Below are 44,672 nucleotides of genomic sequence, written 5' to 3'. Positions count from 1 at the left end.
AAATGTTTTTTTACATGACTGTATCCGAGATACACCGCAGGAGATCCCTCACCCTCGCTGCGCTCGGGTTCGGGATGACGTGGGGAGTTACCTTTTTCTTATGTATTTGAGGTGCTAGATATTTATTCACAATTACTTCGCCACACCTTAATCAGGCTATTGATAAAAATTCAATTTTTTATTAGGCGATTCAGATGAACCTGGTTTTGGAGGAGAAAGAGAAACAAAAAAGCATTAGATATACGTTATAATATAAGACAAATGGATGTGTTTGATAGCTGCTTTTAACCGTTGTAGTCGATCCCCTTAACTGCTGATCGACGGTCTTTTAAGCAGGCTGAGCGACAAGAACCAATTTTAAAGGACAGCACAATGTCGGACGAATTAAAAACCTATAGCCAAGCTGCACAACAATTAGGCGTAGCGGTGAATACTAATTGCACTGACCCCTATGAGGCGCAAGTAATCAAAAAAAAAGTATTAGAAAGTTACAATAGCTGGGCACATTCTATATACGATAAATCTTTTTTAAATTGGGGCTTGTGGAATAAAAAAATAGCTCGAGAATATGAAAACTTAAACTTCAATTTTTCTGCTTTATGCCCTTATCAAGATATCTATTCACAGTTGCTTCTCTATTATCTCATCCGACCGTTAATCAAGCTAAAATATTTTAATAAACGTTTATTAGAAATTGGGTGTGGTAATGGTATTGGATTAAAAATGAACTCTTCTTTGATAAGAACACAATATGCATTAGGTATTGATTTAGTTCATAAACTAGTCAGCAATGCAGAAAATAACTTTTGCAGCAAAGGACTAGTAAGTTATTTACAAGCAGATGCAGAAGCCTTGCCCCTAGATGATGCTAGTTTTGATATTATCACTAATGTTGAAAGCTCACATCTTTATCCCCGATTAGAGTGCTTTTTTTCAGAGGTAGGCCGGGTCTTAGCTCCAGGAGGTTATTTTTGTTATGCCGATATTCATACGGATGCAAAACAACAAGCACAAAGATTAGAGCGGTTTGTTGCCTCTAGAAATGACTTAAAGATTATTAAGAAAAAAAATATTACCAGGCTAGTACAAGCTTCAATATACCGGCGCATTATCGTTGCTGAAAAGAAATTTTACCAAATGGCAATTTCTCTGTTTGGTTCCGATCCCGAGATCCTTAATAAAGAATTAGCTTCTCTAGCTCAAGCAATGGGAATTAGTTTTTTGCCGTGGTGGAAAATTTGGGTAAAAACAGAAGCATTACGCCCTATTGCAAAAGCCGCTCGCCATAATCAGTATTGGGGTGGAAAAAAATTATTTTTTTATTATTTAATTCAAAAGGTGTAAGATGCGTTTTAAAAAAATTAAAACTCTTACATATAATTATGGTGAGGAAAAAGAGTTACAAAATATTCTTTTTAAAGCGACAGAACCACTTTTAATTCATATTAAGGGATTCCCAGATACATTTACTTTAGATTATTTTATAAAAAAATATCATGGCTTAATCAATTATTCTGTTTTCGATAATTATCGTTATGTATGTGAGAAAAGCGGTGATTTAAAAGAAACTTTTGAAGAAATAAAAAAGAATAAACCATACCGAATTTTTGGCTTACTCTTCACAAGAGAGAATTCTTCTATAATCGAAAAATATGTACCACTATGGCAAACCATACCTTTTAATCCGCGATTTTACAATCCAACATTAAAAGTAGCTTATTTTTTTGGTGGCCGTGGCGCAGCTACTGAAATTCACTTTGATAGAGAGCACTGTTGTAATTTGCACTTGTGCATGAGTGGAAAAAAACAAGTTTTATTATTTACTGAAGACGAAAATGACTCTATCTATAAAGTTCCTTACATAGGAGACAGCTTAATCGATTTTAGCCAGCCCATGGCTCAATTACATAAAAAATATCCTCGTCTAAAAGAGGCCTCCGCGTATAACGTAATTCTTAATCCAGGTGATATGATATTTATGCCTAGAAACTGTTGGCATTATACTCGATATTTAGATGCCTCCACTTCAGCAACCTATGTCTTTTATACTAGTAAGCTTTGGCAATTTTATGGATATTTTACAGGATATTTCTTTCTAGGTTATAAATGGCATACTACAACACTTAAAATAAGTGAGTGGGTGTTATTTAAAAAATTTAGTTTTATCTATGCGATGTCGAATGGATGGAAAAAATTCTTACTAAAGGCTGTTGAGAATATATCCTATATCTTTTTGTTACCTTTAATAAGTATAGGAGCTATTGCTAGCCATAAACTTAGGTTCTTTCGAAAATTTATCAAATAATGAAAAGCGCTTCATCGCTAACTCAATGGTTCTAAGAGGCTCTCCGAAAAAGGGCTATTTATTTAAACTAATCGAACTGGTTTCTTATATAGTTTGCTACCAACTATAAGTATCCTTGGTAAAACTTCCTTTCTATTAAAACTGCGTAGAGTCTTCTAAGCCAAACAAATGGACATACTTATTTTGGGAACGATTTATTTCAGGGTCTGCAAACCCGGGTTATGGCTTTACCTTAACCCAGGATATAGTTCTAATTGAAACTATGATTTTTTTGTCGCCATATTCGACAAGATATCGCCTAATTCTATTGGCATTGGGAAGACAATGGTAGAGTTATTATTGCCAGCTATAGCGGCCAATGTTTGCAAATAGCGTAATTGCATAGCCTGCGGTTGTTGGGCCAAAACTTGGGATGCTTGCAATAATTTATCCGACGCTTGTAATTCTCCTTCGGCATGAATCACTTTAGCTCGTCGTTCACGCTCAGCTTCAGCCTGTCTGGCAATTGCACGAATCATACTTTCATCCAAATCAACACGCTTTATTTCGACATTAGACACTTTAATGCCCCAGTTATCTGTCTGTGAATCCAGTATTTTCTGTACATCGCTATTTAAGCGCTCGCGCTCAGAGAGCATTTCATCCAGTTCATGTTGTCCTAAGACCGAACGAAGCGTTGTTTGCGCCAATTGGCTGGTTGCTTCATAGTAATTTTCTACTTGGATAATAGCATTTTCTGGAACCACCACACGAAAATATAAGACTGCATTGACTCGTACTGAAACGTTATCTTTAGAGATCACATCTTGGCTTGGTACATCCATAACTATAGTACGTAAATCGACTCGTACTACTTGTTGAATCACTGGAATAATAAGCACTAAACCTGGCCCTTTAACTTTCCAGAAGCGTCCTAACATGAACACCACACCCCGCTCATATTCTCTAAATACCTTAACTGCTGATATCAAAAGTATTAAAACTGCTACGACGATCACCGTTAAAAATGGTCCCATTTTAACCTCCTTGATTACCCAAATCTTCTTCAATTTCCAATTTAAGCCCTGAAGTTCCGATTACTTTTATTGGCGTGTTTGCTGCTATCGGCTGTTTGGAGTGCACGCTCCAAATTTCACCGCGAATCATCGCTTGTCCTTCAAGATTAATATTGCCAAGTGCATGACCTTGGGCGCCTATCAAAACACTTAAACCATGTTTTACGCTTTGTCGCCTTGCTTTTACCACCATCCCGAGAAGGATCACAAAGAAGAGGACATTTACTAAAGCCATTGCTCCTATTGCTGACCAAGCTATATGGTACATTTGATTATCGGCATCAATTAACATAATAGAACCAATAATAAATGCAATAGTGCCTCCGACTCCCAGAGAACCGTAAGCAGGCACAAATGCTTCGCCGATAATAAATGCTATTCCTAGTATAATAAGAAAGAAACCCGCATAGTTAATCGGTAATAATTGCAGTGCATAGAGTGCGATAAACATAGATATGGCACCAATTACTCCGGGAAATAAATGCCCCGGGTTAACCAATTCAAAGAAAATACCGTATATACCCAGTAAAAGAAGAAGATAAGCTACTGTAGGATCTGTAATTATCGATAAAAACCGTGTACGCCAATCAGGTTTAATGAGTTCAATCTGTGGATTATTGGTATGGAGAATTATTTTTTGATTGTTTTGCATTACAGATACGCCATTTAGCTGGGCCAATAAATCCTTCTCATCATTTGCAATATAGTTAATAACGCCCTCCTTTAAAGCCTCTGTAGCGGTTAGCGTTTCAGCATTCAAGACCGCATTTTGTGCAAAATCTGGATTGCGTCCCCTCAATTGAGCCAATGACCGTATAGTGGCTACGGCATCATTAGTAATTTTCTTCTCCATAGTAGTCTGCTTCTCTGAGTTGGTCATATCGCCAAAACCCGTTGCAGCTAAATTAACCGGACTAGCAGCCCCTAGTTGCGTTCCTGGTGCCATAGCCGCTAAGGTACTGGCATAAAGCAAATATGTTCCTGCGCTTGCCGCACGTGCACCATTTGGACTTACATAGGTCACTATGGGAATATTGGAAGTTAAAAATCCTTGAACTATTGTTCGGGTTGCTTCATCAAGGCCTCCAGGAGTATCAATAGTGATTAAGATTAAATCTGCCTGTTGTGCATTATCAATACTACGAATGATATAATCTGCTGTAGCAGGTCCAATTGCTCCTTTTATTTTAAGTTCAATAACTTTACTCGCATAGGAACATGTAGTGTAAATGAGCAACAAAATAAACAGGATACTGCATCGCAATAATAATATTATGCGATCGGTTGGCGTAACTATGGACCTTGGCATGCTGTACGATTTACACATGCTCCCTTTCCTAATCAAATACGCTATATGTTAAAAGATAGCACAATTTGCATTATTTATCGCACAGATACGATGAAAATCAACTGACAATAATTGGTATTATTTAATGTGCGGGATGGATGATCGATGGAGCATATCCAAAGAGTCATTATGCGCTACAACCTGAGTGAAAGATTTGCTTTCACTCAGGTTACAAAATAATTTTTTAGAAATAAACCCCGATTTGCGCAGAAACTGTATCCGCAGTACCACCGGTACCGAGTGTGGGTGCGTTTACAAATCCTGGGGCTGAAGCACCATTTGCAAAATCATTGGATCCGTAATCAATTTCATGTCGGTATTCGATACTTTCTACAGTATCTTTCCAGATTGAAATGTTAAATACGCCAATAAAACGGTGTTCTGGCAGGTTTAAAGCAAGTGCATCCTTAGTCCGTTGATAACCAACACCAATAGACGCAGGTCGATTAAATGCCCTAAACGTCATATCAATTTCGGTTTGTAATGCCTGTGGTTTTGCACCGTGTCCATTAAAACTTAAATCCTGTTCTCTAAATGATTCAATTGTACCAACCCATTCAGCAGCAAAGTTAAATCGGTCATAAGCCATGTTGCCGTATACATCCATAGCTTCTGTCTTGCGTACTAGTTCATTACCGTTAAGTAGCGAGCCAAATCCACCAAAAGTTCCTGGGTTACCGCCAGTATTTTGCATTCCAGCAGCATCGTCAATTGAGCTGATATAACTTGCGCCTATTTCTCCAGTAGCTTTTTTAAATGCAAATACATATCCTAGGTTCGCACCGCCTACGCCTGCTCTTCCTAAGGTGGTATCGCTTCTATATATATATGTTGCTACAAATGGCCCAGTATCTTCTTGTGATTTATAACCCAGAATAAAAGGTCTTGTTTTAGTTCGAGCTAAATTTAGAGTCAGCGGAGCACTGATCATAGAGCTTGAATAACGTCCAAATGGTACATACAACTGTCCTGCAGTAAAGTAAAATGGAGTTTTATCCAGATTACCGATATTCACAAAGCCCATATTGAGGTTAAATGCAGAATTGTTAATTCTTGGCCCAACATCAGGTGGACTTTCATCATAGGCCAGTGCGATATATGCCTCGACATTTTGATTTAGTGCAGCAGCAACGTCTACCTCACTAGAGCCTAAAGTCAAATCAACATTTGTTCCGCCAACATAGTCACTATTGATCATGCCAACTGGCTCTGCTTTACCACTAAGTGCAATGATTGGCCGTTCTGGAATCGGGTATCCCATATTCCGATAAGCTCTATATAATTTCCGACGCTGTTGCATCAAACGGATGTCACGGTTGATACTTGAAATGTTAACAATATAGTCTGATCCATCAAAAGCAGGTCTGTCTCCTAAATATGGAGAAGTTACTACAGGCGTTCCCGCAATATAGGTAACAACTCGATTTTCTGCTACTAAAGCCGTTGGATAAAATCCAATTGATTCTGGATGCTCCTCGGGCGTATGTACGGATAGAGTTGACGAATGATATTTTATCATTTTTTCGTTTTTTTGCTGTTCATGTTTCTGTTCATGCGTTTTATGAACGGCAGGCACTGGCTTTTTGACTACTTTTTTAGTTGACTTGCTCGAATGAGTTACTTTCTTAGCAACCAGTTCTTTTTGTAGTGAATCTAATTGAGTTTGTAATTGTTGTGCTTGCTTTTGTAAACGAGCTATTTGACGTTGCAACTGCTGATCATGTTCCGCATAGAGTGGCGATGACAAACAGACTAGGGCCAATATGATTTTTTTATATTGCATGCGGTACTCCTGTTCATTATTTTTACTTCCACATCGGAAAGGCAGAAAATTATAGCTTGGTAAACATGGAGTGGCTAGCCTCTTTTTCACAAATTTGCTTAAATTTTGTTACTTTAATGGCTTTGATTAAAAAAAACCCATAGAAAATCTATGGGTTTCAATTGAGCGCTTAGTTTGTGCTAACTATTCAGTTTAGATTATGCATTCCCAATTAACTTCAGACCAAAATATGGACCAAAAACGCCATAGTCAACTGGGCGAACTGGGCCAAATAAATTGGGTAATGACTGTTCTTCCAAAACGTGAAAATAATTTACTACTTGATAGCCTGCTTGAATATTAGCAAGACCTATCGGTGTAGCGTGGGCATAGTTTACACCAAGCTTTGCTTCTAAGCTTGGAACTATACCTCTTTTACGAAAGAATACTTGCTCAATAATTGCTTCCGTAGGAGATACTACAAAGCCTGCATGATAGCGATTTGTTCCATAGAGAACTGAGCCACCACCATTTGCAGTCACACTTAGTGAGTCAGTAATGTTGTATGCATAGTCAATTCCAAGAACTGGTCCAAAACCTTTATAGTCAGTATTGTCGAATTTGCTAAATGGATTTGTCACCAGAGCGGGAATGAATTCTGTTATATAATAATTTGTAGATGTAGATTGGATATTCGCATATTGCATACCAGCATAGAAACGCATTTTCTTGCGCATACTGATATCAGTATGTTGCCCCATCACTACGTTAACCTGATCTATTCTATTGCGGCTAATAAACTCAAATGGTGCTGGAATAGGCGGTAAACTCGTTACGGGTATGTTTAGAACACCGAAAAACTCTGTGGGATCTGTTGATGTGCTGAAGTGCATCCAATTAACAGAGATATCATTACCGGTGTTGAAATGATATGACCCTTCTAAAAAGTACCCCCAGTTCCAATCATTCTTTATTTCTTTATTTGCTGGTAATGTGCCGAATTGTATCGATTTTTCACTACCATAGATGGATCTTAAATAGAGCGCTTGAGCGCTAAAGTCCCAGAGCTTTGTTACACATGGAACTGTAACATTACCTGGGGTACAAACTGGGCCCATACTGCCAGCAGAAGCTATGCCTGCTGCCAATCCCAATACAGCTGTAGTTACTTTCTTAAACATGAATACTCCATTAGAAAAAAAAAGCCCATCATTAATGACGGGCTTTTATAAGATCTTAATCAATTAAGAAATTAAATGTTTCCAACATACTTCAGACCGAAGTAAGGACCAGCAGCAGCGAAGTCAGTTGATGTAACTGGCAATACAGTTGTGTTTAACGCATGGATGTAGTTAAACCACATGTATCCTGCATCCAGAGTTAAATCACCTTGTGCCATTGCATAAGTGTAGTTAGCACCTAACTTAGCTTCTAATTCTGGAACGATCGCTGTTCTGGTTCCGCTGATATCAACAGTGAACACATTTGGAAGAACAGGAACAGAACCATCAGCGTCAACGAAGTCAACATTGTAGCTGTGTTTTTGTGAACCAACTAACAATGCACCAGCTGCTTTAGCATAAATACCAAAACCGTTACCGAATACATAGTTCATGTCGATACCAGTACGTGGTCCGAAACCGTTGTATTGAGTGTTTCCTTCAAATCCAACAGTAAAGTCTTCAACACCATTGTCAAAGTCTGTCGCAAATGCATGCATGCTTCTCTTGATGCTAGCAAATTGGAAACCGCCATGGAAACGGATTTTCTTGTTCGCACTGAAATCAACGAATTGACCGAATTCACCGTTTACTGCATCCCATCGGTTCTTATGACCAAAACCAATTAATACATCTGGAGCAATAGCAGGAGTAAATTCATGGTTGTTCCAACCAGTATCCAAGTGATACCAAGTTAAAGTGATGTCGTTTCCAGTATTGAAATGGTAAGAACCTTCAATTTGGAAGCCCCAGTTCCATTGCGCGTCTAATTCAGTGTTTAGAGAAACGCCTGCTGGAGTAAAATCAAGATCCAAAGAAACATCGTTATCGGTCATTGTTTGTAAAACCAATGCTTGACCACCGATGTTCCATCCAGTACTTGGGCAAGGAACAGTAACGTTACCTGGGGTGCAAACTGGGCCCATGGTGCCAGCGAATACTGCACTGCTACCTAAAGCAAGAACAGCTAACGCTGTTTTTTTCAAATTTAACATGCTTATCTCCACTTTTTATTATTATTTCCGTTCGTTACCAATTTAAATTGTTAGCAACGGTACGCATATTCGCTCTATACCGAGAGCGTACCTTGCTCAATTATCTAACCGGACTTCTATAAAGTCAACAGTATCGATTAAATTTATTAAAATGATAGCGAATTAAATGTTTCCTATATATTTCAAGCCAAAGTAAGGGCCAGCAGCAGCGAAATCAGTTGCTGTAACTGGTAATACAGTGGTGTTTAACGCATGGATGTAGTTAAACCACATGTATCCAGCATCCAGAACCAAATCACCTTGCGCCATTGCATAATCATAGCTAGCACCCAATTTAGCTTCTAACTCGGGAACGATCGCTGTTCTGGTTCCACTAATGTCAACAGTAAACACATTTGGAAGAACAGGATTAGAACCATCTGGGTCAATGAAATCAACATCATAGCTGTGTTTTTGTGAACCAACTAACAATGCACCAGCTGCTTTAGCATAAATACCAAAACCGTTACCGAATACATAGTTCATGTCGATACCAGTGCGTGGTCCGAATCCGTTATATTGAGTGTTCCCTTCAAATGTAAGGGTATAGTCTTCAACACCATTATCAAAATCTGTTCCAAATGCATGCATGCTTCTCTTGATGCTAGCAAATTGGAAACCGCCATGGAAACGGATTTTCTTATTCGCACTGAAATCAACGAATTGGCCGAATTCACCGTTCACTGCATCCCATCGGTTCTTATGACCAAAACCGATTAATACATCTGGTGCAATAGCAGGAGTAAATTCATGGTTGTTCCAACCAGTATCCAAGTGATACCAAGTTAAAGTCATGTCGTTTCCAGTATTGAAATGGTATGAACCTTCAATCTGGAAGCCCCAGTTCCATTGAGCGTCTAATTCAGTGTTTAAAGAAACGCCTGATGGAGTTATATCGAGATCCAGAGAAACATTGTTATCGGTCATTGTTTGTAAAACCAATGCTTGACCACCAATATTCCATCCAGTACTTGGGCAAGGAACAGTAACGTTACCTGGGGTACAAACTGGACCCATGGTACCTGCAAATAATGTACTGCTGCCTAAAGCTAAAATTGCTAAAGTAGTTTTCTTTAAACTTAACATGCTTATGTCTCCGCATAAATTATTATTGTTTCCTATTTCATTGATAACTCTCTACTAGGAGTTGTCATTAGCATGCCTTCGTCGCTTCAGGTCGATGCATGCAACAGTGTGAGTATTAGCAGTGGCGTAGAATAAGTCAAGAAGATTTACTAAAAAAAATTAATATTTTTCAAGTATATATGCTTTTTTTATGCATTGGATATTTTTTTTGAGCAGCATGGTTGCTGTTTGGTTTTACACGTTAAAAATTGAGAGGCCGCTGCTCTTTCTTAAAAAAAGTAAGAACAGAATATCCAGGATGACTAATATAGAGCATCCATAAAAACTTGCAACCTTTTTTAAAATTTAATGAGCGTGCCGTGTAATTAATTTATCTGTCTTAATTACAATCAAACGAACTCTATTTTTTTATTAGCGTAATCACGACTCTTCGATTCGCTGCGCGACCTGCATCAGTATCATTTCTGGCTACCGGATACAGTTCACCTACCCAGGTTACATGCAGCATTTTTTTAGGGACACCAAGTTTTAACAAATATTTTTGCACCATCCGCGCCCTATTTTCAGATACTGCGTTGTTGTAACCCTTACGTCCATTAGCATCAGCATAGCCAATGATTCTTATTTCATTTATTAGAGCATCTGCCTCTACATAGTGAGCAATACGACGCAATTGTTCCTTATCTTTATCACTCAACTCGCTACCATCTTCCTTATAATGGAAGACACTCTCTCGTATCTGCTGATAATCAAACGGCAACAAACTTCCGATGCATTCCTGATAGCGGGAATAAGGCTTTTGAAATCCAACAGGTGATAAGGCAACCGTTGTATTAAATCCTGTTTCAGATCGATAATTAAAACTTGGTTCGTAGCCTTGTGATAGGAAAGTAAGTAACTTTAAGGTTGCATCGCGTTTTAGGTAGATGCCAAATTCTCCCGGCTTAACCATTAATTCTCCTGCAAAAACAGAAGGCCGTTCAGGCTTCCAATTGGGCGATTTTATGATGATCTTAGCATGTAAATACTGCTGGACTTCATCCCACGTCCGTAAAATAAAATGGGGCGGTTGTGCCGCATATTGTTCAAAATATGCGATGCCATAATTAGGGATAGTAAGTGCTAATCCACAGCGAATCGGATTACGACTGACGCGCCATCCTTTTGCGCCTAAAGGATTTTCAAAATGAACTTGGGTCATTGTATGTGCAGTATTTATTGTTAGCAATGTACTCAACGCAATACATGCTATAAATTGTCCTTTGTGATCCACAAATGTCATCTTTTACTCATTCTAGAGACTTGTTTCATGTTATCCTTAATTATCGGCAAGAACGCAGGAATCTTTACTATGCAAACGCTAATAATTAATCGCCCTGACGATTGGCATGTTCATCTTAGAGATAAGGAGATGTTACAACACACCGTGGCAGATAGTGCAAAGCATTTTGCTCGCGCATTAATAATGCCAAATCTTAAACCGGCTTTAACAACCTTGTCATCCCTTAGTGAATATAGAAATAGAATTCTTACCGCGCTCCCCCAAGGAACTACTTTTGAACCTTATATGACTTTTTATCTGAATGATTCTGTGCGTGCCGAGGATTTACATCAAGCAGCAAAAACTCCTTATATTCTTGGTGCAAAACTTTACCCGGCAGGAGCAACGACCAATTCAGAAGCAGGGGCAAAATCATTAACAGAACTTTATCCTCTTTTTGAAGTGTTACAAAATAGTAATCTTGCACTGCAAATTCACGGGGAAGTCACTCATAGTGATATTTTTGAACGTGAGGCCTTATTTATTAATGAGTATCTAAAGCCAATCGTACGAAACTTTCCCAAACTGAGAGTGGTCCTTGAACACATATCAACACAAGCTGCAGTTGAATATGTAACAGAAGCTCCAGCAACAGTTGCGGCAACGATTACACCACATCATTTACTATATAACCGCAATAAATTGCTGGCCGGGGGACTGAGACCCCATTATTATTGTTTACCTATTTTAAAACATGAAAAAGATCAAAAAGCATTACAAGACGCTGCTTGTAGCGGTAATCCGAAGTTTTTTGCCGGAACGGATAGTGCCCCTCATATAGTAAGCACCAAAGAAAGCGCCTGTGGTTGCGCAGGAATTTATTCCGCTCCATTTGCCCTCGCTTTATATACACAAGTATTTGATGAAATGAACCAGTTAAAACAACTCAATCATTTTCTCAGTCGTTTTGGTGCGGAGTTCTATCAGCTCCCCATCAATCAACAACACATTGAACTCATTAGAACCCCACAAAAAATACCCGATTATCTGCCTTTAGGCTCCAACCAAGTTGTTCCGATCGCTGCAGGTGAAACCATTCAATGGAGCATTCATGAGCCCACGCGATAGTCTGTTTTATATGAATTTGAAAGAACGATTTCGTGGTTTCTTACCTGTAGTTGTCGATGTAGAAACTGCTGGTGTGGATCCATACAAAAACGCTTTGTTAGAAATGTGCATCGTATTAATTTTTATGGATGAACAAGGTAATTTTTATCGTGGGAAAAGTCATTTTGAACATATTTTGCCTTTCCCAGGTGCTGAATTGGATCAAAAGTCGCTGGAGTTCAATCAAATTGATCCCTACCAGCCACTGCGTTTTGCCCTGGATGAAAGAATCGCTTTGGAAAATCTATTTAAACCCATTTTTGCCGCGCTTAAAGAAACTCAATGCCAACGCGCTGTCTTGGTGGGTCATAATGCATGGTTTGATTTATTGTTTATAAAGGAAGCCATCAAAAGAACTGGAGTTAAATCACCATTTCATGCTTTTACCTGCTTCGATACAGCTACATTAGGTGGGTTGATGTATGGACAAACCGTATTAGCCAAAGCAGCTCAAGCAGCAGGAATCCCTTTTGATGCTCAGGAAGCACATTCAGCTATTTATGATGCAGAAAAAACCGCCGACTTATTTTGCCATATGGTCAACACCTGGAAAACAGTACAGCAAAATACCTAATTGGGATGTTGTGAAATAGAACCTAATTTAACAATACGCGGATGTGTTGATAACTCATCTCTACATCTCATTTCCCGGAGGACGCTTCGCGTCGTCCGGGATCATTTTTTTACAATGATTCAGAATGCTCAGATAAATAGGCAGCAACACCTTCTGTTGATGCTTTCATACCTGCTTTACCTTTTTGCCAGCCTGCAGGACATACTTCACCATTTTCTTCAAAGTGCTGAACTGCATCAATGATTCTTAAAATTTCGTCCATATTACGACCTATAGGCAAATCATTAACGATTTGTGAACGAACTATGCCATTAGTATCAATAATAAATGCACCTCGGAATGCAACACCCGCACCAGGATGTTCAACTCCATATGATTGGCAAATGCTATGAGTCATATCAGCAGCCATAACATATCGAACAGGACCAATACCCCCTTTGTTAATTGGGGTGTTTCGGTATGCATTATGAGTGAAGTGTGAATCAATTGAAACAGTAACCACTTCAACATTACGGCTTTTGAACTCATCAATTCGATGGTCTAAAGCAATTAACTCAGAAGGACATACAAAAGTAAAATCCAGAGGATAAAAGAACACGAGCCCATACTTACCTTTTAAATGCTCATGTAAATTAAATTTATCCATAATCTCACCGTTAGCCATCACAGCTGCTACAGTAAAATCAGGAGCTTTTCGTCCCACTAATACACTCATTCTATGATCTCCATCATTATCGTTATTATTATGGTATTAACTCATTACATTATGCAGCAATTGCATCACGCAGCATTGTTTCTAATTCACCTTGTTGAAATAATTCAGCAATGATATCAGAACCACCGATTAACTCTCCCTTCACATAAAGTTGTGGAAAAGTGGGCCAATCAGCATACTGTGGCAATGTTTGGCGAATATCAGGATTGGCAAGAACATCTACATAGGCAAAATCGACACCGCACGATTCGATACATTGTACTGCACGAGCAGAAAATCCACATTGTGGCATCTTCGGTGTGCCCTTCATATAAAGCAGAATGGCATTTTCTGCTATTTGCTTTTTAATTTTTTCTAAAGTATCCACTCAAACACCCTATAATAAGTTAATTATTGCTCATTATCGCGAAAACCTATAAAACCCGCAACCAATAAATTTTTAGCATAATAGATTAACAGATCTTGGTTTAAAAGCCAACTAATGCTCCATTTGATCTAATAATAACCAGGAAGTCTCATAGATTCTGTTTGTATGTACTGCCATTCTTGCGGGCTAAATACCGCTTTTTTTCTTGTTATGATTAATCTTCATTGAATATCATGCCCTTCCTGCTACACTTACCCGCACAGAATAAAATAATAGGAGATTAGGATGACATTTACATTGCCTGAGTTACCTTACGCCAAGAATGCGTTAGAACCTCACATTTCCAGTGAAACATTAGAGTATCATTACGGCAAGCATCATCAAGCGTACGTCACCAATTTAAACAAATTAATTCCAGGAACCGAATTTGAATCCATGGATCTGGAAGAGATCATCAAAAATTCAAAGGGCGGAATCTTTAATAATGCGGCACAAGTTTGGAATCATACCTTTTACTGGCATTGCCTCAGTCCTAATGGTGGCGGCGAGCCCCAAGGAAAACTGGCCGAAGCAATTAACAAACATTTTGGCTCATTCAGCGCATTTAAAGAAGAGTTTACAAAAACTTCAATATCTACTTTTGGATCAGGCTGGGCATGGCTTGTTCAAGATAGTACTGGCGCTTTAAAAATAATCAGCACCAGTAATGCAGGCACGCCAATGACTGAAGGTTTAACCGCGCTTTTGACGTGTGATGTATGGGAACACGCATATTACATTGATTACCGTAATGCCCGTCCTGACTATGTCGGTGCATTCTGGTCTTTGGTTAATTGGGATTTTGTAGTCAGTAATTTGAAATAAAATCATTCTTTTTACCACGGATACCTTCCCTCATGTAGCATAGGGAAGAAAGTTATGTCTATAATGTGACCGCACCTATCTCTCCCTGAAGGGAGAGATAATTTTTGAGTGGAGATCCTTCAGTTTTAAGGAAAACATTATGGCTTTAATTACCAGTTACAATCCTATGCCAATAACTTTCACCCATGGAGAAGGAGTTTGGTTGTATGACGAACAAGGCAAGGCCTATCTTGACGCTTTAAGTGGGATAGCAGTTTGCGGATTAGGACATTCTCATCCTGATGTAACTAAGACCATCCAGCAACAAGCAGCCAAGCTAATCCATACTTCGAACACCTTTCACATCAAACAACAAGAATTACTTGCCGAAAAACTTACAACTATGGCCGGTATGGAGCAGGTTTTTTTCGCTAATTCAGGTGCTGAAGCCAATGAAGCGGCAATTAAATTGACCCGCCTTTATGGTCATAAAAAGGGAATAGAGACACCTTCAATTATTGTTATGGAACGAGCCTTCCATGGTCGCACAATGGCAACATTAACCGCATCAGGAAGTCGAAAAGTGCAAGCCGGATTTGAACCCTTGGTACCTGGTTTTATTCGTGCTCCTTTTAATGATTTGGATGCCATTCATACTATTGCAGCAAATAGAGAAGATGTTGTTGCAGTGATGCTCGAACCAATTCAGGGCGAGGGTGGAATTCATGCAGCAGAAGAAAGTTATCTTCGCTCCTTAGCAAAGCTTTGCGAACAACATGATTGGATGCTTGTTTTGGATGAAATCCAAACCGGAAATGGCCGCACAGGCAAACTTTTTACCTGCATGCACTATGATATTCAACCAGATATTCTAACTACAGCCAAAGGTTTAGGTAATGGTGTTCCCATAGGCGCCTGCCTGATGAGTAAAAAAGCAAAAGATTTATTTAAACCAGGCAATCATGGCTCAACTTTTGGAGGTAATCCGCTTGCTTGCGCCACTGCTTTAACGGTATTGGAAGTTTTGGAGCGTGACAAAATTTGTGAAAAAGTAACAAAAAATAGTCCGCTGTTAATGGAAAAATTAATTAAAAATCTGGGTGAGCACCCCGGTGTTAAGGCGATTCGTGGTAAAGGATATATGATAGGAATTGAGTTAGACCGACCTGCAAATGACATGCGTTTGCTTGGCTTAGCCAATGGTATACTCTTTAACATTACCGCGGATACTGTGGTACGACTATTACCTCCATTGATTATCAATGAAGACGAAATCGATGAATTAGTTAATCGATTAACTCTTACGATCAATCAATTTATTCGCAATTAAGCAACATCCACGATCATTTTATTAGCCTGTATGCAGCGAAGTGATTGCTTCTGGTATACGGGCTAAGCTTCTTGCTTCATCATTTCAAAAAAATCAACAATCGTATCATAAATTTTTGCTATAACTTGATTTTTTGACTTTAAATTCAAACAGGTATCTTCTTCCGCATTTCCTGCTTGCAGTTTTTGACAAATAAGATCAAACAGATGGGTATCAATTTTCGCTAATTCAGGAAGCATGTGATTGATTTGTTCTAAAAGAAAATCTCTTTTATTTTTTCGTGATTGAAATAACCTTCTCTCCAGTCTATCCATCAGGTCCTGCAGTTCATTTTCGCGACCACTACACGTGATGCGCATAAAACCATCCTGTTTTGACAACCCAAAATAAGATAATGGAGTAATCATCAAATTATCTTCAAACAATAAATAATAGGCCAACTCCTCATCCGTCTTCACTAAACCCGACCGCTGTAAAACGCGAGCCGCATCATTGGGCAAAGGCAGACCAAACATATCACTAAAGTCAGCAAGAACATAAAATGTGGCCTCTACCTGGTATAAAGGGTCAGGCATTGCCGCGCCCATCGCTTTTAAGCGTGCAACCACATAATCGACCTTTTTCTTATAGAATGCGGCTATATTATTTTTTTCCTCAGTTCCAAAATTCGCCATAGTTTGTGCATAAGCCGCTTGCGCTGAACGCGGTGCATGAATGAAGTAGCTTATATTTTTATTGAGCATTTCATTCATCAAACTTGATTCAAACACCAAAAGCACTGCCATGCGCTCACCGGCTGCAGACAAAGCCTTTGTTGCTGAACGCAAGACGATCACTCGTTCTTTAAGGTCGGGAGCAATTTTTAAGAAAGAAGGCATATCTGAAAAGCTCATTTCAGTATAAGCTTCGTCAAAAATGATGTACAAATCAGGATACTGACGCAAAACATCGGCAATTTTTCTTAACTCATCTTCGTCAATAATGTTTCCCAAGGGATTTGATGGATTACAAATTAATATAGCCTTTGGCCAACCGTGATCCATTTCAGCAAGGGAATAAGCCTCCTTAATGCTTTGTTCTGTTGCACGTGCTGTCAGTTTATATCCAGGCTCATCCATTACATGAATAGGATGCAAACAATGCGATGGGTTATTGGAATAGGCGCTGTAATAAGGAAAAGGGGTAATAATTCGATATCCCGGAACATCTTCATAATGAGTATTAAAGGTTTCAAATAATACTCTTAAAGCGCCAATACCTCCTACAGTAAATAATACGTTGTGTGCTCTAACTTCTGTCCCATACCAGCGAGACATGATATCGGCCATTAACTCTCGTGGCGCATAATCACCGCGAGGATCGCCATAATCAATAGCAATATCCTCTTCAACCAAGTGAGGGTCTACTTTCCATTTATTGGTTAAATCGTCTAATTTTTGCCAATATGCAAGATAAGATGCAATCGTATGTGAATTAATAGGATAGGTGGGCTTCCCAAGACCCGCAAAGATTAATTTTTTTGTTTCGGATAAACCTTGTGCTTGAATTTCGTCTCTTAAAGTATTTGCCCATAATGCCAACAGCATTACTTTTTCAATTTTATTCGCACAATGTCCATCGGGAGTGAGCATGGTATTACCGGATATTCAATTTTGCTTATTATAACAGAATGCAAATAAAACATGGTATCTATTTTAAGAACAATAAATTCAATAAAAATCCTATATTAATAGGAAGTTAGAGATCATATATCTATGCTATGCTTAAAAATATATGGGCACTTCTTTGGTTTTTGTGTCCATAGAGACGATTGACCAAGCCCTAAAATACAGGATAATTCATGTTTTTTTAGATTTGGACACTCTAAAAATACGCTGGCTTAAAATTTAAATTTATCACGGAATAAAATGGCAAAAAAAGAAACTTCCAACACGGCTAACTTAATTGCTGATTTAGACGCCTTACAAAATAAAATCGATAATCTGGAAGCACAATATGCCCAATTAAAAAATCTGCTTGATGCCGTGCCTGGAGATGTCTACTGGAAAGATTTAAACGGTGTATGGTCTGGAATGAATCAACGATGTGTCCAAAGTCTTCATCATATGAAATTCATCAATAAATGCGATGAAAATGAAATTCTTGGCAAAACAGATTATGAGATATTCGGCAAACAAACAGCCGATATTTATCGAGCAAATGACCTTGAAGTGATTGAAAAGAATGTTGAACTGTCGCGAGAAGAGAGAACTCTTTTACCATCAGGCGAAGAGGTAATTTTACTTTCGACTAAACGACCTTTGCTGGATAAATCAGGGAATATTATTGGCATTCTTGGTAATACCATTGATATTACTCATCTAAAGAAAATCGAATCCGAGCTCAAAAGAGCGAAAGAAAAAGCAGAAGCGGCGAACTATGCCAAAGATGAATTCATCCGCAATATGAGTCATGACATTCGCACTCCTTTAAGTGGAATTATCGGAATCTCCAGCATTCTTGAACAAGAAGCTCAAAACTCCCGAGACAAAGAACATGCACACATGATCAACATAAGCGGAGAACAGCTCTTAGCATTACTTAATGGGGTTCTCGATATCATTGCTTCGGGTAGCCAGCAAGAGAACGTAATCAATGAATCCTTATGTAATGTTCGTGATTTAATACACAGCATTGCCGATCTGGAGCGTCCAACCATCACTTTGAAAAAATTGGATTTATTAATTAGCATTGCCTGCGATACTCCCGAATGGATAGCTACAGATACTGTAAAACTGCATCGAATTTTATTAAATCTTTTAGGTAATGCAGTTAAATTTACGGAAAAAGGTTTTATTGAAATTGGAGTCAGGCCCAAATCACATCATGGCAAAACAGTACTTGAATTTTTTGTTAAAGATACTGGTCCGGGAATTAGACCTAAAGATAAAGACAAAATCTTCAAACGCTTTTATCGGGCAACACCTTCATCTCAAGGTATTTACTCAGGCCATGGCGTAGGATTACATATAGTAAAGCGTTACACCCAGCTTTTAAAAGGCAAGATACGTGTTGACTCTGCAATCCATGCCGGGACCACTTTCACGCTAACAATTCCAGTGCAGAGCGCAGAAAAACCACTCACGCTTCAAGAGCTGGCTCCTCCCGAGCCCCCTCAAAACATAATGAGCTCTGAAGTATTAAATCATTCTCCTCTTGTGTTGCTTATTGAAGATAATGCAATTGCTTTAACGATGATAGAAAACCTCTTACAACAAGCTGGTATCCGATTCTTATCCGCCGCAACAGGTAGCAAAGCGTTGGAACTGTTTCAATCGCATACTTTTGATTGGATATTAAGTGATATTGGTCTACCTGATACTAGTGGAATACAATTAGCAAAAAAATTTCGTCAGTATGAACAAAGCCATAACCAATCACCCACCCCGATCATTGGTTTGACAGCTCATGCAATAGCTGATGTTGAAAAAGAATGCCTACAATCCGGAATGAATCAAGTAATCACGAAACCTCTGCGCACCAATTTGTTGCAGGAGCTATTGATTCGCTATAGCAATCCCCATTTTCCATCTCCTAATTTAGCCGCACAGCCAGAATCAATTCTGCAGTTTAATGACTATCCCTTGTTTGATAGTGCTGAAGGTATAAATAATCTAGGTTCAGAGGGCGCTCTCAAAAAGATACTGCATCTTCTTATCGAAGAAAACACCAAGGATTTAATCAAAACAGCCCAGGCTTGGGAAAAGCAAGATTTGGTTGAACTGAATAAGCTAACCCATAAAATGAAAAGCAGCGCGCTTTATTGTGGCACCCTTCGCATGCGCCATACATGTGAAGTCCTGGAACAACATTTTCAACAGAATCCCGAACTATATCCTCAAGCGCTTTACCAACAACTGCTCAAAGTCCATCATGAAACAGTTGCCGTGATCCAAGATTGGCTTCAACAATAGTCCCGTCTCAAGCGGCACCAAAAAATCAAAGCAAAATTGACAAACCGCTTAACAATGAGTTAATATTAATCAATCTACACTTAAACAGACCAACCCAACTCAAGAGTATTATGACTGGCTTTTTCTCACTCAGCAACATGGTCTTTCCGTACTTATTTATAGGAGGTAGGGCTACTCTCAACCCATTAGACTACACTTGGGAGCAACGAGGGAACGTGGTTATTGTGCATAATCCAATACCTGTTCAATCACTTAAAGTATTCCTGGATGATCTTGGAAAAAAATTACCACCCCAAGTGCATGTCCTTTTGGGAGTCGAAGGCCAGGGCGCTACCGAACCACATATCGTCACCATGCATCTTCCGCCTAAAGGAGGCCAGGCTAGAGTCTATGATTCCAAGTTCAGCAATCCTGAACGCTTCTTTTCGACCGCCCCCTCAAAAAATACCATTTTAGGAATCCTTGGCGCTGCATTCCATTCATTAAATCCATTCGCAAGCCCAGAGCAACCTGTCGATTTAACGCATTTAGGTTCCGACCGAGTCAAGTCTGCTACCTATTATGCTTTTGGGACTCAATCTTTTTTTGATGAATTTACTTGCGGTTATCATACAGGAAGTCTCATCGAAATTTTAGCTGATTTTCTTAAGCAGGATCAGGATCCTAGTCCAATAGAACTATTAGATGCTTTGCGAGATCCTATAACCGACTCAGCAAAAAAACTTCTTAGACAAAACGCACCCAAAGTCCCCGATGTGTCTCTTCTTTCCTTTTGGAAGAAGGCTTGGCAAGATACCTTTTTGACTCTCACTGACCAGGAGTTAAGAAGTCAGTATCATTTTGGTCATTACTTTCTGGGTTGGCCATCCGATCCGAAAGGCTCAAAAATAGCCTATTTTCTTACCTTAAAATTTATTACCGCCCCATTAACCAATTTATTGTCTCTTGCCACTGAGTTTCCACTTAATTTTCTTAGTGAAACATCTTCCTTTTTAAAAAATAGGATCCTTTCTTGGGCGCCAACTAATTGGCTCACCCAAAGCATACGTAGTGTCTTACTGCTTGCAACGATGGGACTGCAAGGATTATTTAAAGGGGCGTATTATCTGATTCGCACCATGACTTCGCCCATAGTTAGCTTTAAGGAGGCGCAAAAAGTTCATCCTGCTTTAGGATATCTCAGTGCATTAGCGTCCGTATGCTTTATTGGTGGGGCAATAGCTGCTCTAGCGTTCTTTGCCCCACCCATCGCGGCAGCGCTTATGCCCTCTATGGGGCCTGGAGCGCTTTCCATGCTGAGTACTTTAGCCTATCCTTTTGTCCAACTGTTTTCTTTAATCAGTGTCTCAATTCCCGCAGCTACAGGGGCAATGCTTTCATTGATTACCGGAACATCACTTTTAGGTGCCCTGCATCTGCTAGGCAAAGAAACCATTTATCCTCAAGAAAACCAACCTGTAAAGCACCATGAAGTCAACATTGAAGTGCCTAAAGGAGGGTGTAATGTCAGAGCTTATCTACCACCCAATAAAAGACCTGCGCTTGAAGATGCATGGGAAGATTTAGGGTCAAGCTATCCCTCTCCAATACAGCCCCCAAAAAGGAAAGCACAAAATACTGACAATGGCTTCAAACATGATAATATTAGCGGTACTATAGACTATACTCCTTGATTACAAGATACCCATTTCCTATGAGCACGCTGGATACACTCATCACCGAAGTCGATAATGCGTTACGTACTTTATTTCCCCCAGCACAACGGACGAGTACTCGGCCATCCCCTGCACAATCACTTACTGACATCGATCTTTCTATAAAAGAAAAAAAACATGTAGCCGGGCTCATGCGCGTCAATCATGCTGGAGAGGTCTGTGCACAAGCACTTTATCAAGGTCAAGCGTTAACAGCGCAATTGACCCATATTAAAAAGCAAATGAGTGATGCTGCAGCCGAAGAAATAGATCATCTCGCTTGGTGTGAAGAACGATTGACTGAGCTGGGTTCAAAACCAAGCCTGTTAAATCCTTTCTGGTATGGTGGCTCAATTATATTAGGTGCGTTGGCAGGTTTCGTTGGTGATAAAGTCAGTTTGGGGTTTGTTGCAGAAACTGAGCGCCAAGTCTCTGCTCATTTGCAGCATCATTTGCAGCAATTGCCTGCAAAAGATAAAAAATCGCAGGCGATTCTCTTTAAAATGAAAGAAGATGAAGAGCAACATGCAACCACAGCGTTGAACGCTGGAGCTATAGAACTTCCTTATATTGTGAAACAATTGATGCGTGTTGTATCTAAATTAATGACTAAAAGTAGTTACTATGTATAGTAGTCTGACGAAACAGAACCAATACGAAATTGAGGATTGAACATCATAGCCTAAGATTGCAATCAGGCTACACTATCCTGCGTTGGCGACGTTTCGCTTAGGCTATAAAGCTATGGCACAAGGAGCTATTGCTATGGACTCAGCCATTTTATTTACACTTTTTGTTATTTTGGTTGCCTATATCTTTGACTTTATCAATGGGTTTCATGACGCCGCAAACTCTATAGCCACTATTGTTACCACTAAAGTTTTAACCCCCAAGCAAGCCGTAATGTGGGCTGCTTTTTTCAATTTCATCTCATTTTTAGTATTTAATCTTACGGTGGCAAAAACTATTGGTAGTGGCCTGATTGAGTCTGATTTTGTTGATGCTCATTTTATTTTAGCCACCTTGATAGGTGCCATATTCTGGAATCTTGTTACTTGGTATTATGGACTGCCATCAAGCTCATCACATGCGCTTATCGGTGGATTAGCAGGTGCTGCTATTGCCAAAGGCGGTTTTTCATCACTTAAAATGTCAGGATTTGCTAAAGTTATTGGCGGAATTTTTATTTCACCGGCATTTGGATTATTGATTGCCCTGCTTATTACTTATCTTTTTCAGAAATTTTTACACAGTAGAAATAACCCTAAATTTAAATTATTCAAAGGATTTCAATTGTGCTCCTCTGCCCTCCTAAGCTTAACCCACGGCAGCAATGATGGACAAAAAACGATGGGTATCATTTCCATAATCCTGTTTTCATCCGCATGGATTGAAGGTCCTTTTTATGTCCCATGTTGGGTGATTATTTCATGTCAGGCAGCAATTAGTCTTGGAACCTTGGCCGGAGGATGGCGGATTGTACATACGATGGGAACTAAAATCACCAAACTTGACCCGATGAAAGGCTCGGCTGCTGAAACGGGAGCAGCGGTTTCACTGTTTATTGCAACTCAATGCGGCATTCCAGTCTCAACCACCTATACCGTCACCGGAGCAATTACCGGGGTTGGCTTAATTAATGGAGTTGCAGGAACGCATTGGCGCGTTATTAAAAGAATTTTCTTTTCCTGGGTTATTACAATGCCTGCAGCTGCAATAATTTCAGCGGCATTGGCATTAAGCCACATCTAGATTTGCCACCAACATATCATCACAGACATTCAAGCTTTAGCTTTGGAAATAGCTGTTTCTACAAATTAAACCTATCCCGGGCTATTCTGTGGCCTCATTACAAAGCAAATTTGCTCTATTTTTATGGAATTACTCTAAGGAATTAGATTTTTTCGCCAAAGCACTATTAGAATAACCAAAGGCAAAATAAATAACCATTCCAATAGCCATCCAAATCACAAAGCGAAGAAGGGTCACCAGCGGTAAATGAATAATTAAATAAAAACAACTGAGCATCCCTAAAACAGGGACATAAGGCATTCCCGGGGTTCTGAACGGCCGATGCAATGTTGGATGTTTATAATGTAAATAAAGTACCCCCGCACAGACAATGAAAAACGCAAATAGAGTACCGACATTCACTAACTCGGCTAAAACATGTATTGGAGCAAAGGCCGCAAGTGACGCCATTAAAACACCGCATAGTAAAATCACACGTATGGGGGTATGAGTATAGTGATTGGTTTGCGCAAAAACCTTCGGTAATAGGCCATCGCGTGTCATTGCAAACATAACTCGTGTCAAGCCATAAAATAATACTAACATTACGGTAGTCAATCCGGCTATTGCTCCAACACTGATAAAGCTGGCCACGGTTTTATAGCCTAAAACCAATAAAGCATGGCTTATAGGAGAGGCAACATTGAGTGTGCTGTAGTGTGCAATACCCGTTAATAATCCTGAAACAATAATATATAAAACCGTACAAATAAATAATGAGCCGATTATTCCTATAGGTAAGTCACGTTGTGGATTGATCGCTTCTTCAGCGGCTGTTGATACTGCGTCAAATCCAATATAAGCAAAAAATATTAACGATGCCCCTTTAATTACTCCATGCCATCCAAAAGGTAAAAAGGGTGACCAATTAGGTGGATAAACCTCCCTCGAGGCAATCACAATAAAAAGAAAAATAACAATAAGCTTGATCATCACCATAATATTATTGACTCGGGAACTTGATTTGACCCCCCAAATTAATAATGCGGTTAAAATTGCAATAATGACACACGCTAATAAATTAAAAATACCCCCCTCCGTTGGGCCATGCAAGAGCACTTTGGGGAGATTTATTTTTAAAACCATCAAAAAATCATTGGCATAACCACTCCATCCAACAGACACGGCTGAAACAGAAATGGCGTATTCCAATAACAAGTCCCAACCAACAATCCATGCAATTAACTCTCCAAAACCTGCATAAGCATAACCGTAAGCACTGCCACATCCACCAATAGATGCAGCCAGTTCTGCATAAGATAAAGCAGCGAAGACACAAGCAACACCAGCCAATACATAGGAAAAAATCACTGCAGGGCCCGCATCTAATGCAGCAACAACCCCTGTCAAAATAAAAATACCTGCACCTATAATGGCGCCAATACCCAAAAAGGTCAGATCAAAAGCAGTAAGGCATTTAACAAGATGGGATTCTCCTTCAAATGATGCACTGATCTCTTTTTTACGAAACAAGTCCATGGTATGCTCACGATTTGAAACGTCACAGTTCTATTTATTTATAAGCAAAAAAGCTGCCAAATTAATGATATGAACGCTAGATCATAAAATTAAATTGTAGTTTGGATCCCCCATAGGTTTAAAGTTAAATGAAAAAAACAACCTTACGAATGATCATTATTGGTCTATTAATATTGTTTTCTTTGAATACTTACAGTAACAGATCCTCTGCAATTTCATCTACCCCTTCATCCAAAATAACTAACACATCTGGTGCCAATGCACCAACACAGAATGATGAAAAGAAGCAAGACATCGCTGCGTTTAAAACCGAAGAGCCCAAAGGATGTAAATATTGGCTTCCTATATTTAAGCCTCTTTGTTATCGCTTACATCAAACATGGACTGAAGGCAACAAAGAGCTTTATTTCTCAGGTTATGCATGGCATAACCGCTTTACTTATCCGGCTGAGCTACTCCGCGAAAAAAAATACAACGAACTCGCATGGGGCGGTGGATTTGGCAAAGGTTTTTTTGATGAAAAGGGAAATTGGCATGGTCTTTATGCTATTGCCTTCCTTGACTCCCATCGTAATGTTGAACCAACGGTGGGGTATGCCTATTTGAAAGTTGCAAAATTAACGCAACATTTTAAAGCAGGATTGGGTGTTTCTGTCTTAGTTACATCACGCCCTGATATCATGCACAACATTCCGTTCCCAGGAGCCGTTCCATGGGCAGGCGTATTTTATAAAAAACTTTCCATAAAAGCCGCTTACATTCCTGGTTCCTCAACCAATGGAAATGTTCTTTATCTTGTGGGAGCATACACTTTTGATAAGTAGGTAAATATACCTGGGTGAAGCAAAACTGCTTTTTTTCAGAGAATGTGCTATGTTTTAGAAAACTCAATTTGAATATTTTTAAAATGAACTCTTTTATTGAACAAGCACAGTTTTATGCCGAGTATCATCAAAACATCAAAACACGTTATACGCATATGGCGGGGGTTCCGATAATTATTTTATCAGTAATGATTTTGTTAGGTTTTGTAAAAATTATTGTGCCAGGTGTTTTTGCAACAAATCTTGCCTGCTTAGCTACATTAATTGCCTTAATTTATTACTTCCGCCTACACTGGCAATTAGCTTTGGCACTTACTCCAATTATGCTTATCCTGTTATTGATTGCAAACTGGTTTAGCCAAGATGGTCCAACAACATTAAGCGTCTGGTCGTTTGTCTTCTTTTTTATTGTAGGCTGGGGGTTACAATTTTATGGTCATTATCTCGAAGGCAAAAAACCAGCATTTATGGATAATGTGAGTCAAGCGCTAATCGCACCGTTATTCCTGGTGGCAGAGCTCTTTTTCATGGCTGGATTCATGCAGTCTTTAAAAGATCAAATCTACGGTGTAGAAAAAAACACCCTCTAATTCGTTTGCTCATTTTATTCCTGATCATCAGAATAGATCGTTTTGCTTTCTAAATGAATTTTACGAAAAAACTGATGAATCAGGGGGGAAAGAATGATCACCATAATTGCAATAAACGCCAAGCCACTAAACAATGCATAGCATCCTGCAAAGACTTTTCCAGGAATCGTTATCAAATTGGACGCAGGCCCCATCCCGGAAAGAATCATGGAAGCATTCATGAATGAATCAACCCAGGACATCTTCTCCAAATGATGATATCCCAACATCCCTATAAAAAGGGCCAGTGCTGTCATTAAAAACCCAAAAAAAGCATTACGTACCATATGTTGGTAAACATTAGCCGGGGTTAATAATCTTTTTTTCCTGTCTGTTGACTTTCTCATTCGTACTCCCTGTACACAACCCCCTTGCTTAAGTGCTGGCAAATTGAGGCATCATTATTTTAAAGCAATGATGAATTTTTTGATTTCGTTTAAAATCTTGATCTATAGTCTGCGCACTAATGTCGTGTACTGAATATTTTTCTTTAATTTGAGCGTCCAATTTAAATTGGCGTAAATTGGTAGAAAAATATAAAACGCCATTGGGATTAAGCAAACGCATAGCAGAATTTACTAAAGAAACATGATCCCGTTGAATATCCAAAGTGTCTGTCATCCGCTTGGAGTTGGAAAAACTGGGCGGATCTAAAAAAATAACATCAAATCGATCGCGAGCAACTCTCATCCATTCTCGGCAATCATCCTGCACAAACTGGTGCTTTGATAAATCAAGATGATTTAATTTGAAATTTTCTTCAGCCCAATGCAAATAAGTATTGGACAAATCAACATTGGTGGTCAGAGCTCCGGCTAAAGCCGCATGAACGCTGGCGCTGGCAGTATAACAAAAACAGTTGAGAAATCGTGTTCCTGGCTTTAATTTACCGAAACTTAAACGCATTAAGCGATGATCGAGAAATAAACCTGTGTCCAGATAATCATATAAATTCACTTTTAACTTAGCAGGACCTTCTGTGACAATCATAGTTTTTCGACTTTGCCCCAGCTTTTGGTATTGCTCGCTGCCTTTTTGTTGTTTGCGTTGTTTTACTACCAATTTATCGGGTTCCAATCCTAATACTCTGGGGGTAACCTGCATCACTTCTAAACTTCGCTTTTCAGCTTTATGGGTAGGAATACTCGAGGGAGCAGCATACTCCTGGAGGACTACATAATCGTTATAAATATCAATGGCATATGCATATTCAGGCAAATCCGCATCATACACTCGATAACAAGAGATATGGTTGTTCTTGGCCCATTTTTGTAAATGGCGGTAATTTTTTTCCAGTCGATTAAAAAACATCTGTGCGCTTTCAGATAGGTTATTGCTCATGCTCCCTTTAAGCTCATTAGTCGCATGAATGTCCAGGCAATATAGCTTACACTCCAGTGCACCGTTGTATATCGTGTATTGTTTGCTTGCACGCAATCCCAGGGCTTTACCTAAAACAGGGTTAGAGGTCAAAACAGCTGCCTGCCAACCTTGATATTGCGCATGCAAAATCTTGCCTAGCTGCTGATAGAGAGGAACTAAATGCGTCACATCACTGAGGCGCTCCCCATAAGGGGGATTGCATATGACTAATCCTCTTGTTGCGGGAGCTTTAACCTCATTCAAAGCTTGGGGTTTAAAATGAACCAATGGAGCGACACCCGCGCGCTCAGCATTTGCACGGGCTATAGCAATTATTTTGTGATCTGCATCAGTTCCTAATAAAGTTAGAGGCAGCGATTTAACGTGTTGCAAAGCGTCTACCCGCAATTTTTCCCATAATGAAGATTGATGTTGGGCCCAATATTGCAAGGACTGATCCTGACGCAATAACCCAGGAGCAATATGCGCGGCCATCATTGCAGCCTCAATAACCAGAGTACCGGCTCCACAAAAAGGGTCATGCAACGCATAACCTTTAGCCGCTAATTCTGGCCATTTGGCGCGCATAAGTAACGCAGCGGCCACATTTTCTTTTATAGGGGCTGCACCTGCCTTTTGACGATATCCTCTTTGATGCAAGCTATATCCAGTGAGATCAAAGCTCACAGTGACCACATCATTTTTTAAATAGGCATGAATCAGAATTTGCGGTTTTTCTTTATCGACTGTAGGACGCGTGCGATCTAATCTACGGAAATGATCTACGATTCCATCTTTAACTACCTGCGCACCAAACATTGTATTGCGAATGTGTTCAGATGCTCCATGGAATTCTATCGCAATGGTTTTATCATGAGAAAAAACGGTTTGCCAATGAAATTGGGTGCATAGTTGATGCAATGACTGCTCATTGCCTGCATACCCACTAAAAAGAATTAATTGCACACGATTAGCTATTCTTGACCAGAGGCATAATTTATATACCGTCAATATGTTGGCCTCTCCGTAAACTCCTTGTGGACTGACGCGCGTAACCACTAGGCCCAAGGACTTTACTTCTTCTTCCAGTAAATATTCAAGTCCACGTGGACAGCTTATGAATAAAGAATAGTTCATTCTATGGTCGACCTCAAATAGCGGAATAATGCTTTGGCAGCGCCTGTATTTTTTTCTTTCTGTTGATCATCAACTGCTTTTTTAATTAATTGTCTTAAATGCTGAACATCTTCTGGATGATAGGCTTCAATAAACGCAGTTAATGCTTCTTTACCTTCATTGATCAAGCGATCGCGCCAAAGTTCAATCTCATGAAATGAGGCAGTTACAGCGCTGTCTTCTTCAAGCAAACGCTCATATGCTGCCAAAATTTCTTCATGCTCCGCTGCGCGCATTAATTTTCCGATTAATTGGGCTTGTCTTCTTTTGGCCCCATGACTTCTAATTGATTTTGCATCGATAATTGCTTTGTATAGATTTTCGGGAAGTGGAAGCAACTCAAGTTTGGATAAACTCAAGTCGATTAATTTTACACCCATTTTCTGCAAAAAATCGGCATCTCGTTTTTTCTGCGATTTACTGACTGGTTCATCCATAGCGTATACTGTTTATTTTAAAATTAGCTAATCATACTATACTTCACACGCTCACAAAATGAGCGCGTGAACTATTAGCTATTATTCTGCTATTACAAGGGAAGCAGGCGTTGGAGTTTGTTCATAATTTTTGCTGGGTCTGGAACGTAAATACGAGCGCCCTACGGCAAAGAAATTATAAATAAGAATGAATAATAAGAGTAAATGCAACCAGGTAATAGTTAATTGCATAAAAATGGGGATAGTAATAAGGACACCTAGGCAACCTGAAAGGCTTAGAATCATGGTTTTCTTTAGCGGGATTTTATCGTGTTTTAAGAATACCAAAGTAGTTAATGGCTGCTGCATAGCTCCCGCGGTAGTCATAATTGGGAACGCGACTACAGGCGAAATATTCATTAAAAACAGGACACCTTGGACCATAACAAATAAACCGATTCCCACTGAAGTTAAAGCACCACAAACCACCATTGCTAAAAAGCCGATAACTAATTTCCATGAATTCAATTCAGTTAATTCGCCACCAACAGGCAACAGGCGGAATTGATGAGAAACTAACAGCATGATAATCAGGGCAAAACAACAAACCATCGCCAGACGAATCGCTTGCTTACTTAAGTGACTTACAACAAAACCACCGAGTAAACCACCGACACAAGTACCCATGACTAAAGTGAGCAGAGTAGTCAAATCAACATCAATAAAACTCATAAAAAATAAAGATTCGATCGCTCCTGGAATAACTTGTGCGCCATTATTTACTGCCGGCATTTCATCATCACGGAAAGTGCCCGTCAATTTTGCCAAAGCCACATTAACAGCAAAACTACCAACGCCTAACGTATCGGCAATAAAAGCAATTACACCGCTTATGCTTAATTTCAAATATTGCATCAAAGATAAAGGTTCGGCTGGCTGACGAGAGAGCTTAAACACCATCACAGCAACACAAAGCAGGCTTAATATCAAGATGCTTAAAGTAATAAAAAAGATGACCATTAAAATATTAAACTTAAAGTTAAAGTTAAAAACTTGATAATTATATACTAATTATGTTGATCGGGAAACAACATGTAGAGCAAAAAAAATGCTTTATGAATTACCCAAGGACAGAAATGGAACACATTTGCTCGATTTATTTGAGCAGTTGATCGGTTCTTAAGCTGCATAAACCCAGGTGAAGCACTTCGCCCACCCCGAGCAAGCAAACTCTCGTCCGAGGCGGGGGAAAAATAAGGATTTAATTGGCCATACAACTGGTGGTACTCACACCTACTTGGCCAAACACTGATTTAACCATTTGTGAGTCAATGCGCAAATCTTTTGCAGCATACAGCACACCGCACGCACCTTGAATAAAGTTCGTCGTAGGAGTCCAGTATTTACTGTTGGCAATTATCATCGTCTGATATGCCTGTTTAATACCTATATTCTTAGCCAATAAATAAAATGCCTTATTAAACACACCACTTGCCGTATGAACAATAAAGCTTTGTCTTTCTTGTGGATTAGATATATGTGATTTTGCATAGGCAACTAATTCAGGATAACTGATTGCGCAATAGGCTCCCTGGCTTTGAGCTAAACTTTTATCCAAACAATCAGCCGAACTGCCATCAGAGGAAGGAAAATCCATAAAGCGCAAAGCTTTACCAAATGAATCGCGAACAATGGTCTCACCAATACCCCAGGTTACGATATTCGGATCCAGATAAAGTTTATTATAAAGTTTGGGGTACTGTTCCAACAGATAAGCTCGCGCTGCTTGTCCCGCCATATCAGACAACGATTCGTTAAGAGCACCTGACTGATCATGGTACTCAAGACCTGAATGTTGCTCAGTAAAGCCATGCGTTACTTCATGACCCGCAACATCAAGAGACACTAAAGGATAAAAGTCTTCGCCATCGCCAAAAGACATGAATTGTCCATCCCAAAACGCATTGTCATAATGTTGTCCAAAATGGACACGCATGACCAGCTGCATTGGTGCTCCATTGGTATCTTGCAGCGCATTAACGCCATACCATTCTTTATACATATCTACTATAGTCTGGCCAAAATAATAGGCATCGTTGGTTGGCGAAAAAGCTCCATTAATATTTTCTTCTGTATTTTTGCTACAAGGATATTGAAATGGAGTGCTCAAAAGATCATTCCAGTCCCAGGCAGATGCCAGATTTACCAACTTTACTTTAGCAGTATTCATCACGCATTGACTGCCATTTTGGGTTACTTCCAGGTAAGGCAATCCATCTCGTCCATACCAATATTCATGCACTTTTTCATTACCACCTGGGCCAATATCCATGAAATTTTTTATGTTATTCCACTGTTTGGTGATTTCGCCACTTTGTGCATCGATAATAAAAAATGGCCACGCGGGTTTGTTATCAGTTTGAGTTGTTTTAAATGAAACCTGATAAACCAGTTTCAATTCATTATTTTGGCTTGCTCTAATTTGCAACTCACTCAACTCATCATAAATAGGTGCTTGAGAATTAAAGCTGAACCAGGATTTTTTAGCCAAATCAATAGCTTGTTTCGTTGTCAGCGTAGGTTGTGTATTCAGCTGAATGTCGTTAAGTAAATGTCCATTTACTTGTGAGTCCTCTTTAGTAATCATAACTTGTGCACCAACAACCGGGATTCCTCGATATATTTGTTGATACCGCATGATTGTTTTTGAGTGCTCCTGAGTTTGACTTACTTGTTGCAATGTATTTTTTTCTGCGGTAGGGGCTGCTGTGCGTGCACTTATTTTTGCTTGTTGCTTCATTGAAAATTGGTTCAGACTACTTAATGGAGCTTGATACAAATCCAACTCGGTTACTGCAAAAGCATCATAAGTAATAAAAGCCAAAGTAAAGCTAAGAATTTTTTTTAACATAAAAATCACTCAAAACATTCACAATGCCATCATGATGGCATGAAAATAGACAATATCCAAGTAAATTGTTCAAATATTATTTAATATTAAACGGACTTAGCAAAATAACTCGTTCATTTTTAGGGAACAAAATCATCTCTATTCCTCTTGCAAAAAATACAGCCTCTGTATATGGTGGGCATTAAAATCATCTAAGGCAATTAAATAGCCACTTTAAGTTCACCTAAATGAACGGAATTTATATCTCATTAAGGATAATGCATATGATGTTTACAAAAAAATGTACCCTAATTTTACTTAGTCTCTGCACTTCGTTTTCTGCAGCTCAGGCAGGAATTGTGGAGCGTTACGTGCAACAAAAGCAAGCAGAAAGAATTCCTTTAGTTGCTGAAAAATCCATTCAGCTCGCCTATTTCAAGCAACTGATTGATCATAATGCTCCGACCAAGGGAACTTTTTCTCAACGTTACTATATAGACGAAACATATGGCCCAACAGATGAATCCCCTGTGTTCTTTTATATTTGCGGTGAAGCTGCTTGTACTAAACGCGCACTAAATGGTGCCATCAGAAATTATGCACAAAAATTTCATGCCAAACTGATTGCGCTAGAACATCGATACTATGGTGAAAGCCTGCCTTTTAATTCATTATCTACCAAAAACTTACGTTTTTTAACCACAGAAGCCGCTTTAGATGATTTGGCTTACTTTCAACGCCATATAACTCATGAGAAAAACTGGACTGGGAAATGGGTCGCATTTGGAGGCTCTTACCCTGGCTCTTTATCAGCTTATTATCGTTTAAAATTTCCTTATTTAGTGGTCGGTGCCTTAGCTTCATCTGCACCAGTAATGGCTAAAGAAGACTTTATTGAGTATGATGCCCATGTGACTCAAGTCGCAGGTTCGCAATGCGCCAACCAAATGCGAGAGGCAGTCGGTGAAGTGGAGGCCAGTTTAAACGATGCGGCCAAATGGGCCCAAATGAAAGCTTTATTCGATGCATCTGCCATTGATGATCCTGTTGATTTTTTATACTTGATCGCAGATACCGGCGCTGCGGCAGTACAATACGGGATGCGCGATGCTTTTTGCAGCAGCTTATCTGCAAGTCCAACTCCACTTCAAGGTTATGCTGAGTTTGCCAAAAAATTATATAAAGACATGCATGTCAGTGCGGTAGAAATGACAGCGCAGGGCGCCATGAGCGAAAACCCCAGTGATTATAAAGATGGCTTAGGCATGCGTCAGTGGTATTATCAATCATGCAAAGAGTATGGCTATTGGCAAAATGCCCATCCTGACGCCGCTCTTTCTACCCGATCTTCATTAATTAATCTGGATTACCATCACCATGTATGCCAACGTTTGTTTGGTTTAACCCAACCGGCCAACACCACAGAACTCAATACCACTTTATACACTCCTTTAATGGATATTCTAACTTCAAACATTTATTTTACTAATGGAGAAAACGATCCCTGGTCTACTCTTTCTTTAGCCGAAAAAAATGGAAATGCAATTAATCCCAAATTGACCTATCAGCTGATTCAAGGAGCCGCCCATTGCGATGACTTGCATAGCCCTTCCTCGCTTGATTCCGACGCATTAAGAGCTGCAAGAGAAACGATGGTATCGCTTTTGGCCACATGGCTTAAGTAACCCTCATCTCTAGCCCCCTCCCACAGAAGGTTGAGGCCTTCCAACTCCTCTCTCCCGCTTGTGGGAGAGAGGACTCTTATTATTCCTATCCACCCTATTTAGGTCGATTTGTCTGATGCACTTCTTCCCCTTCGCTTTTAGCACCACTCAAGCGTTCTTTCATCATAATAGTTGCTTGTCCAGGTAATCGCTCTAATGCCCTACACTTATCCAAGGCATTGATAAAATGAGCAGGAGATAATGCATCCAGTTTTTCATTAACCGGCAATTGCAGTAAAGGAGATGGAATTTCCTGCACCCCTTTATTTTTCAACTCCTGCGTCACCTGAATATTTAACTCTTGAATAGCCGCCATAGTAGAAATACCTACAAATGGAGAACATATAAGAGTCGCCGGACTTTTGTCTTCCGCTTGAAATTGCTCTTGGGCCGTAGCATCCTGATGACTCATTCCATGATAAATAGGGCCTATTAATTGTGCATCATGGATTTCGCGTTGGATTACTCCAAATTTATGCTCCAACTGCTGTAACCAGTCATCACCTAAATGCTTCTTTAAAAATTCTTTTGTTTCATCATGTTCAATCAACTTATCCAGTTTAATCTTATATTCCTCACTATAGAGAAATTCTGACAAAACAAACTCATCCTTTTGATAATTTGTGTGGTGAAACATGGGTGCACCTTGTGTTGCTTTAATTTCAAAATCCATAGCCTTGGAAGAAACATCAAGATCTTTGGAAAAACCTTCTTTTAACGCCTGTTGGGCATCATGATACAGTTCAGCTAAAGAGGAGTTTTCTCTAATTAAACCTGCACGTTCAAAAGCAACTAAATCACGAGTAAGGGAGGCTAAATCAGATAAAGCTCCTAATTGAGATAATGTTAATTGATGACGATCGTCTGCATGAATTTCATGCCAATGTCTTGATTTAAAAGTAACATTTCTCATCATATTAATCACGGAAAAACCGATTCCTGTATCGTGTTGCGCTAATTTTCCTAGCTCCAGGAGTTGTTTGTTTAACTGCATATTACCAATAGCTTTTTCTAAAAAAGCGATAATATTGTTTTCTTCTGTAGCGGCTAACTCAACACCTTGCCCCTGTGTATCTGCCTGAATTACGCTCTCAAGCAAAACCAGAACATCCAGATCTTCGCGGCTTAAACCTGTTCCCTGAATTATCTCTTCTTTAGTCATAAATCACCTGGTCATGCATATGAGTAATAACGAAGCATAATATCTTCGACTAAATTATTAACAAAATTAATAAGCAAACTGGGAAACAGCTCGTCATTAATGTTTTCTTGTGCCTGGAACAGCAAATATTGTTGTGCAATAAAATTCACCATCTCGCTGATACGTTCTGGTTTTGCCAAATAAAAGAAGCAATCTGGCAATGCAATCAGGATTTTATTAATCAATTTCTGAGCATCCATATCTGAAATGCCCAAAACTAGAGGAATAGCTGAATTTGCTCTGTATTTACTATGACGATTTTGTTCGCAGTAATGATCTACAATCCTGTAGATCTCTTTGGCAAATTGCTCCTTTCTTGGGTGCACAGGCTCTACTCCTATTCACGTATTTAGTTCACTTCCATTAATTCAATTTTAGACCAATTTTAGTGAACTTCATTACATAGGTTCGTGCATCAGGCAAACGCTTTAGAATCTACCGCTACGAAAATCGTCCAAGGCTTGTATTATTTCTTCCTGGGTATTCATTACAAATGGCCCATGTCGGGTTATAGGCTCATGGAGTCTGGCCGCAGCAATTAGAATACATTGGCTTGTTGTCTCTCCTTTCAAAAGCAAAACATCTCCGTCGCCAAGCTTTGCCAAAGTATCGTGTTGTACTGATTGCTCACCGATACGCACGGTTCCAGAAATCACCAGAAGAATCGCTTGATAATCATTGGGAATGTGTTGTTGCATACTGGCACCAGGCGGCAAAATAATATCAAACAACAACGGTTGGGTAGCAATACCGGTAATTGGCGAATTGGTTCCATTGTCGGTCTTGCCTGCAATGACCTTAATTCGCGCCCCAGAGTCATTTGTTTCCACTGGTAATTGGGCGCTTTGCATTTCTTGGTAAAAGGGAGCAACCATTTTCTCTGCGGCAGGTAAATTTAACCACAACTGCAAGCCATGTAATTTACCATTAGCCGAGGGCATTTCTGAGTGAATAATCCCTTTCCCGGCAGTCATCCATTGAACATCGCCTGCGGCGATAACTCCTTTATGCCCTTTATTATCTTCATGAGTAATACTGCCATCGAGTAAATAAGTAATTGTCTCAAAACCGCGATGTGGGTGAGCAGGAAAACCAGCCATATAATCCAACGGGTCCGCGCTATTGAAATAATCCAGTAAAAGAAGAGGCTCAAAATCATTGCTTCTCTCGATACCAATAAAGCGATGTAATTTTACACCAGCTCCTTCTCGTACCAGGATACCTTTGATTAATCGCTCTACTTTAATTTCGCTCATGAATACACTCCATGTTAGCTAACGAAAACGTTGATTTGCTTCTGCTAATATAGCATAGCTCAAAATCCATGATTCGATCTTGGTAAATTTGTTCCTCTCAAAATGGGCCTTTCGCACCACATTCCTAGTTTTATCCTCCATAACATGCCAAGGCATACATGCCCCGTTTTTGAACAATAATTACCCTGTGCTATGCTTATAAAATAAGCAGTTCAATTAAAAATGGTTATGCTTGGCCAAAAACAACCCGGAGGTCCAAGTTATGTTAGGCAGAGTCACTCGATTTCCCCCTGTCAGCCCATGCCGTTGTGTGGTTTTAAACCATTTAGCAAAATCTTCTAGCATAGGAAAGATTTTTAGACCCCGTACAGATATACCAACCGAAGGTGCGCATCAAGGGCTTACTAAAAAAGCAACCGTAGATTATCATCAAATGCTAAACAGTTTGCCAAGTGGATTGGATATAATTCACCGCGGGATTGCAGGCCATGCTGAAGTAGAAAGCATTGCGACCTATGGAAAATTTGGAGCCGGTAAATACACTACAAGACCTTTATCTTTAAACATTGCTGAATTTATACACAAGCCGCAGAGCTGTGTATTGCTTTCAACATCACCGGATCCATACACCGTCAAAGAATACATGGTAGGATTTCAGCTTATTAGTGCCAAAGGAGCCATTGCATCGATGTGCTTACCCGCAGTATATATTCGACCACAAACAGCACGACATATCGATGTGGAACAGTTTGAATATTATCAAAGTATTCTCAATGCACAACAGGCACCTGGAGAATACACCAGAGGTGAAAATATATTCGATCTTGCTCAGGGAAATAACGAAACGACCGTAGTCTTGGGCGCAACAAAAGAAGATGACTGGCGCCCTGTGTTTGATATGGATCTGCAAAGTATAGTACTTGTACAAGGTGCTGGGCGTATTTTGAGCGGATTTACGAAAGCAGAAACCGTAGAGACCACAACCATTATAAACCCCTTGTTTCGCAAACGAATAATGTCCATTGAAATTGCATCAACCACCTCCGCAGAGGGTTCAATGTTTGTTAAGTATTTTGATAAAATGAATGCACGAGCACTAGAATTAGGAATGACTAAAGATGGCTTTAGGGTTTTAACATTGGCCGATGCCTCTATGATGATGCGCTCAGATAAATATCTCGAAACGCTGGGAAAATATTCAGCTTCAGATAAGACCATGATCCTGCAGAATGTTCCCGCAGAGATTCCTATAGGATCTGAAGAACTCGTTGAGTATGCACTGCATCTCATCGAAGCAAATCCGGCAAAAGAATTAGTCGCCACAACTGTCGAGAGTTTGCAGCATAAACTTTAAGTCATGAGTAAAAATTTTTTTCTTAGCCCGCACAAAGTGAGGCGCTAAGAAAACTTTATCAATACTCGGTCACTTGTTCTTTTATCACTCGAGTGACTCCTGGTTCTCGCTGTTTAAAATGCAGACGACAGGTTGAGGAGTACATATCATTACCGCCAATAACAACTTGCTCTCCCTCAGTAATTACATTACCTTGAGCATTTAAGCGTAAAATCATGGTTGCTTTACGCCCGCAATGACAGATGGTTTTGAGTTCAACCAACTCATCGGCCCAAGCTAAAAGATATTGACTGCCTTCAAATAGTTCGCCGCGAAAATCCGTACGCAACCCATATGCCAGAACAGGAATACCCAATTTATCCGTTATTTCTGTTAATTGATGCACTTGTGCTCGCGTTAAAAATTGAGCTTCGTCAACCAAAATACACGCATATTTTTTTTCTTGCGCCAGGACGTGCTGATACAGGTCATCCTCTGGATTGAAAATCAAAGCCTGTTCGGATAATCCAATGCGAGAATGGACCATGCCATGCTGATAACGATTATCTATCGCCGGCGTAAATAGTAAAGTATTCATACCGCGTTCACGATAGTTATAACTTGATTGCAGAAGAACCGTACTTTTCCCTGCATTCATTGCTGCAAAATAAAAATAGAGTTTGGCCATGGAGATCCCGATTATATTTTAAAATACCGTCATCATACCTAAATCATTGATTAAGGGTCTACTATGCAGGCAAAACTCATTAGAACCATGCGATTTCAGGAGCATTTTTTGGTATAGTATAAAAAGATATTTTTTCCTAATCCCACTTACAATAAAATAAAGCAGCTTCTGAATAGTGCATGAGATAACTATGAACTCAAAAATAAAATCCATATTTGCAGCATTGATGTTAATGACCACTGCAGCCATGTGTCAGGCCGATGTTCTACTTAAAGACACTCAAGGCAATACAATTTCTTTTTCATCTTTGAAAGGGAAGTGGGTGCTTATTAATTACTGGGCAGGCTGGTGTAAGACCTGTATTGATGAAATTCCTGAGTTAAATCATTTTTATCGAAAACACGAAAATGATCCTGTGGTATTATTCGCAGTGAATTATGATGGGCTTCCAGTACATAAGCAAAAAAAACTGATTCGTAAATTCAATATCTTGTATCCGTCATTAGCTACTGACCCAGCACTCGCCTTAGGATTAGGTGATATTATTGGTGTGCCTGTTACCTTCATCATCAATCCACAAGGAGAGCTCGTTAATACCCTCTATGGAGGCCAGGATATTAAAACCCTGGATACCGCGATAAAAAAAGCCTAAAGCATGTAGTCCGGATGCAGCAAAGCGAAACCCGGGGATTTTGATACACGCATAAGATCTCTAAACTCTGGGCTGCGCTGCACCTAGGCTACGAACAGATTACAATGATGCGGAGCTGTCCGTCGCAAACAAACGTTGTTTTTGGGCTTGAGTAAGACGGATCGTCAATAGCCAATCCCCCTCTTCATTATGGGATTCGCTTACAACAGCGCCCAACTCATACAGTTGCGCACGTAATTTTGCCTGAGTTGCTTTGAGTACTACATTTTCCTCAAGAACCGCCCCATGCAATTGAGTACTTATTGCTTCTTTGAGCAAATCCAGCCCCACATTTGCGGCGGCAGAAATCCATACTTTACATTTCCCTTCCTGATAATCAATTTTAGGCTCCCAGCCTTCCTTTAAATCAATTTTATTGAATACCTGAATTATGGGGATATCATGTACTCCTAGCTCATCCAAAACCTGTTGTACGGAAAACACATTGTCCCGCCAATGCGGATCAGAAATATCGATCACATGCAGCAATAAATCCGCCTGTTGAGTCTCTTCTAAAGTCGCGCGAAAGGCTTCTACCAACTGGTGTGGTAAATCACGAATAAATCCCACTGTATCGGTTAAAATCACCGCGGAAGAACCGGGTAAATTAAGCTGGCGCATGGTCGGATCCAAGGTAGCAAACAACTGATCGGCTACGTAAATGCTTTCCCCGGTCAATGTATTGAATAAAGTCGATTTCCCGGCGTTGGTATAACCTACCAAAGACACGGTAAGCAAAGAAGCCTTGCGTCGGGCCTGGCGGTTTTGATCGCGGCTGCTGCGTACTTTTTCCAAACGTTTGTTAATGTATTTAATGCGTTCTCGTAATAAGCGACGGTCAGTTTCTAATTGGGTTTCACCAGGACCTCGCAAACCAATACCCCCTTTTTGTCGCTCCAAATGAGTCCAACCGCGTATCAGCCGAGTTGATAAGTGTTGTAATTGCGCCAGTTCGACTTGCAGTTTCCCTTCAAACGTGCGTGCCCGCTGCGCAAAAATATCAAGAATCAAACCACTTCGATCGACTACCCGGCATTCAAATAAACGTTCCAGATTTCGTTCTTGTGATGGGGATAATTCATGGTTGACCAGAACCAATTCTGCATCAAGCGCCTTAACCAGCTGTGCAATCTCTTCGGCTTTACCCTTACCAATATAATACTTGGCATCAGGCGTTGCGCGAGTCCCTAAAACACAATCTAAAATTTCCGCTTTTGCCGAAAGAGCCAACTCTTCAAATTCCTGCAATGCCTTATCTGCATCAACACCCGGTAATGCCAGTTGCACCAATACCGCTCGCTCGCCACCTTGAGGACGTTCAAACACTAGGTTTTCTCCGAAAAAATAGGATGAGTATTATGTCAAAATAAGGAAAAAGGTGCCAGAAGATCACCATCTCAAGGATAGGTATTATGTCAAAAGAAGAAGACACTATGTGAACTAAAGGTATCTAAATACCTTCCCGATAAATTTTTAGACATCAATGCAACAATAATTTACCAGTTTATAAAAAATTTGATCAAAACACGTCAGGCTGTTAATATTAAATTAACATACAAGAATTATAATAAGAGCAAAGAAGGCTGGATTGAATGAGCAGGAAGTAAGCAGAGACTAACCAAGGGTAATCCGAATGAGTAAGACAATATTCGCAGCGATAGAAAAGCTTCAGGTCGAATTGATAACAATCAATAGAGGCACAGCATTACCCACCAGAACTGAGGCATTAAACAAAGAGCTCCCAGCTTTATTGTTTGTGAACCCAAAATTTTGGCCAGACTCTATCCAGCCACCTCAAACGGTCACCATGAAAGAATATGATGAGGACGCAAAGAAAAATATTGAGAAGCAAAAAATGCTTGCGACCCAAGAGCAAATGGATGAGTATTCAAACCAGGTATTGCAAGCAGTTTTTAATATTACCAATGTCAGTGGTGGATATCGTTCTGCAATAACAAATAGCACAACTATCAGTCAGTCCTTTAATGCTCTGGATTCTACCTGGGTTCCCCAAATTTTTGATGATCGAACCTATCAAGTAGGATTGGCGCTACAGAGATTCTTGACAACTGCGCTGAGTGAGCAGGCACTTTCAGAGCTTCCGGAAAAAATTCCAGTAGTGGGAAAAGTTCGAAAACCAGCCGAAAGCCTTTTGCGAAGTTTGAAAATAACTTTGGATTGGCGAATAAAAATTTACGAACTCCACTCCAACCCCGAAGAAGTTTTTGAGAATGCACGATTTTATCAAATGAAAATGCAACAATGGCATATCTGGGATAGTAGCATTAGATCTTTAGAAAAAAAATTCAAGGAAGATGAACAACTCTTTTTTAAAGCTATGCCGATTATAAGAGAAGTGCCACCTTCTGGAACCATAGAATTAGAAGAGCATCTCAAAAAATTGGAAGCACTGCGTATGGAGCTAGTGCAAAAGCTTAGCGAATTTGACGAAGCAACTCAAAATTTTGCTGATTTTAATGAGAAATGGAAAAAAGAAAATGATGAAATGAACCTACCCGAAGAAATTAGATCAACACCCATTACCCGAGCTTTAGCTGCACGAGATTCTGATCAGAAGTCAGCTTTAATAATAAAAGAGACAAGCCGAGAGTTCGCTGGACAAATTGATCTAGACGTCGAAGTATATACGAGTAAAATTGGGCTCGACCTGGAAAAAACTTATAAGAGCGGTGTAAGTCATGCTAACAAGTTAAAAGCTGAATGTTACATTTCAAGTCTACTTCCGGAAAAAGGACTCCTTAGCGTTTGTATTGAAAACGTTAAATTATTAAAACATCATATTGATAACGATAAAGCATTATGGCCAGATACTATCTCCAAACCTCCTTGTGTCACAGGTGAGTTTCCTGAGATAAGCTTGGACGTTGTTTTATCGACAGATGCAGACAATAGCGTGAAATTAACGGCTAATAGAGACGCTTATGATAAGGCTTTAAAGGAACTTAATGACTACCACGATAAACTGGTTAAAGGAAAGGAAAAGTTGGCATCTACAGATTTAAATGATGCTTTGCCAGCATGGCCTGAAGAATTTCCCTATCAAGATATCTTTAAAAAAGCTCGTAGTGAGAAGCAAAAACAGCTGCTCACAGAAATGGAAAGTCAAATCAATGCAGTTAATAAATTAATACAAACAGCAACATTGGAGAAAAGCCGCATTAATCGTGAATTAATAAAATTCAACCGAGACGGGGCCACCAAGCAAGCCTCTAGTCGTATTCAAGAAACATTTCAAAAAAAAGCAGACTCTAAAAAACATTCAAGTCACGTTAATTATGACTACCATAGAACCCAAGTTAGATATGAAAGAGCTTTATCTTCTAAGGAAGCTCATAAGTCTCAACTAACAGAAATAGCAAGTAAGATTAGCACAACTCAACAAGCAATCAAACAGGAAACAGATTCTATCAAACAGCTCCAAATTAAGAGAAAGCATCGTGAGCTATTTTTATTAAAAGCCAAGGAAAAATTAACACAATTTAAGAAAGATTTAAGTGAGCACAAGGGCTTCTACATCCCCGCGGATAAAATCCCGCAAGCGGAGTTAATAAAATATTTGGAGTGTGGATCAAATGAGTTTTATGACAACTTGTATCTAAGAGCGCAAAACGGTAACGCGTACTATGGTGCAAATTTAACTTATGGGATTGATTGGGCAAGTTATCTTTTAGGATTAAAACAATATGAATCAGATTTCCAAAAGGTTTCTAAGGACATCGAAGACAAAATTGAACTTATCGATAAGGAATTAAAGATTAAACTTGAAGGTCAGGATGAACAACCGGGGAGTGAATCGATTGCCGAAGAAAACCTTTGGAGTCTACAAAAGTCCTATCAAAAGGCCACTCATCAAAAAAATGCAGGTGGAATACAATTAGGTTTACTAAAAACCCAACAAGAACAATTACAAAAAGAGCAAGAAGAAACAAATGAACTATTAGATATTTTGAACAAAGGAAAATCAGAATTAGAACAAAAAGTTAAACAAGCCGACTTGACTATGCAACATGATGAATTTAGTAATCAGCAAGCAGTCTTGGCATCAGATATGCTCAAACTTGAATATGAACTTGCTGATATTGGGGAAAGCGTAGCTAATTTCGATCAATTATTTCAAAATCTTGCCCATCTTGCTAAAGAAGAATTATTGGCCCAATCAGCGGATCTTGAGGAACAACTAAATACGATTGGTCGTCCTTTAACTGAGAGGAAAACATATTGGGAAAAATCAGTTGCAGAATTGATTAAGCAAGTACAAGAAACTATCAACTCATTAGAAAAAAAATGGAAACAGGTACCTCCTAGTCCTGAATTGGCTTCTGAGTTCCAAGATCTAAAAAAACAGCTTACCGCCTCTTTGGAGGATAAAGGAATCGAGAATACCTATGCTACGCTGAGCATTAAAATTGCTGAGAAACAAAACACACTGTTACAACTCAAAGAACTTGCCGTCACTCAAATAAAAAGCACCGAGTTATTACAAAAGGCTAGTTTGTTAGAACACATGAGCCCAGACGAAAGAGGTGAGCTGTACGAGCAAATTAAACATTTCGAAAACGAAATTGAACCGCAATTGACGGTCATTATGGAGAACTCCAATGAGCTTGTGAAGAAGAAAGTTGAAGCAACAAAGGAAATGCTTCAAGGACTTACCCAAGTAAAAAATAGTATTGAGGATTTGGAGCACTTACCAAAAATTAATTTCGTCTATGCTGAATTGGATAGGAGGGTCGATGCATGTGAACCAAACATGGTGTTAGCTCGAAGAAAATTACTAAAAGAGATTGAGCTCTTTGAACAAAGTGACTTGGGCATTTCTTTAACTAGAATTCTTATAAATAACAATCCTGCTGTGAAAAAAGAACGTGAACCAGTGCTCCAAATGCATTACAAAATTGGTTATTTTAAAATGCTCTATAAGCCTTCTCCTAAAGAAGGGTGTGACCTCCATTTGCTGGATGACTTACCTACTAAGGAGGAGTTTGATAACGATAAACTTGGAACATATAAAAAATGCTATATCTATAGCAAAGAGGCTAGTCAACTTTATTACATATCATATGGAAAATCTGAGCCAGTAAAGATCAATGATCCGGACCTATTTCAAGAAAATCTCGAAATGATTAAAAAACAACGAAATACGGATCCATTAAAGCTTACTGGTGAAGAGATTTATACGTTGATAACGTTAAACGGAGGACACTCTCTTCCGACCCTTTTTGCAGATTTAGAAGCCCAAGAGGACCAAAAAGATAAGGACAGTATTTTAGAGCACTTAGATCATGTTATTGCTGGATATGAAGGATTTAAAGAAAGGGAAAAAAAATTGTCTCCAAATGCAGCGCAAGCAAGACAAAAGCTTTTCTCCGACATTAAAGAATTTGAGGAAAGCGAACTCGTGACCCTTCTGAACTATATCAGTGAGCGTGAGACTAGAGAGCCTGAGATCCAGGCAAAAATAGAACGCCTAGAAGAAT

At 39.4% G+C, this 44,672-nt stretch carries 37 protein-coding genes (1 of these 37 only partly in view); 16 read left to right on the top strand and 21 right to left on the bottom strand.

What is annotated here, in order from left to right; translation table 11 throughout:
- Nucleotides 1–372: 372 nt before the first annotated feature.
- A complete protein-coding gene (locus tag BW930_RS05860; protein ID WP_058469244.1) occupies nt 373–1,344 on the top strand; it encodes a class I SAM-dependent methyltransferase in 972 nt (323 codons plus the stop codon).
- A 1-nt stretch (nt 1,345) separates the two neighbouring features.
- Nucleotides 1,346–2,305, top strand: a complete 960-nt coding sequence (locus tag BW930_RS05855; protein WP_058469245.1) for a cupin-like domain-containing protein — start codon at nt 1,346–1,348, stop codon at nt 2,303–2,305.
- Between the two features lie 260 nt (nt 2,306–2,565).
- Here the strand turns inward: BW930_RS05855 and BW930_RS05850 are convergent, their stop codons facing one another.
- The 7 genes from BW930_RS05850 to BW930_RS05820 all read right to left on the bottom strand — a co-directional run bounded on the left by BW930_RS05850 (nt 2,566) and on the right by BW930_RS05820 (nt 11,092).
- Nucleotides 2,566–3,321: a slipin family protein gene (locus BW930_RS05850; protein WP_058469246.1), complete on the bottom strand. Its 756-nt coding sequence runs from the start codon at nt 3,319–3,321 to the stop codon at nt 2,566–2,568.
- Between the two features lies 1 nt (nt 3,322).
- A complete protein-coding gene (locus BW930_RS05845) occupies nt 3,323–4,669 on the bottom strand; it encodes an NfeD family protein (RefSeq protein WP_082647089.1) in 1,347 nt (448 codons plus the stop codon).
- 223 nt (nt 4,670–4,892) lie between these two features.
- The gene (locus BW930_RS05840) at nt 4,893–6,491 is read right to left on the bottom strand and encodes an LbtU family siderophore porin (protein WP_058469247.1); all 1,599 of its coding nucleotides are present in this window, start codon (nt 6,489–6,491) and stop codon (nt 4,893–4,895) included.
- A gap of 197 nt (nt 6,492–6,688) precedes the next feature.
- The gene (locus BW930_RS05835) at nt 6,689–7,651 is read right to left on the bottom strand and encodes an Lpg1974 family pore-forming outer membrane protein (protein WP_058469248.1); all 963 of its coding nucleotides are present in this window, start codon (nt 7,649–7,651) and stop codon (nt 6,689–6,691) included.
- 71 nt (nt 7,652–7,722) lie between these two features.
- The gene (locus BW930_RS05830; RefSeq protein WP_058469249.1) at nt 7,723–8,685 is read right to left on the bottom strand and encodes an Lpg1974 family pore-forming outer membrane protein; all 963 of its coding nucleotides are present in this window, start codon (nt 8,683–8,685) and stop codon (nt 7,723–7,725) included.
- Nucleotides 8,686–8,847: 162 nt separating this feature from the next.
- Nucleotides 8,848–9,810, bottom strand: coding sequence for an Lpg1974 family pore-forming outer membrane protein (locus BW930_RS05825; RefSeq protein ID WP_058469250.1), 963 nt, complete (start codon nt 9,808–9,810; stop codon nt 8,848–8,850).
- A 400-nt stretch (nt 9,811–10,210) separates the two neighbouring features.
- Nucleotides 10,211–11,092, bottom strand: coding sequence for a flagellar protein MotY (locus tag BW930_RS05820; RefSeq protein ID WP_058469251.1), 882 nt, complete (start codon nt 11,090–11,092; stop codon nt 10,211–10,213).
- A 69-nt stretch (nt 11,093–11,161) separates the two neighbouring features.
- Here BW930_RS05820 and pyrC point away from each other — a divergent pair, with 69 nt between their 5' ends.
- Complete coding sequence (pyrC, locus tag BW930_RS05815; protein WP_058469252.1) at nt 11,162–12,199, top strand: dihydroorotase; 1,038 nt, start codon at nt 11,162–11,164, stop codon at nt 12,197–12,199.
- The gene (gene rnt, locus BW930_RS05810) at nt 12,183–12,812 is read left to right on the top strand and encodes a ribonuclease T (RefSeq protein WP_058469253.1); all 630 of its coding nucleotides are present in this window, start codon (nt 12,183–12,185) and stop codon (nt 12,810–12,812) included. Before pyrC ends, rnt begins: the two co-directional genes overlap by 17 nt.
- Nucleotides 12,813–12,921: 109 nt before the next feature.
- On the opposite strand, the gene BW930_RS05805 is transcribed toward rnt, so the two are convergent.
- The gene (locus tag BW930_RS05805; protein ID WP_058469254.1) at nt 12,922–13,527 is read right to left on the bottom strand and encodes a peroxiredoxin; all 606 of its coding nucleotides are present in this window, start codon (nt 13,525–13,527) and stop codon (nt 12,922–12,924) included.
- 49 nt (nt 13,528–13,576) lie between these two features.
- Nucleotides 13,577–13,894, bottom strand: a complete 318-nt coding sequence (gene grxD, locus BW930_RS05800) for a Grx4 family monothiol glutaredoxin (RefSeq protein WP_058469255.1) — start codon at nt 13,892–13,894, stop codon at nt 13,577–13,579.
- A 285-nt stretch (nt 13,895–14,179) separates the two neighbouring features.
- Here grxD and sodB point away from each other — a divergent pair, with 285 nt between their 5' ends.
- Together sodB and BW930_RS05790 are read left to right on the top strand one after the other, a co-directional pair.
- On the top strand, nt 14,180–14,758 hold the full coding sequence (sodB, locus tag BW930_RS05795; RefSeq protein WP_058469256.1) for a superoxide dismutase [Fe]: 579 nt from the start codon (nt 14,180–14,182) through the stop codon (nt 14,756–14,758).
- A 139-nt stretch (nt 14,759–14,897) separates the two neighbouring features.
- Complete coding sequence (locus tag BW930_RS05790; protein WP_058469257.1) at nt 14,898–16,067, top strand: aspartate aminotransferase family protein; 1,170 nt, start codon at nt 14,898–14,900, stop codon at nt 16,065–16,067.
- A gap of 62 nt (nt 16,068–16,129) precedes the next feature.
- On the opposite strand, the gene BW930_RS05785 is transcribed toward BW930_RS05790, so the two are convergent.
- Nucleotides 16,130–17,698 carry a pyridoxal phosphate-dependent aminotransferase gene (locus tag BW930_RS05785; RefSeq protein WP_058469258.1) on the bottom strand — a complete coding sequence of 523 codons (1,569 nt, stop codon included), beginning with the start codon at nt 17,696–17,698 and terminating at the stop codon, nt 16,130–16,132.
- 276 nt (nt 17,699–17,974) lie between these two features.
- Between BW930_RS05785 and BW930_RS05780 the strand changes: the two genes are divergently transcribed.
- The 4 genes from BW930_RS05780 (at nt 17,975) to BW930_RS05765 (ending at nt 23,466) form a co-directional block, all read left to right on the top strand.
- Nucleotides 17,975–20,020, top strand: a complete 2,046-nt coding sequence (locus BW930_RS05780; RefSeq protein WP_058469259.1) for an ATP-binding protein — start codon at nt 17,975–17,977, stop codon at nt 20,018–20,020.
- Between the two features lie 224 nt (nt 20,021–20,244).
- Complete coding sequence (locus BW930_RS05775) at nt 20,245–21,693, top strand: hypothetical protein (protein WP_131756814.1); 1,449 nt, start codon at nt 20,245–20,247, stop codon at nt 21,691–21,693.
- Between the two features lie 20 nt (nt 21,694–21,713).
- A complete protein-coding gene (gene coq7 / locus BW930_RS05770; RefSeq protein WP_058469261.1) occupies nt 21,714–22,346 on the top strand; it encodes a 2-polyprenyl-3-methyl-6-methoxy-1,4-benzoquinone monooxygenase in 633 nt (210 codons plus the stop codon).
- Nucleotides 22,347–22,479: 133 nt separating this feature from the next.
- The gene (locus tag BW930_RS05765; protein WP_058469262.1) at nt 22,480–23,466 is read left to right on the top strand and encodes an inorganic phosphate transporter; all 987 of its coding nucleotides are present in this window, start codon (nt 22,480–22,482) and stop codon (nt 23,464–23,466) included.
- A gap of 129 nt (nt 23,467–23,595) precedes the next feature.
- Here BW930_RS05765 and BW930_RS05760 read toward each other — a convergent pair whose 3' ends face one another.
- The gene (locus BW930_RS05760) at nt 23,596–24,984 is read right to left on the bottom strand and encodes an amino acid permease (protein ID WP_058469263.1); all 1,389 of its coding nucleotides are present in this window, start codon (nt 24,982–24,984) and stop codon (nt 23,596–23,598) included.
- A 128-nt stretch (nt 24,985–25,112) separates the two neighbouring features.
- Between BW930_RS05760 and pagP the strand changes: the two genes are divergently transcribed.
- Nucleotides 25,113–25,808, top strand: a complete 696-nt coding sequence (gene pagP, locus BW930_RS05755) for a lipid IV(A) palmitoyltransferase PagP (protein WP_058469264.1) — start codon at nt 25,113–25,115, stop codon at nt 25,806–25,808.
- 83 nt (nt 25,809–25,891) lie between these two features.
- Entirely contained in the window at nt 25,892–26,398 is a 507-nt protein-coding gene (locus BW930_RS05750; protein WP_058469399.1) for an Mpo1 family 2-hydroxy fatty acid dioxygenase, read from the top strand.
- Between the two features lie 14 nt (nt 26,399–26,412).
- Here the strand turns inward: BW930_RS05750 and BW930_RS05745 are convergent, their stop codons facing one another.
- From BW930_RS05745 to BW930_RS05725, 5 genes are all read right to left on the bottom strand, one after another.
- Complete coding sequence (locus BW930_RS05745) at nt 26,413–26,784, bottom strand: hypothetical protein (RefSeq protein ID WP_058469265.1); 372 nt, start codon at nt 26,782–26,784, stop codon at nt 26,413–26,415.
- Nucleotides 26,785–26,812: 28 nt separating this feature from the next.
- Complete coding sequence (gene rlmKL / locus BW930_RS05740; protein WP_058469266.1) at nt 26,813–28,936, bottom strand: bifunctional 23S rRNA (guanine(2069)-N(7))-methyltransferase RlmK/23S rRNA (guanine(2445)-N(2))-methyltransferase RlmL; 2,124 nt, start codon at nt 28,934–28,936, stop codon at nt 26,813–26,815.
- A complete protein-coding gene (yjgA, locus tag BW930_RS05735) occupies nt 28,933–29,412 on the bottom strand; it encodes a ribosome biogenesis factor YjgA (protein WP_058469267.1) in 480 nt (159 codons plus the stop codon). Before yjgA ends, rlmKL begins: the two co-directional genes overlap by 4 nt.
- Nucleotides 29,413–29,493: 81 nt before the next feature.
- A complete protein-coding gene (locus tag BW930_RS05730; protein WP_058469268.1) occupies nt 29,494–30,411 on the bottom strand; it encodes a sulfite exporter TauE/SafE family protein in 918 nt (305 codons plus the stop codon).
- A gap of 241 nt (nt 30,412–30,652) precedes the next feature.
- A complete protein-coding gene (locus BW930_RS05725; protein WP_058469270.1) occupies nt 30,653–32,302 on the bottom strand; it encodes a M4 family metallopeptidase in 1,650 nt (549 codons plus the stop codon).
- A 263-nt stretch (nt 32,303–32,565) separates the two neighbouring features.
- Between BW930_RS05725 and BW930_RS05720 the strand changes: the two genes are divergently transcribed.
- On the top strand, nt 32,566–33,966 hold the full coding sequence (locus tag BW930_RS05720) for a S28 family serine protease (RefSeq protein WP_172461574.1): 1,401 nt from the start codon (nt 32,566–32,568) through the stop codon (nt 33,964–33,966).
- 94 nt (nt 33,967–34,060) lie between these two features.
- On the opposite strand, the gene BW930_RS05715 is transcribed toward BW930_RS05720, so the two are convergent.
- The 3 genes from BW930_RS05715 to BW930_RS05705 all read right to left on the bottom strand — a co-directional run bounded on the left by BW930_RS05715 (nt 34,061) and on the right by BW930_RS05705 (nt 36,462).
- The gene (locus BW930_RS05715; protein WP_064276642.1) at nt 34,061–35,167 is read right to left on the bottom strand and encodes a hypothetical protein; all 1,107 of its coding nucleotides are present in this window, start codon (nt 35,165–35,167) and stop codon (nt 34,061–34,063) included.
- Between the two features lie 11 nt (nt 35,168–35,178).
- Nucleotides 35,179–35,532 (bottom strand): hypothetical protein, encoded by a 354-nt coding sequence (locus tag BW930_RS05710; RefSeq protein WP_058469271.1) that lies wholly within the window; start codon nt 35,530–35,532, stop codon nt 35,179–35,181.
- 102 nt (nt 35,533–35,634) lie between these two features.
- Nucleotides 35,635–36,462 carry a pirin family protein gene (locus BW930_RS05705; RefSeq protein ID WP_058469272.1) on the bottom strand — a complete coding sequence of 276 codons (828 nt, stop codon included), beginning with the start codon at nt 36,460–36,462 and terminating at the stop codon, nt 35,635–35,637.
- A gap of 262 nt (nt 36,463–36,724) precedes the next feature.
- Between BW930_RS05705 and BW930_RS05700 the strand changes: the two genes are divergently transcribed.
- Nucleotides 36,725–37,816, top strand: a complete 1,092-nt coding sequence (locus BW930_RS05700) for a hypothetical protein (RefSeq protein ID WP_058469273.1) — start codon at nt 36,725–36,727, stop codon at nt 37,814–37,816.
- Nucleotides 37,817–37,874: 58 nt separating this feature from the next.
- On the opposite strand, the gene BW930_RS05695 is transcribed toward BW930_RS05700, so the two are convergent.
- A complete protein-coding gene (locus BW930_RS05695) occupies nt 37,875–38,483 on the bottom strand; it encodes a thymidine kinase (protein ID WP_058469274.1) in 609 nt (202 codons plus the stop codon).
- A gap of 190 nt (nt 38,484–38,673) precedes the next feature.
- Here BW930_RS05695 and BW930_RS05690 point away from each other — a divergent pair, with 190 nt between their 5' ends.
- Nucleotides 38,674–39,135, top strand: coding sequence for a TlpA disulfide reductase family protein (locus BW930_RS05690; RefSeq protein ID WP_058469275.1), 462 nt, complete (start codon nt 38,674–38,676; stop codon nt 39,133–39,135).
- Nucleotides 39,136–39,234: 99 nt separating this feature from the next.
- On the opposite strand, the gene hflX is transcribed toward BW930_RS05690, so the two are convergent.
- Nucleotides 39,235–40,500, bottom strand: a complete 1,266-nt coding sequence (hflX, locus tag BW930_RS05685) for a ribosome rescue GTPase HflX (RefSeq protein ID WP_058469276.1) — start codon at nt 40,498–40,500, stop codon at nt 39,235–39,237.
- A gap of 307 nt (nt 40,501–40,807) precedes the next feature.
- Here hflX and BW930_RS05680 point away from each other — a divergent pair, with 307 nt between their 5' ends.
- A protein-coding gene (locus BW930_RS05680; protein ID WP_058469277.1) for a coiled-coil domain-containing protein crosses the window boundary here: on the top strand, nt 40,808–44,672 show its 5' portion. The gene runs 539 nt beyond the window's last position; the window shows 3,865 of its 4,404 coding nt (coding positions 1–3,865); its start codon is at nt 40,808–40,810; its stop codon lies beyond the right edge, outside the window.

Origin of the sequence: Fluoribacter gormanii (assembly GCF_900156395.1) — a bacterium.
Classification (GTDB): domain Bacteria; phylum Pseudomonadota; class Gammaproteobacteria; order Legionellales; family Legionellaceae; genus Legionella; species Legionella gormanii.
Note: the sequence above shows the minus strand (reverse complement) of the source record. Positions and strands in the feature narration are given on the sequence as shown.

What these genes read in the sequence shown, in the direction of transcription:
- BW930_RS05860 (WP_058469244.1), top strand. Translation starts at nt 373, where the DNA reads ATGTCGGACGAATTAAAAACCTATAGCCAAGCTGCACAACAATTAGGC.
- BW930_RS05855 (WP_058469245.1), top strand. Translation starts at nt 1,346, where the DNA reads ATGCGTTTTAAAAAAATTAAAACTCTTACATATAATTATGGTGAGGAA.
- BW930_RS05850 (WP_058469246.1), bottom strand. Translation starts at nt 3,321, where the DNA reads ATGGGACCATTTTTAACGGTGATCGTCGTAGCAGTTTTAATACTTTTG.
- BW930_RS05845 (WP_082647089.1), bottom strand. Translation starts at nt 4,669, where the DNA reads ATGCCAAGGTCCATAGTTACGCCAACCGATCGCATAATATTATTATTG.
- BW930_RS05840 (WP_058469247.1), bottom strand. Translation starts at nt 6,491, where the DNA reads ATGCAATATAAAAAAATCATATTGGCCCTAGTCTGTTTGTCATCGCCA.
- BW930_RS05835 (WP_058469248.1), bottom strand. Translation starts at nt 7,651, where the DNA reads ATGTTTAAGAAAGTAACTACAGCTGTATTGGGATTGGCAGCAGGCATA.
- BW930_RS05830 (WP_058469249.1), bottom strand. Translation starts at nt 8,685, where the DNA reads ATGTTAAATTTGAAAAAAACAGCGTTAGCTGTTCTTGCTTTAGGTAGC.
- BW930_RS05825 (WP_058469250.1), bottom strand. Translation starts at nt 9,810, where the DNA reads ATGTTAAGTTTAAAGAAAACTACTTTAGCAATTTTAGCTTTAGGCAGC.
- BW930_RS05820 (WP_058469251.1), bottom strand. Translation starts at nt 11,092, where the DNA reads ATGACATTTGTGGATCACAAAGGACAATTTATAGCATGTATTGCGTTG.
- pyrC (WP_058469252.1), top strand. Translation starts at nt 11,162, where the DNA reads ATGCAAACGCTAATAATTAATCGCCCTGACGATTGGCATGTTCATCTT.
- rnt (WP_058469253.1), top strand. Translation starts at nt 12,183, where the DNA reads ATGAGCCCACGCGATAGTCTGTTTTATATGAATTTGAAAGAACGATTT.
- BW930_RS05805 (WP_058469254.1), bottom strand. Translation starts at nt 13,527, where the DNA reads ATGAGTGTATTAGTGGGACGAAAAGCTCCTGATTTTACTGTAGCAGCT.
- sodB (WP_058469256.1), top strand. Translation starts at nt 14,180, where the DNA reads ATGACATTTACATTGCCTGAGTTACCTTACGCCAAGAATGCGTTAGAA.
- BW930_RS05790 (WP_058469257.1), top strand. Translation starts at nt 14,898, where the DNA reads ATGGCTTTAATTACCAGTTACAATCCTATGCCAATAACTTTCACCCAT.
- BW930_RS05785 (WP_058469258.1), bottom strand. Translation starts at nt 17,698, where the DNA reads ATGCTCACTCCCGATGGACATTGTGCGAATAAAATTGAAAAAGTAATG.
- BW930_RS05780 (WP_058469259.1), top strand. Translation starts at nt 17,975, where the DNA reads ATGGCAAAAAAAGAAACTTCCAACACGGCTAACTTAATTGCTGATTTA.
- coq7 (WP_058469261.1), top strand. Translation starts at nt 21,714, where the DNA reads ATGAGCACGCTGGATACACTCATCACCGAAGTCGATAATGCGTTACGT.
- BW930_RS05765 (WP_058469262.1), top strand. Translation starts at nt 22,480, where the DNA reads ATGGACTCAGCCATTTTATTTACACTTTTTGTTATTTTGGTTGCCTAT.
- BW930_RS05760 (WP_058469263.1), bottom strand. Translation starts at nt 24,984, where the DNA reads ATGGACTTGTTTCGTAAAAAAGAGATCAGTGCATCATTTGAAGGAGAA.
- pagP (WP_058469264.1), top strand. Translation starts at nt 25,113, where the DNA reads ATGAAAAAAACAACCTTACGAATGATCATTATTGGTCTATTAATATTG.
- BW930_RS05750 (WP_058469399.1), top strand. Translation starts at nt 25,892, where the DNA reads ATGAACTCTTTTATTGAACAAGCACAGTTTTATGCCGAGTATCATCAA.
- BW930_RS05745 (WP_058469265.1), bottom strand. Translation starts at nt 26,784, where the DNA reads ATGAGAAAGTCAACAGACAGGAAAAAAAGATTATTAACCCCGGCTAAT.
- rlmKL (WP_058469266.1), bottom strand. Translation starts at nt 28,936, where the DNA reads ATGAACTATTCTTTATTCATAAGCTGTCCACGTGGACTTGAATATTTA.
- yjgA (WP_058469267.1), bottom strand. Translation starts at nt 29,412, where the DNA reads ATGGATGAACCAGTCAGTAAATCGCAGAAAAAACGAGATGCCGATTTT.
- BW930_RS05730 (WP_058469268.1), bottom strand. Translation starts at nt 30,411, where the DNA reads ATGGTCATCTTTTTTATTACTTTAAGCATCTTGATATTAAGCCTGCTT.
- BW930_RS05725 (WP_058469270.1), bottom strand. Translation starts at nt 32,302, where the DNA reads ATGTTAAAAAAAATTCTTAGCTTTACTTTGGCTTTTATTACTTATGAT.
- BW930_RS05720 (WP_172461574.1), top strand. Translation starts at nt 32,566, where the DNA reads ATGATGTTTACAAAAAAATGTACCCTAATTTTACTTAGTCTCTGCACT.
- BW930_RS05715 (WP_064276642.1), bottom strand. Translation starts at nt 35,167, where the DNA reads ATGACTAAAGAAGAGATAATTCAGGGAACAGGTTTAAGCCGCGAAGAT.
- BW930_RS05705 (WP_058469272.1), bottom strand. Translation starts at nt 36,462, where the DNA reads ATGAGCGAAATTAAAGTAGAGCGATTAATCAAAGGTATCCTGGTACGA.
- BW930_RS05700 (WP_058469273.1), top strand. Translation starts at nt 36,725, where the DNA reads ATGTTAGGCAGAGTCACTCGATTTCCCCCTGTCAGCCCATGCCGTTGT.
- BW930_RS05695 (WP_058469274.1), bottom strand. Translation starts at nt 38,483, where the DNA reads ATGGCCAAACTCTATTTTTATTTTGCAGCAATGAATGCAGGGAAAAGT.
- BW930_RS05690 (WP_058469275.1), top strand. Translation starts at nt 38,674, where the DNA reads ATGAACTCAAAAATAAAATCCATATTTGCAGCATTGATGTTAATGACC.